Origin of the sequence: Hymenobacter sp. ISL-91, assembly GCF_018613725.1 — a bacterium.
GTDB lineage: Bacteria > Bacteroidota > Bacteroidia > Cytophagales > Hymenobacteraceae > Hymenobacter.
On sequence record NZ_JAGGPS010000013.1, the window covers coordinates 57539 to 114904 of the forward strand.

General features: G+C 59.8%; 52 protein-coding genes and 1 pseudogene (2 of these 53 only partly in view). 21 read left to right on the top strand and 32 right to left on the bottom strand.

Annotated elements, in window-relative coordinates:
* Positions 1-768 carry the 3' portion of a tRNA (adenosine(37)-N6)-dimethylallyltransferase MiaA gene (gene miaA, locus J7E24_RS06750; protein ID WP_215136437.1) on the top strand. 159 nt of this gene lie to the left of the window's left edge, so the window shows 768 of its 927 coding nt (coding positions 160-927); its start codon lies beyond the left edge, outside the window; it ends in the stop codon at positions 766-768.
* 27 nt (positions 769-795) lie between these two features.
* Here miaA and J7E24_RS06755 read toward each other — a convergent pair whose 3' ends face one another.
* Both J7E24_RS06755 and pfkA read right to left on the bottom strand, forming a co-directional pair.
* Positions 796-2154 (bottom strand): vanadium-dependent haloperoxidase, encoded by a 1359-nt coding sequence (locus tag J7E24_RS06755; protein ID WP_251047067.1) that lies wholly within the window; start codon positions 2152-2154, stop codon positions 796-798.
* Positions 2155-2471: 317 nt separating this feature from the next.
* Entirely contained in the window at positions 2472-3443 is a 972-nt protein-coding gene (pfkA, locus tag J7E24_RS06760) for a 6-phosphofructokinase (protein ID WP_215136614.1), read from the bottom strand.
* A 274-nt stretch (positions 3444-3717) separates the two neighbouring features.
* On the opposite strand from pfkA, the gene J7E24_RS06765 reads away from it, so the two are divergent.
* Positions 3718-4146 (top strand): TerB family tellurite resistance protein, encoded by a 429-nt coding sequence (locus tag J7E24_RS06765; RefSeq protein ID WP_215136440.1) that lies wholly within the window; start codon positions 3718-3720, stop codon positions 4144-4146.
* On the opposite strand, the gene J7E24_RS06770 is transcribed toward J7E24_RS06765, so the two are convergent.
* From J7E24_RS06770 to J7E24_RS06790, 5 genes are all read right to left on the bottom strand, one after another.
* Entirely contained in the window at positions 4143-5330 is a 1188-nt protein-coding gene (locus tag J7E24_RS06770; RefSeq protein ID WP_215136442.1) for an aspartate aminotransferase family protein, read from the bottom strand. The two genes, J7E24_RS06765 and J7E24_RS06770, sit on opposite strands and share 4 nt — an antisense overlap.
* A gap of 199 nt (positions 5331-5529) precedes the next feature.
* Positions 5530-6015, bottom strand: coding sequence for a hypothetical protein (locus tag J7E24_RS06775; protein ID WP_215136444.1), 486 nt, complete (start codon positions 6013-6015; stop codon positions 5530-5532).
* Positions 6016-6053: 38 nt separating this feature from the next.
* The gene (locus J7E24_RS06780; RefSeq protein ID WP_215136446.1) at positions 6054-6512 is read right to left on the bottom strand and encodes a hypothetical protein; all 459 of its coding nucleotides are present in this window, start codon (positions 6510-6512) and stop codon (positions 6054-6056) included.
* Positions 6513-6633: 121 nt separating this feature from the next.
* The gene (locus tag J7E24_RS06785; RefSeq protein WP_215136448.1) at positions 6634-7179 is read right to left on the bottom strand and encodes an RNA polymerase sigma factor; all 546 of its coding nucleotides are present in this window, start codon (positions 7177-7179) and stop codon (positions 6634-6636) included.
* 114 nt (positions 7180-7293) lie between these two features.
* The gene (locus tag J7E24_RS06790) at positions 7294-8052 is read right to left on the bottom strand and encodes a DUF481 domain-containing protein (protein WP_215136450.1); all 759 of its coding nucleotides are present in this window, start codon (positions 8050-8052) and stop codon (positions 7294-7296) included.
* A 270-nt stretch (positions 8053-8322) separates the two neighbouring features.
* On the opposite strand from J7E24_RS06790, the gene J7E24_RS06795 reads away from it, so the two are divergent.
* From J7E24_RS06795 to J7E24_RS06820, 6 genes are all read left to right on the top strand, one after another.
* A complete protein-coding gene (locus J7E24_RS06795) occupies positions 8323-10230 on the top strand; it encodes a mechanosensitive ion channel family protein (RefSeq protein WP_251047068.1) in 1908 nt (635 codons plus the stop codon).
* Positions 10231-10361: 131 nt separating this feature from the next.
* Positions 10362-10721, top strand: a complete 360-nt coding sequence (locus tag J7E24_RS06800; RefSeq protein ID WP_019949311.1) for a single-stranded DNA-binding protein — start codon at positions 10362-10364, stop codon at positions 10719-10721.
* A complete protein-coding gene (locus tag J7E24_RS06805) occupies positions 10718-11803 on the top strand; it encodes a tyrosine-type recombinase/integrase (RefSeq protein WP_215136452.1) in 1086 nt (361 codons plus the stop codon). The genes J7E24_RS06800 and J7E24_RS06805 overlap by 4 nt, the downstream gene beginning before the upstream one ends.
* Before the next feature lie 140 nt (positions 11804-11943).
* Positions 11944-12345: a hypothetical protein gene (locus J7E24_RS06810; protein ID WP_215136454.1), complete on the top strand. Its 402-nt coding sequence runs from the start codon at positions 11944-11946 to the stop codon at positions 12343-12345.
* A gap of 258 nt (positions 12346-12603) precedes the next feature.
* On the top strand, positions 12604-12930 hold the full coding sequence (locus tag J7E24_RS06815; RefSeq protein WP_215136456.1) for a hypothetical protein: 327 nt from the start codon (positions 12604-12606) through the stop codon (positions 12928-12930).
* Positions 12927-13385, top strand: coding sequence for a hypothetical protein (locus tag J7E24_RS06820; RefSeq protein WP_215136458.1), 459 nt, complete (start codon positions 12927-12929; stop codon positions 13383-13385). The genes J7E24_RS06815 and J7E24_RS06820 overlap by 4 nt, the downstream gene beginning before the upstream one ends.
* A 206-nt stretch (positions 13386-13591) precedes the next feature.
* Here the strand turns inward: J7E24_RS06820 and J7E24_RS06825 are convergent.
* From J7E24_RS06825 to J7E24_RS06870, 10 genes and pseudogenes are all read right to left on the bottom strand, one after another.
* Positions 13592-13711 (bottom strand): annotated as a pseudogene (locus J7E24_RS06825) (transketolase family protein); the annotation flags it as partial.
* Between the two features lie 25 nt (positions 13712-13736).
* The gene (locus tag J7E24_RS06830; protein ID WP_215136460.1) at positions 13737-14066 is read right to left on the bottom strand and encodes a type II toxin-antitoxin system RelE/ParE family toxin; all 330 of its coding nucleotides are present in this window, start codon (positions 14064-14066) and stop codon (positions 13737-13739) included.
* Positions 14063-14347: a hypothetical protein gene (locus J7E24_RS06835; protein ID WP_215136462.1), complete on the bottom strand. Its 285-nt coding sequence runs from the start codon at positions 14345-14347 to the stop codon at positions 14063-14065. The genes J7E24_RS06830 and J7E24_RS06835 overlap by 4 nt, the downstream gene beginning before the upstream one ends.
* A gap of 72 nt (positions 14348-14419) precedes the next feature.
* On the bottom strand, positions 14420-15379 hold the full coding sequence (locus J7E24_RS06840) for a transketolase family protein (RefSeq protein ID WP_215136464.1): 960 nt from the start codon (positions 15377-15379) through the stop codon (positions 14420-14422).
* A gap of 203 nt (positions 15380-15582) precedes the next feature.
* Entirely contained in the window at positions 15583-16983 is a 1401-nt protein-coding gene (locus J7E24_RS06845) for a vWA domain-containing protein (RefSeq protein ID WP_251047069.1), read from the bottom strand.
* Between the two features lie 178 nt (positions 16984-17161).
* On the bottom strand, positions 17162-18052 hold the full coding sequence (locus tag J7E24_RS06850; protein WP_215136466.1) for a transketolase: 891 nt from the start codon (positions 18050-18052) through the stop codon (positions 17162-17164).
* A 139-nt stretch (positions 18053-18191) separates the two neighbouring features.
* Positions 18192-18641, bottom strand: coding sequence for a thioredoxin-dependent thiol peroxidase (gene bcp, locus J7E24_RS06855; RefSeq protein ID WP_215136468.1), 450 nt, complete (start codon positions 18639-18641; stop codon positions 18192-18194).
* A gap of 64 nt (positions 18642-18705) precedes the next feature.
* Entirely contained in the window at positions 18706-19284 is a 579-nt protein-coding gene (locus J7E24_RS06860) for a lipocalin family protein (protein ID WP_215136470.1), read from the bottom strand.
* A gap of 237 nt (positions 19285-19521) precedes the next feature.
* Positions 19522-21558: a M23 family metallopeptidase gene (locus J7E24_RS06865; protein WP_215136472.1), complete on the bottom strand. Its 2037-nt coding sequence runs from the start codon at positions 21556-21558 to the stop codon at positions 19522-19524.
* 174 nt (positions 21559-21732) lie between these two features.
* Positions 21733-22347, bottom strand: coding sequence for a fumarylacetoacetate hydrolase family protein (locus J7E24_RS06870; protein WP_215136474.1), 615 nt, complete (start codon positions 22345-22347; stop codon positions 21733-21735).
* Positions 22348-22628: 281 nt separating this feature from the next.
* On the opposite strand from J7E24_RS06870, the gene J7E24_RS06875 reads away from it, so the two are divergent.
* From J7E24_RS06875 to J7E24_RS06885, 3 genes are all read left to right on the top strand, one after another.
* Positions 22629-23423 (top strand): M48 family metallopeptidase, encoded by a 795-nt coding sequence (locus tag J7E24_RS06875; protein WP_215136476.1) that lies wholly within the window; start codon positions 22629-22631, stop codon positions 23421-23423.
* A 102-nt stretch (positions 23424-23525) separates the two neighbouring features.
* A complete protein-coding gene (locus J7E24_RS06880; protein ID WP_215136478.1) occupies positions 23526-24095 on the top strand; it encodes a hypothetical protein in 570 nt (189 codons plus the stop codon).
* 2 nt (positions 24096-24097) lie between these two features.
* Positions 24098-24238, top strand: a complete 141-nt coding sequence (locus J7E24_RS06885; protein WP_215136480.1) for a hypothetical protein — start codon at positions 24098-24100, stop codon at positions 24236-24238.
* 114 nt (positions 24239-24352) lie between these two features.
* On the opposite strand, the gene J7E24_RS06890 is transcribed toward J7E24_RS06885, so the two are convergent.
* The 3 genes from J7E24_RS06890 to J7E24_RS06900 all read right to left on the bottom strand — a co-directional run bounded on the left by J7E24_RS06890 (position 24353) and on the right by J7E24_RS06900 (position 26930).
* Positions 24353-25264 (bottom strand): helix-turn-helix transcriptional regulator, encoded by a 912-nt coding sequence (locus J7E24_RS06890; protein ID WP_215136482.1) that lies wholly within the window; start codon positions 25262-25264, stop codon positions 24353-24355.
* A 24-nt stretch (positions 25265-25288) separates the two neighbouring features.
* Positions 25289-25987: a hypothetical protein gene (locus J7E24_RS06895; RefSeq protein WP_215136484.1), complete on the bottom strand. Its 699-nt coding sequence runs from the start codon at positions 25985-25987 to the stop codon at positions 25289-25291.
* Between the two features lie 142 nt (positions 25988-26129).
* Positions 26130-26930: a DNA translocase FtsK gene (locus tag J7E24_RS06900; RefSeq protein ID WP_215136487.1), complete on the bottom strand. Its 801-nt coding sequence runs from the start codon at positions 26928-26930 to the stop codon at positions 26130-26132.
* A 180-nt stretch (positions 26931-27110) separates the two neighbouring features.
* Here J7E24_RS06900 and ppk1 point away from each other — a divergent pair, with 180 nt between their 5' ends.
* Entirely contained in the window at positions 27111-29429 is a 2319-nt protein-coding gene (gene ppk1 / locus J7E24_RS06905; RefSeq protein ID WP_215136489.1) for a polyphosphate kinase 1, read from the top strand.
* Positions 29430-29564: 135 nt separating this feature from the next.
* Here ppk1 and J7E24_RS06910 read toward each other — a convergent pair whose 3' ends face one another.
* The 8 genes from J7E24_RS06910 to topA form a co-directional block, all read right to left on the bottom strand.
* Positions 29565-30563 carry a phosphatase gene (locus J7E24_RS06910; protein ID WP_215136491.1) on the bottom strand — a complete coding sequence of 333 codons (999 nt, stop codon included), beginning with the start codon at positions 30561-30563 and terminating at the stop codon, positions 29565-29567.
* 205 nt (positions 30564-30768) lie between these two features.
* Positions 30769-32982 (bottom strand): hypothetical protein, encoded by a 2214-nt coding sequence (locus tag J7E24_RS06915; protein ID WP_215136493.1) that lies wholly within the window; start codon positions 32980-32982, stop codon positions 30769-30771.
* Positions 32865-34544: a hypothetical protein gene (locus J7E24_RS06920; protein ID WP_215136495.1), complete on the bottom strand. Its 1680-nt coding sequence runs from the start codon at positions 34542-34544 to the stop codon at positions 32865-32867. The genes J7E24_RS06915 and J7E24_RS06920 overlap by 118 nt, the downstream gene beginning before the upstream one ends.
* Positions 34545-34627: 83 nt before the next feature.
* Positions 34628-35167 (bottom strand): metal-dependent hydrolase, encoded by a 540-nt coding sequence (locus J7E24_RS06925; protein ID WP_215136497.1) that lies wholly within the window; start codon positions 35165-35167, stop codon positions 34628-34630.
* A gap of 51 nt (positions 35168-35218) precedes the next feature.
* Positions 35219-36619 carry a peptidoglycan DD-metalloendopeptidase family protein gene (locus tag J7E24_RS06930; protein ID WP_215136499.1) on the bottom strand — a complete coding sequence of 467 codons (1401 nt, stop codon included), beginning with the start codon at positions 36617-36619 and terminating at the stop codon, positions 35219-35221.
* A 136-nt stretch (positions 36620-36755) separates the two neighbouring features.
* On the bottom strand, positions 36756-37454 hold the full coding sequence (locus J7E24_RS06935; protein ID WP_215136500.1) for an SIR2 family NAD-dependent protein deacylase: 699 nt from the start codon (positions 37452-37454) through the stop codon (positions 36756-36758).
* Positions 37455-37527: 73 nt separating this feature from the next.
* Positions 37528-38427, bottom strand: coding sequence for a DUF4846 domain-containing protein (locus J7E24_RS06940; protein ID WP_215136503.1), 900 nt, complete (start codon positions 38425-38427; stop codon positions 37528-37530).
* 182 nt (positions 38428-38609) lie between these two features.
* A complete protein-coding gene (gene topA / locus J7E24_RS06945; protein ID WP_215136504.1) occupies positions 38610-41117 on the bottom strand; it encodes a type I DNA topoisomerase in 2508 nt (835 codons plus the stop codon).
* Positions 41118-41494: 377 nt separating this feature from the next.
* On the opposite strand from topA, the gene J7E24_RS06950 reads away from it, so the two are divergent.
* The 7 genes from J7E24_RS06950 (at position 41495) to J7E24_RS06980 (ending at position 50205) form a co-directional block, all read left to right on the top strand.
* Entirely contained in the window at positions 41495-44974 is a 3480-nt protein-coding gene (locus J7E24_RS06950; protein ID WP_215136506.1) for a HAMP domain-containing protein, read from the top strand.
* Positions 44975-45027: 53 nt separating this feature from the next.
* On the top strand, positions 45028-45528 hold the full coding sequence (locus tag J7E24_RS06955) for a chemotaxis protein CheW (RefSeq protein ID WP_215136508.1): 501 nt from the start codon (positions 45028-45030) through the stop codon (positions 45526-45528).
* 77 nt (positions 45529-45605) lie between these two features.
* Positions 45606-45968, top strand: a complete 363-nt coding sequence (locus J7E24_RS06960) for a response regulator (RefSeq protein WP_019948088.1) — start codon at positions 45606-45608, stop codon at positions 45966-45968.
* Between the two features lie 253 nt (positions 45969-46221).
* Positions 46222-47859, top strand: coding sequence for a chemotaxis protein CheA (locus tag J7E24_RS06965; RefSeq protein ID WP_215136510.1), 1638 nt, complete (start codon positions 46222-46224; stop codon positions 47857-47859).
* Between the two features lie 57 nt (positions 47860-47916).
* Complete coding sequence (locus tag J7E24_RS06970; RefSeq protein WP_251047070.1) at positions 47917-48552, top strand: chemotaxis protein CheC; 636 nt, start codon at positions 47917-47919, stop codon at positions 48550-48552.
* A gap of 134 nt (positions 48553-48686) precedes the next feature.
* The gene (locus J7E24_RS06975; protein ID WP_215136512.1) at positions 48687-49775 is read left to right on the top strand and encodes an agmatinase family protein; all 1089 of its coding nucleotides are present in this window, start codon (positions 48687-48689) and stop codon (positions 49773-49775) included.
* A gap of 94 nt (positions 49776-49869) precedes the next feature.
* The gene (locus J7E24_RS06980; protein WP_215136514.1) at positions 49870-50205 is read left to right on the top strand and encodes a phage holin family protein; all 336 of its coding nucleotides are present in this window, start codon (positions 49870-49872) and stop codon (positions 50203-50205) included.
* Between the two features lie 108 nt (positions 50206-50313).
* Here J7E24_RS06980 and J7E24_RS06985 read toward each other — a convergent pair whose 3' ends face one another.
* From J7E24_RS06985 to J7E24_RS07000, 4 genes are all read right to left on the bottom strand, one after another.
* Complete coding sequence (locus tag J7E24_RS06985) at positions 50314-51219, bottom strand: DUF4349 domain-containing protein (protein ID WP_215136516.1); 906 nt, start codon at positions 51217-51219, stop codon at positions 50314-50316.
* Between the two features lie 174 nt (positions 51220-51393).
* A complete protein-coding gene (gene murA, locus J7E24_RS06990; protein WP_215136518.1) occupies positions 51394-52698 on the bottom strand; it encodes a UDP-N-acetylglucosamine 1-carboxyvinyltransferase in 1305 nt (434 codons plus the stop codon).
* A gap of 120 nt (positions 52699-52818) precedes the next feature.
* Entirely contained in the window at positions 52819-53541 is a 723-nt protein-coding gene (locus J7E24_RS06995) for a DUF4290 domain-containing protein (protein ID WP_215136520.1), read from the bottom strand.
* A 167-nt stretch (positions 53542-53708) separates the two neighbouring features.
* Positions 53709-55970: an ATP-dependent helicase gene (locus J7E24_RS07000; protein ID WP_215136522.1), complete on the bottom strand. Its 2262-nt coding sequence runs from the start codon at positions 55968-55970 to the stop codon at positions 53709-53711.
* Positions 55971-56066: 96 nt separating this feature from the next.
* Between J7E24_RS07000 and J7E24_RS07005 the strand changes: the two genes are divergently transcribed.
* Complete coding sequence (locus tag J7E24_RS07005) at positions 56067-57206, top strand: glycosyltransferase family 4 protein (RefSeq protein ID WP_215136524.1); 1140 nt, start codon at positions 56067-56069, stop codon at positions 57204-57206.
* Between the two features lie 33 nt (positions 57207-57239).
* Positions 57240-57366, top strand: the 5' end (the start) of a protein-coding gene (locus tag J7E24_RS07010; RefSeq protein ID WP_215136526.1) for a DUF3109 family protein. The gene runs 455 nt beyond the window's last position; 127 of the gene's 582 nt are visible here — the first part of the coding sequence; the start codon lies at positions 57240-57242; its stop codon lies beyond the right edge, outside the window.

Genomic DNA, 57366 nt, shown 5'->3' on the forward strand with positions numbered 1-57366 from the left:
AGCATTGGTACGGCCAAGCCTACCGCGGCCGAAATGGGCGGGGTGCGGCACCACTTCATCGATTCGCACAGCATTGCCGACGACTACAATGCCGGCCGCTTCGAGCAGGAGGCGCTGGCGCGGCTGGCCGACCTGTTTGAGCACCACAGAACCGTTATCCTGACCGGAGGCTCGGGCTTGTACCTGCAGGCCGTAACCGAGGGGCTCGACGATTTGCCGGCCGCGCCGCCCGAAATCCGGGCCGGGCTGCACGTTGAGCTGGCCGCCCATGGGCTGGCGCCGCTGGTGGCCGAGCTGGCCCGCCTCGATCCGGTAGCCCACAGCCGTATCGATCTGCAAAACCACCAGCGCGTGTTGCGGGCGCTGGAAATATGTCGGGCCACCGGGCAGCCGTTCAGCTCATTCCACGGCCGCAAAACAACCGAACGGCCCTTCCGTATCATCAAAATTGCCCTCACCCGCGAGCGGGAAGAGCTCTATCGGCGCATTGATGAACGGATGGACCTGATGTTGGCCGCCGGGTTGGAGGTCGAGGCCCGCGCACTGTATCCGTACCGCCACCACAATGCCCTGCAGACAGTGGGCTACCAGGAGCTGTTCGGGTATTTCGAAGGCCAATACGATTATGCTGAAGCCGTGCGCCTGCTCAAGCGCAACTCGCGCCGCTACGCCAAGCGCCAGCTGGCCTGGCTCCGCCGCGACCCGCAATACCAGTGGCTGCATCCGGATGAGGTGCCCGGCTGGCTGGTCGAAAAACTGGGGTTTTAGCAGGCTGAATGGCTTCTGAGCTCTGCTTTACTTCCAGCGGAGGCTATTGATGTGCTGGCCGATTTTACGGCCCTCGCGTAGGCCCACTTCATTGTCCTGGCGGGAGTGGATGCCGCCCAGAAAGCGCGACAGGGCCGATTCTTCGGCCGTTTCCCAGAACGAATGATAGGTGCGCGCCTTGAAGTCGGTGGCCCGGGCCACGTCGCGCCCCCGGCCCACGTGCGAATCGTCGGTGAAGGTGAGGTTGCCGTAGAGGCCCTCCAGCACTACGGCCGTGGCTGCCGACTGCGTGGCGTGCCCCGAAGAGTAGCCCGGAAACGGCGGCGAGGGCCAGAACGGTACCCAGGTAGGGTCGATAAAGCGGCGCACAAAGGTATAGGGCCGCTCGTTGTTGAAGGTGTATTTGCACTTCCAGCAGATGATGAAGGCATCGGCTACGGCAATGCCTGTGCGGGCGAAGGTTTCAGCGGCCTTGCCCAAGTCGGCCTGCGTGGTGGTTACTATAATGCGGGCCAGATTGTAGGAGTGGCCGGGGGGCGTAAAGGTGTCGCTCGGATCGTCGGCCCACCACACGGCTATTTCCTTCTCCTGCTGCGTCAGGCCAGTGTTTTTGGCATATACCTCTAGGTACTGCGCGTAGTACTGCGAGGTAGGCGAGGCGGAGTAGGGAAGGGGCGAGGGCATCGGCATGGCCGCATCTAGGGCCAGAAAGGTGCGGTTGCTGCCCCAATAGGGCTGCATCGGCCGGAGCCCGTTCTCGGTAGGTTGCCAGTCGCCCGGGTTGGTAGTGGGCACGTAGCCGGTCGGGAAGTTGCGCAGGTAGCCCTCGTGGCCGCCATCGGTTTTCGACCACGCAAATATGGCCTCCGCCACGGCCCGGCCATACGTCGCCGAACGCTCGGCCGTGGATGCGTCGGGGCCGGCATACGCGTGGGCCAAGGCCTGCTCCAGCGAGTCGATGCGGGCACGGCTAGCCGCAGGGGCGTTGGCAAACAGGTTTTTCAGGATGAGGGCTTGGGCTGCGTTGGCGCACAGCGGCCAGCGGTAAGCCCGCCCGGTTTCGGGTTGGGGCAGGCTGCCGAGCTGCTGGAGCTGGCCGGCCAACGAGCGGTGTCCCGGCATCCCCGCCACCACCGACTCATAGAGCGTGAGACCCGCGTAGCCCAACGCGCGTGCCGCAACGGGCGGCGTAAAGCCGGGGCTCTGGCGCACCAGCTGCAATGTGAGGGCGCTCCACTTGGTAGCCACTGCCGCATCATAGCTGCTGGCTGGTGCTACAGCCGGCGCTACCTCTGGTTCCGGCTGGCAGTTGCTCAGCAACCCCAGCATCAGCAGCGCCAGACCGGAAAGTGGCCGCCACCGCCGCATAGAGTAGATTTTTAGCATACAGAAGGGCAGATTGAATAGCGAGCAGAAGAATTTACCTGAATAAAGATACTTTTTAGAATTGATATATTTATAAAAATTATTCAATTAGTTACTGATTATGTGTGCGGATTGCCGTTGAATTTTGCCGTCGACTGGCTGAAGGTGCTGGAAAGAAGGGCAGTGGTGTGCTGGCTTTGCTGGCAGATGCAGGAAGGTAGGCAGCAGCAGCCCGAAGAACAGAAGCTACAGTGGCGGTAAAACGGCATAAAAAAACTGCCAGCACCCGAAGGCGCTGGCAGAAAGTGCTAGCAATGAAAAGCCAACTGAAGCAGGCGCTAGGCGTTCAGGATTTCCACCATGCGCATAAAGCTCTGGTTGATGAGCTTGCGTTTGTGAATGGTGTCGGCGAAGGGCGTGTACACGAGCTTGCGGTCGACGATGCCGGCCATCACGTTGCGCATGCCATTCATCAGGCCTTCCACGGCCGCAATGCCGATTTGCGAAGCCAGCATCCGGTCGGCGGCCGAAGGGGCGCCGCCGCGCTGAATGTGGCCGATAATGGTAACGCGGGTATCGAGCTGCGGTATGGCGGCCTTTACCTGCCGCGCTACTTCGTGGGCGTTACCTTCCTCGTCGCCCTCAGCAATAACCACCAGAAACGAGGTTTTGGAGCGGTTTCGCCCGTTTCTGAGCGTTTCAATTACCGCCTCAGTCGAGAGCTGGGTTTCGGGAATCATCACGATTTCGGCCCCGCCCCCGATGGCGCAGGGAATGGCAATGTAGCCTGAGTCGCGGCCCATTACCTCCACAAAAAAGCACCGGTCGTGCGAGTCGGCCGTATCCCGGATTTTGTCAATTGCCTCCAGGGCTGTGTTTACGGCCGTATCGTAGCCAATGGTGTAGTCGGTGCCATACAGGTCGTTGTCGATGGTACCGGGCGCGCCCACTATCGGAATACCGAACTCCTGCTCGAAAAGCGTGGCCCCGGTAAAAGTACCGTTGCCGCCAATGGCCACCAGCCCATCGATGCCGTGATTAACGAGCTGGTCGAAGGCTAGCTGCCGGCCTTCGCGGGTCTGGAACGACTGGCTGCGGGCCGATTTGAGGATGGTGCCGCCTTTTTGAATGGTGTTGGAAACCGAGGCCGAATCGAGCTTCACAAACTCCCCCTTCACCATACCGCTGTAGCCGCGCATGATGCCGTACACCTCGATGCCGTGGTAAACGGCCGTGCGAACCACGGCCCGGATGCAGGCGTTCATACCGGGCGCGTCGCCTCCACTGGTGAATACTGCAATGCGCTTCATCATACTCGTCTGTCGCTTACATGTGGGCAAACCGGCCCACCGGACCGCAACCGGTAAAGGTGCGGAATTTGCGCCGAAAGTACGTTGCCGGCCCGGTTAAATGCAAACCGACCACTAGTGGGGTTAACCGTTTCTGTGGCGGATGCGTATCGGCTTTATTGCGTATTGGTTGTTAAAGCCCTAACTTAACTTTCGTTGCGGCCGGGTGGCCCCACTCCGGGAACCCCCGGATACCCTCGCACATCTCCGTTCTCCCCTGCCAACTACCCGCCCCATGTTTGGTTTTTTTGAAAATGAGCAGACCAGAAAGGTTAAGAGCCACTTGGTAAACCTGGCCGCGCTGGCCAAGGCCGACGGGCACATCGACGAGCGGGAAATGAACTTTATTGTGGCCGTGGGCCGCAAAAGCGGCATGCGTGCCGGCGAAGTGCGGGCCCTGGTGGGCAACGCCAGCGCCCACGATATGCTGCTGCCCGACAACGACTCGGAGCGCTTCGACCAGATTTTCGACCTCGTAGATATGATGCTGGCCGACGGCGTAGTCGACGATACCGAAATGCGCTTCTGCATCGATATGGCCCAGCGGCTGGGCTTTGCTCCCAACCTTGTAGCCGGCCTAGTGCGCAGCATCTCGCAGGGCGTGCGCGACGGCCTGCCCCGCGAGCGGGTCAAATCCGACGCCATGGCGCTATTGAATACTTAGTAAGTATTGATTGCGCGCAATAGTCCCGCGCAGGCTTCGTCAATCTGCTCCAGGGTGATGGTGAGGGGCGGGGCAATGCGCAGCGAGTTGTCGCAGAACAAAAACCAGTCGGTGAGCAGGTGCTGCTCCCACAGGGCCCGGTCGATGAGCGGCTTAAGCACCTCAAACGACTCAAACTCGACGGCCATCAGTAGTCCGCAGTTGCGCACCTCCCGAATGGATGGATGTACCAGCAGTTCGCGAAACCGAGCGGCTTTGGCAGCTACATCGGCCAGCAGGTTTTCTTCCTGAATAACCTGAAGCGTAGCCAGTGAGGCCGCGCACGACACCGGGTGGCCCCCAAACGTGGTGCAATGGCCCAGAATAGGGTCGGTTTTGAAACCCGCCATAATGGCCTGGGGCGCAATAAAGGCGCCGATGGGCATGCCGCCGCCCATGCCTTTGGCCGTGAGCAGAATATCGGGCTCGATGCCGAACTTCTCGAAGGCCCAGAACGTGCCCGTACGCCCAAAGCCGCACTGAATCTCGTCCAGAATCAGCAGCGCGCCCACCTCGGTGCAGCGCTGGCGCAGGGCGGGCAGGTAGCCGGGAGCCGGCACGCGCACGCCCGCTTCACCCGGCACGGTTTCTATCACCACGGCCGCCGTGCGTTCGGTTATGAGCAGCAGGTCGTCGAGGTTGTTGTGGCGAATGTGGCGCACATCGGGCAGCAGAGGCCGAAAAGCGTTCTTGAAACCCTCGGAGCCCGTGATGCTGAGGGCGCCGTGGGTGGAGCCGTGGTAAGCGTTGTGGCAACTCACCAACTCGGTGCGGCCGGTGTGGCGCTTGGCCAGCTTCAGGGCACCCTCCACGGCTTCGGTGCCCGAGTTGGTGAAGTATACGTTGTCGAGGCGGTCGGGCAGCGTGGCGGTGAGAGCCTGGGCCAGCCGGGCCGGCGGGGCCTGCACCACTTCGCCGTACACCATCAGGTGCAGGTACTTGTCAAGCTGGCCCTGAATGGCGGCCAGCACCCGCGGGTGGCGGTGGCCCACGTTGCTGACGCCGATACCGGAAATCAGGTCGAGGTAGCGGGTGCCATCGGGCGCGTACATGTACACGCCCTCGGCCCGCTCAATTTCCAACAGCAGCGGAAAGTCGGAGGTCTGGGCCTGGTGGCGCAGGAAAAGCTGGCGAGGAGTAAGCATACCGCAAAGGTACGCCGGAGCGCTACCAATGGGCTAACGAACTTACGTTGCGGAGGGCGCGGGAGGAGCGGGCCTTGTCCCCGCCCGCCGTCGGCATGTGCTTTGAGAATCGTCATGACAGTCGTTCAGCGCACTGTACTGACGGCGGGCGGGGACAAGCCCCGCCCCTACACCGGACTAATAGACGTTAAGTAGCCTATTAGTCGTCGGTGCCGCCACCCATACCCTGGGCACCGGGCCGGCTGGCCACGCGCTTCAGCACTTCGCGGGTAAACTGGCGCTCGGCCAGGAACAGGGCCGCTACCTGCCGCACGCTGATAACGCGCTGGAACCGCTCGAAATACTCCTTTTCGAGGTCGATGTCCTGCTGGCGGAGCTTAAATGAAAGGTTGAAGTTGTCGCGCAGCTGCTGGTCACTTAGGCCATCGGTCTGGTTGGGGCGCAGCTGGCGCAGGCGTTGGTTCAGGTCGCGGCGCTTGGCCGTGAACTCGTTGTAGACGGGCCAGAACTTCTGGGCCTGCTCGGGGGTGAGGGATACTTTTTGGGTGATGAAGGCCACACGGGCATTTTCGAGCTGGCTCAGCCGCTCCGCCCGCTGGCCGCCGCCACGCTGGGCAACGGCCTCGGGCAGCAGGCCGGCGGTTAGCAGGCTCAGCAGCAGCAGGGTACGAAACAGGTAGTTCATAGGAAGAAAAGGAAAGCGAAAAAATAAAAAAGCGGTGTTTATAGATAGCTCTCATCAGCCAACTGCTGGTCGAGCAGCTCGCGCACCTCATCGGGCGAAGCCTGCCAGTAGGTGTTGGCGGGAGTGGCAAGGGACGTGCCGGGCACCTCGGCCAAATCGACGAGCGTAATGCGTTGGTCGGTGGTGAGCAGGTAGTTGAGCAGCTGCTCCTGCGGTACGTGGGCCAGCGCATCGGGGCTGGAGGCCAGCGGTGCAGTCGGGGTTAGCCAGAACGCGGCCGCAAAGCCGCCCAGCACCACGGCCGAGGCCAGAGCAGTGCGCATCGGGGCCGTGAGGGCCGCCAGCCAGCCCCAGCCGGGGGCAGTGCCGGCGGGCGCGCTTTGCACCCGCTGCATCACCCGCATCGGCAGCTGCTCGAAGTAGCGCTCGGGCGGCGGGGCCAGCGTGGGCCGGGGGCGGTTGCGGCGGTGCTCATCCAGGTTGAAGGGCGTGTTCATAGTGCTTAGAGGTGGTCGCGGGCAAGAGGTTTAAATCACAGATGGTGCAGATGGTTGGATAACACAGATTCGTGCTGAAGACTTGATGAAGCCGATACCTGGTCAACAGAACGAGTTGGTGTCATCCAACCATCTGCAACATCTGGGCTTCGACCTTTTTTACGGCGTGGTGGTAAGAGGCTTTCAGGGCCCCAACGCTGGTGCCGGTTACTTCGGCCATCTGCTCGTAGGGCATCTCGTCGTAGTAGCGCAGGTTGAACACCAGCCGTTGCTTGTCGGGTAGGGTGAGAATAGCTTTTTGCAGCTTCAACTCGATTTCGTCGCCGGCCAGGCTTTCGTCGGCTTCCAGCTGGGCGCTGAGCTCGGCCGTTACGTCGGTGAGGGGCAGCAGAAACTTGTGGCGCTTGCTTTTAAGCCAACTCAGGCATTCGTTGGTGGCAATCCGGTAAATCCAGGTGTAGAGCGAGGCGTCCTGCCGGAAACCCTCCAGATGGTTCCAGACCTTGATAAATACATCCTGCGTCAGGTCGTCGGCATCGTCGTGGTTGATGACCATTTTGCGCACGTGCCAGTACACCTGGCGCTGGTATTTGCGCACGAGCTGGTTGAAAGCCACATTGCGGGTGGCGGGGTCGTGGAACTTGGCAAGTATCTCCTGGTCTTCCAAAGGGCGCAGGCGAGCGGGTGGGTAAGGGAGCGGGTTTCGAAGCTTAGAGGCGGCAGCCGCGGCTAGGTTTAACCGGCCAGTGCAAAATCGGTAGAAACCAACGCAAAACCAGCGCTACCGCTTGGCCGAATAAGAGAAGCCTACTGTAATGTTGGTGTTTTCGGGCACCTTGCCCTCGCTGAATTGCGAGTCGTAGGTATAGTTGTAGGCAAGGGTAACGGCCAGGTTGTTGATGAGCTTGATGGCAACAGCAGCGGCGTTGCTAAAGCGGTAATTGCTGAACTTCTCCAGCGAGGGCTGGAACAGGGTAGTAGAGTTGAACGTGAGCGTTCGGTACGAGTACGCAATCTTCAGCCGGACCGAATTTCGGGCCGTTACCACGGTGCGGCCATCGAGAAAGTTGGTTTGCTCGCGAATAATGAGGTTGCTCACGGCTACTTCGCGGCCCAGCGAGTCGGTATAGAGTGCCCAGCCCGGTCCGGCGCCCAGCTGCACCCGGCGCGAGATGCCGCGCAGGTTGCTCTGCTCGAAGCCGCCCAGCGCGTAGGCCCGAAAGCGGCCCTTCCAGTAATAAGGGGTGGTATTGACGAGCAACTCACGTTCCTGCAGCAGCCCGTTCTGCTTGCCGTAAGCAAAGCGCCCATGCAGCGGTATCCCCACGTGCCGGCCGCGGGTAACGGTTATATCCTGGGAGGTAGAAAGCAGGGTCCGGTTGACGCCGCCGCTGCTGTAAGCGCCCGTCAGCTGGCCGGCATACACAATCAGTGTGGTGTCGGCCGGGGGCGTGGTTTGGGCGTGGGCGAATGAAGCAGGCAACAGCAGTGCCAGCAGTAGCAGAAGCAGGATGCTGGAAAACAGGTAGCGGTGGAGCATAGGTGGAAAAGGAGATAAAGCAGCCAGCAGCAGGGGAGTGTGCCGACTGGCCGCCAGCAGTGCAAGCCACAAAGGTAACTGGCCCTGCCTGGTACATTTCTCCACCCAGACACATGACCAAACCCCTGCATAGACGGTCACTTGGTGGCTGGTTGGCTGGTGGTCGGTGGCTTTTGCCTATTATTACCTTTAAACTCAACCTTACCGCGGTTGGCAGCCGTAGCAGCAAGCAGTGTAGTTATGAATTTTTGCGTTGCGCTTTGTGCGCTGATGATATGGGCCAGTGCGCTGTTGCCGGCCGGAGCCCAGGTGATTCCGCCACCCATGAAGCAGGCTCCGGCCGAACCGAGCCCCAGCGTGGTAATAAGCCCTGCTCCGTCCAGGGCTCAGGATTCGGCCCGCTCCGAAGACCTGATAACCGATACCCAGGTGCTGCGCCGCATCGACTCGATGCGGCGGGCCAACACCAGCCGGCTGCAGGAAATCCAGACCGAGCTGCTGACGCTTAAAAGCACTGCCACCGACAAGCGCCGCGAGCGGGAGCTGGTAACCGAACTGGGGGCTCTGCGCCGGTCCGACTCGCTGCGTAAGGCCCGCTCGCGCCGCTACATCGACTCGCTGAAGGTGAATGCCAAGGGCTTCCCGGTGGCTCCGCACACCGACACCCTGTTTTACGTGTACACCAAGCTCGGGCCGTTTTCGCCTCAGGAGCGGGCCCAGCTCACGGAAGAAAAAATCAAGCGCCTCGAAAAAGCCGTTTTCTTCAGCCCCGACTCGCTGCGCATCTACCCTTCGGAGCAGAGCACTGACCTGATGTACGGCGAGCAGGTGCTGCAAAGCATCAGCGAAAACGACGCGCTCTGGCACAACGTGAGCCGCGACTCGCTGGCCCGCCAGCACCGGCAGCGCATTATCGAGGCCGTGCAGGCATACAAGCAGCAGAACAGCCTGCTCAACATCGCCAAAGAAATTGGCCTGACGCTGCTGGTGCTCATCGTGCTGTACTTTACGGTGCGCTACATCATCAAGTTCTTCAGCTGGGTACGCCTCCAGCTGGTAGCCAAGGAAGGCACCTGGTTCAAGGGCATCAAGTTCGGCAACTACGAGTTTTTCAATGAGCAGCGCCAGCTGAGCGCCGTACTGCTGCTGGTAACGGTGCTGAAATGGGTGGTGGTGCTGCTGGCCATTTACCTGGTGCTGCCGGTGGTGTTCAGCATCTTCCCCGGCACCCAAAGCATTGCCGATACGCTGCTGGGCTACGTGTTCAACCCGCTCCGGCGCATTGCGCTGGCCTTCTGGAACTACCTGCCCAACCTGTTCACCATCGTCGTGATTGTGACGGTGTTCCGTTACGTGCTCAAGGCAGTTTACTCCATCAAGGAGGAAATCCGGGCCGGCAACCTCACCATTGAGGGCTTCTACCCCGACTGGGCCAACCCCACCTACCAGATTGTGCGGGTGCTGGTGTGGGCCTTCGCTTTGATTGTGATTTTCCCTTATTTGCCGGGTTCCGATTCGCCGGTGTTCCAGGGCGTATCGGTGTTTCTGGGCTTCCTGTTCACGTTCGGCTCGGCCGGCTCGCTCTCCAACATCGTGGCCGGGCTGGTGCTCACCTACATGCGGGCCTACAAGCTCGGCGACCGGGTACGCATCGGCGACGTGACGGGCGACATTGTGGAGAAAACCCTGCTCGTTACCCGCATCAGGACCGTCAAAAACGAGGAAATCACGATTCCAAATTCCTCGGTGATGAGCTCCTACACCACCAACTACTCGACCGTGGCGCCCACGCTGGGCCTGATTATGCACACCGGCGTGACCATCGGCTACGATGTGCCCTGGCCCCAGGTGCACCAGCTGCTGCTGGCTGCCGCCGTCGATGCCGAGGTGCTAACCGAGCCGGCTCCCTTCGTGCTCCAGACCAGCCTCGACGACTGGTACGTGGCCTACGAGCTCAACTTTTATACCCACGCTGCCAACCAACAGGCCCGCATCTACTCGCGCATCCACCAAAACATCCAGGACCGCTTCAACGAGGCCGGCGTCGAAATTATGTCGCCCCACTACCGCGCCGTGCGCGACGGCAGCCAGACCACCATTCCGGCCAGCTACCTGCCCCCCGACTACGAGGCCCCCAAGTTCCGGGTCGAGAATTCGGACGGGCAGCCGCCACAGTAGCCGGCCGCCTGCGTGGCCAACAGCGCCATCGATAACCGGAAGGAGTTGAAAAAAGAAAGATAGAGGGGAGTGAGTAGAAGTGCTCAAATGGGGTATCTTGCTGGTAGTCTGTTCAGTTAGCCATTCTGCCCATGCGCGGCCTCAACAAAGTAACCCTGATCGGGAATCTGGGTAAAGACCCGGAAATTTCTGTGCTGGAAGGCAACGTGGCCGTGGCGAAATTCTCGCTGGCCACGTCGGAAACCTACCGCGACAAAAGTGGCCAGCCTCACACCAGCACCGACTGGCACAACATCGTGCTTTGGCGCGGCCTGGCCGAGCTGGCCCAGGCCTACCTGCGCCGGGGCAGCTTAGTGTACGTGGAGGGCAAGCTCAAAACCCGCCACTACGACGATGCGGCCGGCCAGCGCCACTACGTAACGGAGGTAATAGGGGAGCAGGTGTTGATGCTGGACAAGAAAACCGGCCCCGCCCCGCCCACGCAGCCATGACGACGGCCGTTTCGTTGCGGCTGCGCGCAGACCGGACCGAGTTTCAGGTGTTCTTTCCCTATTCGGATGCGGCTATCCGGGCGGCGCTGCTGGCGGCGGGGGTGCAGTATAGCGCCGCCGCCCGGGGCTACGTGCTGCCGGCCACGCCCGAAGCCGTGGCGCCCCTGCGCCTGGCGTGCCAGCAGCTGGGCGTACCATTGCACCTGCCCATGGTGCCGGCACTGGCCGCCCCGCCACCGCCGCCCACGCCGCAGCAAGCCGTGCTCAACCGCTATGCCCAACATATAGTGCTGAAACGCTATAGTCCGGCCACCCTTAAAAACTACCGCACCGCATTTCAGCAGTTTCTGCTGCACCATGCCCCACGCCTGCCCCTGGACCTGACGCGCCAGGAACTACTCGACTACCTAGCCGGACGGGTGGCGGCCGGCATTTCGGAAGCCTACCAGAATCTGCTCATCAACGCCATTAAATTCTATTACGAACAGGTGGAAGGGCAGCCCCGGCAATACTACGCCGTGCCCCGGCTGAAACAGCCGCTTACCAACCCCAAAGTACTGGCCCGGGAAGAGGTGCGGGCGCTGCTGGCGGGCACCGAGAACCTTAAGCATCGGGCCATGCTGATGCTGGCCTATGGTCTGGGCCTGCGCCTGGGCGAAGTACTGGCCCTCACGCCGCCCGACATTGACAGCAAGCGAATGGCCTTATACGTGCGGGCAGGGAAGGGCAAAAAAGACCGTGATTTGCCTTTGCCCGAGAGTTTGCTACATTTACTCCGAGAGCAATACCGGCAATTTCGGCCCGTTACGTTTCTCTTCGAGGGCCTGCAGCCCGGCGAGCCGTACAGCGCCCGCAGCCTGCAACTGGTGGTGAAGCAGGCAGCGGCCCGGGCCGGAATCAGCCGGCCCGTAACCTTGCATATGCTTCGCCACTCGTATGCCACGCATCTGCTGGAAGCCGGCACGGACATCCGAATCATTCAGGATCTGCTCGGCCACAGCAGCATCAAAACCACCGAAATCTACACCCATGTTGCGCAACATAATCGCCCCGCATCCCCTCTCGACAGCCTGGGCCTGTAACGCTACTAGTTTCGCTTATATCGCTACCTGCCGACATATAAGCGAAACCCACTTGCGGGCTAAGTAGATATAAGCGAAACTCACTCACCGCCGCAAGTCGCGGCAATAGGAATGTTGTACGCCACCCTTTTTGACGCACCATGATAACATCAGCAGAAGGATTTATAAGACTTCGGACGAGTGAATTAAAAGAAGAACAAGAAAGAGCAAGTCATGACAGTGCTTCTACATCTGTTTGGGTTGACCTAATTGACAATTATCCTGAATACAAAGTTTGGGTGGTTCATAATAAATCAATTCCTATAGATATTCTTGAAACCCTTGCAAAAGACGAAGATGCTGAAGTCAGAGAAGCGGTAGCAAGGAAAAGGAAAATTAATGACAAAATTTTTAATTGGTTAGCAGTTGACACAAACGAAAACGTGAAATATGCCTTGATTTGTAACACCAAGTTGCCGAAGGATAAAAAGAAGCTTATTGACACGGAACATTCGGAATGGTTGAAAAATGCATTAGACGAGCAACTATCAAAAGTGGAATAGAACGTTCTTTTTTTACCCCTAACATGAGAATAGAATTATAAATAAATTGCTCAAAGTCTTAAACAGCTTTCGGTGGACAGAAGAAGGGCGGCGTACAACATTCATGTTTATGTAATACTAGCGGAAGAACATAAACCAATCATTTCTATTTTCAATCATCATCAACAAGTTAATGAAGCATCGGTATTTCAAATGCCAGTACTACATAAACATGTTTAACGTTATGCGACAGCTTAAAAGACGATACAACATAATAGAATGGGGCATAAAAAAGTTTGTTTAGAATGTAAGGTGACGCTTAACAGACCATTTGACAGTGGTTCTGAACTAACTTATCCTTGTCCTGAATGTGGAAAGCCAATGACACTTTTACCCCATAGGTTTAGACCGCCTAAAAAATCGGAAGACAAAAAATGGGAAAAAATTAAGTTTCTAATTGATAACGGTTTTTACTTTCAACATATTTACGAAAATATTGAAACGGAAAACGGTGTAACATCTTACAAAAATTACGTTGCTTATCCTGACAACATTAGAGATGCAAAAGAATTTGTAGAACGCTATAAACACCAAGCAAGAAAATGATTCTTTCGGGAATATACGACCAAACCGTTGAATTAAAAATTACAAACTATCAATTCCCCGAAAACCTTGATGGAGATTGGGATGGAAATTGGTTGAATATATATTTGAAGGTTGACAGTAAAATTGGTAAATGGCAAACGGTTGACCCTTCTTTGACAACTTGTGAAATGCAAGAAATTATTGATTGGTTAGACAAACTATCAAGGAACAATGAACCAGAATATCGATTAATGAGTTTTACTGAACCAAATTTGACATTCGAACTTTTAAACAACCCAACCGACAAGGAAAAACTTATAAGACTAAAATTTGACTTGGAATCAAGACCGAAATCTGCAACAGATGACAAAGAATATTATGTTGACATTTTAGCTGACGACGAAGGGTTAAAAGAAATAATTAAAGGACTGCAAAATGAACTTGAAAAGTATCCTGAAAGAAAGCCGACCGCATAACATCGTATTGGCAATAGTGGGGCTGACAGTTGTAAATTCAACATTTGTAATTCTATTGGGCATTTATGCAAATGTTGGGCAGACGTTTTTCAAATGCCCCGCCATCGCCAATACGTGAACCGACGTCGCCGTAAGCTAACACAGCAAAAAGCGCCCGCAACTCTACGTTGCGGGTGCTTTTTGCTGTATTACGAATCAACCGAAAACTACTTGGCCTTCCGGGCCATTACTTTCTCCACGGCGGCCACAATGGCCGCTTCGTTGAGGCCGTACTTTTCCATCAGCTGGTCGGGCGTGCCCGACTCGCCGAACGAGTCGTTGACGGCAGGATAGCGTTGCCGCCCTTCCCTGTTACTCATCCAGTAGGCCGAGCAGGCCCAGTATATGCTGGTCGCTGAGGCTGCTTTGCTCCGATTTGTCGTAGATAGCCAACAGGAAAACGGCTTCGTTCACCACCTGTACATAAGTGATGACGCGGGCACCGCCCCGTTTACCGGCACCTTTACTGGCCACGGCCAGCCGGATTTTGTAGCAGTTGTGGCCGATGCCGGTACCCTTGTATGGGTTGTCGCGCAACTCCTGTACTACGGCGTTCAAATCGTCGGGCAGCGACCTGTATTTCTTGCCGAGCCGCTTAACATCGCGCTTGAAGCTGGCAATAGGTTTTACCTGGAAGCTCATTGTTGCTGCGAATTCCTGCTTTCAGCGGCTAATGGGCCTGGTTCGGTCTCCTGTTCCGCCTTCAGTTCGGCATAAAGCTCCTCCCAGCTCTGAGATACTACCTCCTCACCCCGCTTAATCCGGGCCAGTTCTTGGCCGGCTTCCCGCAGGCTTTCCATGAGCCGCAAATCGGCCGCCGTGGGCGCCTTGCTAGGCGACTTTACCTTCACGCGCTTGATGCCTCGCACCAGTTCCAGCACGCGGGCTACGTCTTTGTCGGGCACTTCCAGTACGATTTCCATCAGATTGGTTTCTTAGCGGTTCGATTACAAGATACGCAACGCCCCGGCCGAACCGGAAGTGCCCGGCAACGATTACTTGGCCTTGCGGGCCATTACTTTCTCTACGGCGGCCACGATGGCCGTTTCGTTGAGGCCATATTTCTCCATCAGCTGGTCGGGCGTGCCGGATTCGCCGAACGAGTCGTTCACGGCCACCATTTCCAGCGGCAGGGGCTCCTCGCGGGCCAGCAGCTGGGCGATGGAGTCGCCGAGGCCGCCGTTCATCTGGTGCTCCTCGGCCGTTACCACGCAGCGCGTTTTGCGGGCCGACTCCAGAATCAGGCGGGCATCGAGGGGCTTGATGGTGTGGATGTTGATGATTTCGGCGTTGATGCCCTTGTCGGCCAGCAGCTTGCCAGCCAGGATGGCCTTCCACACCAAATGACCGGTGGCGAAGATGCTCACGTCGGCCCCCTCATTGAGCACGATGCCCTTACCGATTTCAAACGGCTGGTCGGCGGGGGTGAAGTTGGGCACCACGGGGCGGCCGAAGCGCAGGTACACGGGGCCCTCGTAGTCGGCAATGGCCAGCGTGGCGGCCTTGGTCTGGTTGTAGTCGCAGGGGTTGATGACGCACATGTGGGGCAGCATTTTCATCAGCCCGATATCCTCCAGAATCTGGTGGGTGGCGCCGTCTTCGCCCAGCGTGAGGCCGGCGTGGGAGGCGCAGATTTTCACGTTCTTACCCGAGTAGGCAATGCTCTGCCGAATCTGGTCGTACACGCGGCCGGTGCTGAAGTTGGCAAACGTGCCGGTAAACGGAATCTTGCCGCCAATGGTGAGGCCGGCCGCCAGGCCCATCATGTTGGCCTCGGCAATGCCCACCTGGAAAAACCGCTCGGGGAAGTCCTTCACGAAGGCATCCATTTTCAGCGAGCCAATCAGGTCGGCGCACAGGGCCACCACGTTGGGGTTGGTTTTGCCCAACTCGTGCAGGCCGGCACCAAAGCCGCTACGCGTGTCCTTCGATTCGGAGTAAGGAAAGTCTTTCATGTTTTAGTACTTAGGGACTTAGGAATTAGGTCTTAGATTGTCGTTGGTGTAAAGAACGTCATGCTGAGCGGAGCGGAGCGGAGTCGAAGCATCTCTACTGCAATGGTAATCCTGACGTTTAGTTGCCATTACAACGAAGCGGTAGAGATGCTTCGACTGCGCTCAGCATGACGTTCTTTTTACTGCTGTTTCACTTCTACTATTCATCGCCCGAACAAGCTAACCGAGCTGGTCTGGCCCGAGCGGATGGTGAAGTTGCGCACGTCGGTGAAGCGGCTGCCGGTGGCGGTGGCCGTGCGGAACACGAGGCGGTAGGCCCCCGGCTGCAGCGGCAGGTTGATTTTGCTGCTGCCGCCGGCGGGCAAATCGTACACCCAGGTTTGCTCCCCGTCGGGGCCGAGCTGGTAGATGCTGCCGTAGCCCTTGTAGTCGGAGATGCTGTTGAGGATACCGGGCGCATCGTAGGTAACGGCCGTTTCCTGGCCCTGCCTGATGCTGATGCGGCGCAGCTGCCGGGGCAGGGTCAGCAGCTCCACTTCGTAGTCGCCGGCCAGTAGTTTTTGGCGGTTGCCGAAGGGTAGGGCCAGCACCGTTTCGGGGTTGCCGCGGGCCCGCACTACGGCCTGCACCCGGCCGTAGGGGTTGGGCGAGAGGTTGGGGTTTTGCAGCCGCAAGGTGCCCTGGGGCGTGGCGTAGGTGAGCACGTTGGCGCGGCCCGGCTTGATGGCCAGGTTGGTCGCCCGCACCGGCGGCACCGTGTTGATGGTTAAATCGTAGCTCTGGAGCGCATCAATGTCGAGGGCGTCGGGCTGACCCTGGGCGTTGCGGTAGTGCACGTAGTTGTACTCGGGCTGGCCCGTTACGTTGTTGGTAAACGTCAGGTTCACGTCCGACTCTACCGGGCGGCCCCGCTCATCGGTCAGGTTTACGGACACCGTGGTTTTGGCCAGCGTCTGGGCCACTACGTCGTTGAGGATGGTGCGGAAGGTGCGCACATCGGCGGCGTTGTAGTAGGTACCCAGGCACTCCAGCTGCTTACCAAATTCGCGCTCGGCCCCGATGCCAATCACGAAGGGCTTCAGAAACACGCGCTTGCGCTGCAGAGCCAGCGAAGTCGCACACGGGTCGCCCTTGCACGATTCGAGGCCGTCGGTAATCAGAATCAGCACGTTACGGCTCTGCTTATCGGCAGGAAAATCATTGGCCGACTGCAGCAGCGAGTACGTGATGGGCGTGTTGCCGCGGGGCTGAATGGTTTTGAGCCGGGTTTTGATGGCGGCGGCGTTTTTGGGCGCAAACGGCACTTCGAGCCGCGAATCCTCGCAGTTGTTCTCCTTGTTGTCGTGCTGGTGGCCATAGGCGCGCAAGGCCAGCTCCAGATTGGGGTAGGTATTGAGCGAGTCCACCATTTTCGAGAGCAGCCGCTTGGCCACGTCCCAGCGCTGCGCACCCTCCCAAGGGGCCCGCATCGAGCCCGAAGCATCGAGCAGAAACAGGATGCGGGTGGTGCGGGGCGGCGAGGCTGGGCCGGCGTTCTGGGCACGGGCGTTGCCGGGCAGCAGCACTGCCAGCAATACTCCCAGAAACGCCAGCCACTGCCGCATGTGTTGGATGAGTTATGATTGACGTGAAGCAGGTTACAGCACGACGTAGGGGCGGGGCTTGTCCCCGCCCACCGTATGCATCGTTTCCACGATTCCGCTCAACGCTAGTCGTTCAACGCTAATCGTTTAACGGCGGACGGGGACAAGCCCCGCCCCTACGTCGTTTTAGGTAACCGTACTAGTAATCCGAGGCCTTTTCTACCTCCAGCTGCAACAGGGCTTTGGCCAGCTGCTCGTCGTTGGGCGCTACGCCGTGCCACTTGTGCGAACCCATCATGAAGTCGACGCCGAAGCCCATCTGCGTATCCATGAGCACCATGACGGGTACGCCCTGGCCGAGTAGGCTCTGGGCTTCCTCAATGGCGGGCAGCAGCGTCTCGAACTGGTTGCCATCGGCTTCGAGCACGCGCCAGCCGAATGATTCGAACTTGGCGCGCAGGTCGCCGAGGCCACCGATTTTCTCGGTGGGGCCGTCAATCTGCTGGCCGTTGCGGTCAACAAAGGCAATCAGGTTGTCCACTTTGTGGTGGGGGGCGTAGAGGGCGGCTTCCCAAATCTGGCCTTCCTGCAGCTCGCCGTCGCCCATGAGCACGAACACCGTGCGGTCGTCGCCGTTGAGCTTTTTGGCCTGGGCCGCGCCCGTGGCCACGCTCAGGCCCTGGCCCAGCGAGCCGGAAGCAATGCGGATGCCGGGCAGGTGCTCGTGGGTGGCGGGGTGGCCCTGCAACCGCGAATTGAGCTTGCGGAACGTAGCCAGCTCGCTCACCGGGAAGTAGCCCGAACGAGCCAGCACCGAATAAAACACCGGCGAAATGTGGCCGTTGGAAAGGAAGAACAAATCCTGGTTGATGCCATCCATATCAAACGGCTCGGGCGTGTGCTTCATCACCTTGAAATACAGCGACACCAGCAGCTCGGTGCAGCCCAGCGAGCCGCCGGGATGGCCCGAGTTCACGGCGTGCACCATGCGCACAATGTCGCGCCGCACCTGGGTGGCAATCTGCTGCAATTCGGCTACCGACTTGGTGGCGTCGGGGGCGTGGGTTTCGGAAGTGGTCGGCTGGGCCATGCGGGGTTGGAAGGGTTGATAGGTAAGCAAAGGTACGCCTCCCGGGCAGCCAGCGGGCCGCAGATCGGAGCGGCGCCGCAAAAGGGAGGCAAAAGGGATGTAAAAAAGCCCCGCCGAAGTGGCAGGGCTCCTGTGGAAGCTATAGCAGCTGGGCCGCGTGGTTCTTGGTGTCGACTTTAGTGATGACCCGCTCTACTTTTCCTTCTTCATCAATCAGGAACGTGTAGCGCATGGTGCCCATGTACTTGCGGCCGTACATCGACTTCTCCTGCCACACGCCGTAGTCCTGCACCATCTTTTTGTCTTCATCCACGAGCAGTGGGAAAGGCAACTCGTGCTTCTCGATGAATTTCTGGTGCGACTTGGCTGAGTCGATACTTACGCCGAGCACCTGCACACCGGCCGCCAGCAGCTGCTGGTAGTTGTCGCGCAGGTTGCAGGCCTGGGTGGTGCAGCCGCTGGTGTCGTCTTTGGGGTAGAAGTACAGGGCCACTTTGCGGCCCCGGTAATCGGCCAGGCGGTGCGTGGTGCCGTTCTGGTCGGGCGCTTCGAAGGCCGGAGCCGTTTCGCCTGCTTGAGGTACTGCCATGCCGCGAAGATAGAAGGTTGACGGGAGATAGGGAAATGGAAAACGGCCGGAGTGCGCCGGGGGCCTACGGCTTGCTGGCAACCGGCTGCGCCGGGAACAGCATGTTCTCGACCGGAAAGCCCAACTCCCGGCCCTTGGCCAGCAGCTGCTCGCGGGTGGCCAGCGGCAGGTGCGGCATGCGGCTAAGAATCCAGAGCGTTTCGCGGTCGGGTGAGCCTACCAGCGCATGTTGGTAGCCGATTTCATCGAGGGCCAGAATCCAGTAGTCGCCGGTAAAGGGCCAGAAGAACTGCACTTTGAGCTTGGCGTTGGTGCCATCGGTGGGCCAGGCGGTAGCGGTAGCCGTGGTGGCCGGCCCGCCAATGCTACCCTGGTGGCAGGTGTTGCGCACGCCCACTTTGCCATCGGGGCGTACGGTGTACTCGGCCGTTACGTGCTGGCAGCCCTTCTCGAAGCGCACGGGCAGCCGGGCAATTTCATACCACAAGCCGGCGTACCGCTGCAGGTTTACGTGGGCTACGGTAGGCAGATGTGGGTAGGCCTTCCGGCGCGAGTAGGCGTAGGCAGCTGCGCCAGTAGTTACCAAGGCTGCGGCGGCTCCCAGTAGTACCGGCCGGCGGCGTTTAAGCAGATTGTTCGGCATCAGAATTCAGTAGTCAAGTGAATCTGGGTCTACGCAGACCAAGCGCGCAAGGTGTATTGTGGAGCTCTGAAGCTGCTTGGAAAGTTGGCAAACGGTATCAGAACGTCATGCTGAGCTTGCCGAAGCATCTCTACCGCAGTAGTAATCAGTACTGAATGCAACGAAGCGGTAGAGATGCTTCGACAGGCTCAGCATGACGTTCATTTTAACTTTCCAATTAGCTTCTCTAATTTCTCGTTACAGCACCACGTTGATAACCTTTTCGTTGCCGGCCTGGTCGGTGAGGCGCAGGGTGGCGGGGCCGCGCAGGGGCGGGCCCAGCGTATCGGTGCGCTCGGTGAACAGGGTGGCGTTTTTGTGCTCGTAGCGCAGCATCCGGAACTGCCCGTTCACTTCCAGCTTATAGCTGGCCAACCCCGAGAGGTCGTCGCCCACCTTAAACACCACCCCGGCCGCGCCCTTGCTCAGCAGCCGGCCCGAGGGCGGCACCGTGTCGGTGAGGATGCGGAACTGCCCGAAGGCGCGGATAGAAGCCGTGATGCTGCTGCCGTCCTCACTCCACTTGCCGCCCACGTAGCCCTTGCCGCCTTTGGCCGAGATGCTGTAAATAGCCGAGCGGCGCAGGTCGGTGGGGGGCGTATCGGGCCGTAGTGTGAGGGCCAGGTTTTCGTAGAGCGGCGTGCGCGGCAGATGCACCGTCCAGAGGCCCTGCTGGTAGCTGGTTTGCAGGTAGAGCGTGTCGAAGATGGTTTTCGGCTTGAACTCCAGACCCATGTGGGCCGTAGCAAAGCTAAACTCGCGGCCCGCCGGAATCAGCGCCTCGCGGGTAAAGCGCTGGGTGATGCCACCGAAGCGAATGGAATCGGGCCGGCCGGCGCGCAGGTCGTACAGGTACACGTTCTGGCTTTGGTCGGTGTAGCTGGGGCGCAACTCAAGGCGGCGGCTGCCGCGCAGCAGCGTGAGGGGGCCGGCCACAGCGGCCGTGTCGGGGTCCTGGGCCGTTACCACCAGCAGGTTACGGCTCACATCGTAGCGCAGGGCTGGCTTTTTTACGGCCGCCGAGCGGGTTTTGAAGTAGCCCGCCTCCTCGCCCCGCAGCACCAGCCGCAGCGGCGTGGTGTTGCCATACGAGTCGGCCAGCCGGATTTCCACGGCGTATACCTTGCCCGGCTCGATGTTCAGGCGGCCTTTGTCGGGGCCGGTAGTGTACATGCCCAGGTCGTTGCCGTCGTCGATGAACAGCTTCTCGAACTGCCGGCCCTGGGTGGCGCGCCACTCGTAATCAACATGCCGGTTTATCTGGCGCGAGCCATCCGGAAATGGCACGTTGTCAATGGTATGCTGGTATACCTGCTTGCCATTCACCAGCACTGTGGCCTGCTGAATGCCGTTCTTGTTCCAGACTTTATCAAACCTGTCGAAGCCCTGCACCAGCAGGCCCACCGAGCCGCTGGCCGCAATGGTATCGGGCCAGGCGTAGCTGCCGTCGGCGAGCGGCGCCTTGGGCACGAATACGCGCTTCCCGAAACGGCCTTCTACCCGCGCCGCAATGCCCAGCGCCTCCACCGCAAACGCCTGCACTACCGGCGCTACATGGTCCTGGATTTCGGCAAACCCGCCCCACTGCAGCGGGTTCAGCTGGCTGCCGGCGGCCGTGCGCACCTCCCAGTGCACGTGTGGCCCCGCCGAGCCGCCGGTGTTGCCGCTCAGGGCCACCACCTCGCCACGCTTTACCACAAACTGGCCGGGCTCAAAAAACAGCTCCAGGTCGTAGGTCTGCTTGGCGTATTGCTGGCGGCGCAGCTCCTCGGCCACGGGCCCCTTAAAGCTGTTCAGGTGGCCGTACACCGTCGTCAGGCCGTTGGGATGGGTGATGTAGAGCACGTTGCCATAGCCGTAGCTGCTCTGCTTAAGCCGCGACACGTAGCCATCGGCCGAGGCATGCACCGGCAAATCCACCCGGCCATCGGTCTTGATGTCGAGGCCGCCGTGGAAGTGGTTGGGCCGCAGCTCGCCCATGCTGCCCGACAGGAAGTTTTCCTGGTTGGGCTTGATAGGGAACAGGAAGTAGCCCTTGGCCACGGCCGGAATTCCGGCGCGCGGGGCCGGGCTGGCTGCGCCGGCTGCCTCGTTGGGGGCGGGCTGCTCCAGGGTTGGGCTGGCCGGCTGCGGGCTCTGGCAGGCCGAGGGCTGCACGCCCATCAGCAGTAAAAATGGCAGCGCGAAGCTGAAATGGGCTTTTAGCGGGAAGCTACTAGCTGTGAGCTTTTTCAAAACAGAACGTACTTGACAACGGAAGGGTAGGAGTTGCGCCGAACGCTGTAGGGGCGGGGCTTGTCCCCGCCCGCCGTTGAACAGTGCTATTAAGCAGTAGATACATCCTGGCAACGCATCGTTTCAGCGGCGGGCGGGGACAAGCCCCGCCCCTACAGCGTTCAAATTAGCGGCTTACTTAACGGCCAGATCCAACATTTTCTCCTCACCGATGAAGCCCGTCAGCTGGTCGCCGATGTGCACCGGGCCCACGCCGCTGGGCGTGCCGGTGAAAATCAGGTCGCCCATTTTCAGGGTGATGAAGCGCGAGATGTAGCTGATGATTTTGCTGAAGTCGTGCAGCATGAGGCCCGAGTTGCCCTGCTGGCGCACCTGCCCGTTCACTTCGAGCCGGAAGTCGATATTGCCCAGGTCGGCGAAGTCGGTTACCGGCTTAAACGTCTGCGAGATGGGGGCCGAGCCGTCGAAGCCCTTGGCCAGTTCCCAGGGCAGGCCTTTGCTCTTGAGCTGGCTCTGCAGGTCGCGGGCCGTGAAGTCGATACCCAGCCCGATGGCGTCGAAGTAAGTGGGGGCGAACTGCTCCTCGATGTTCTTGCCGTTTTTGCACACGCGCAGCACCAGCTCAATTTCGTGGTGAATATCCTGCGAGAAATCGGGCATGAAAAACGGCTGGTTGCGCTGCAGCAGGGCCGTATCGGGCTTGGCAAAGATGACGGGGGCCGAAGGCGTTTCGTTCTGGAGTTCAGCAATATGCTCCGCGTAGTTGCGGCCAATACACAGGATTTTCATAGGGAAGGGCTTGGAGGGTGCGAGGCGTGGGGCCGGCAGCGCGTTCGGACAAAACCAGCTTTCATCCGCTCACCTGCCAGGCCCGGGCCCCATCAGTCTCAAAAGTAACGGTAATTAGTGGGGCTCTGGTACCAAAACGAGGAGGTTTTTAGTCGCGCGGGGTCAAATGCAAACATTTTGCCGGGTTGCTGACGTATAGCTCCTCAGCAACGGCCGCGGCGGGCCCGGGCTTCCGGGCCGGCGCAGGCGGCCGGATTCTTCCCTCTCAACTCCCTTGGTATATGTTCAAGAATTTCGCCCTGGCCAGCTGCCTGTTTGTGGCAACGGCCTGCTCCACGGTTCCCATCACCGGCCGCCGTCAGCTTAGTTTGGTTTCCGATACCGAAATGAACCAGATGGCTGCGCAGGAGTATCAGAAAGTGCTGGCCAGCAGCCGGGTAGTGAGCAGCGGCGCGCAGGCTGCCATGGTCAAGCGGGTGGGCCAGCGCATCGAGCAGGCCGTGCAACAGTATTTCAGCCAGCAAAACCAGCTGCAGCAGCTCGAAGGCTATGCCTGGCAGTTTACTCTGATTGATGACAAGCAGGAAAACGCCTGGGCCATGCCCGGCGGCAAAACGGCCGTGTACACCGGCATTCTGCCCATCACGCAGGATGAAAACGGCCTGGCCGTGGTAATGGCCCACGAAATTGCCCACGCCGTGGCCAAGCACGGCTCCGAGCGCATGAGCCAGCAGATGGCCGCGCAGGGATTGGGCGGTGTCGTATCGACGGCCGTCGGCCAGAACCCGTCGGCTACCCAGAGCATATTTATGCAGGCCGTTGGAGCCGGCTCGCAGCTGGGGCTGCTGCGCTACGGCCGCAACCAGGAGTCGGAAGCCGACCGGCTGGGCCTCGTTTTCATGGCCATGGCAGGCTACAACCCCGAGGGGGCCTTGGCATTCTGGCAGCGCATGGAAGCACGTTCCGGGGGCTCAGCCCAGCCGGAGTTCTTGTCTACGCACCCCTCCAACGGCACGCGCATTGCCGATATTCAGCAGCAGTTGCCTGAGGCGCGTAAGTATTACAAGCCTCGCTAGCCCCACTTTTGCCAAAGCGCCCCGCAGTAAGGGCGCTTTGCGAGTAGGCCCACTGGCTACCTTGCTATATTGCCCACCAAACTGCTACTTTCCGTATCCTGCATGATGAATTCTTTCCTGCGTAACAGCGCTGCCGCCTGCCTGAGCGTCGCCCTATTGTTGGGTGGGCTGAGTGCCTGTGAAACCAGCAAACGCGGCTTCCCGGAGGTTAGCTCGCCTTCCAACGACCCCGACGCGCTGAACCGGCGGCAGCTGGAGGCTACCAGCAAGCAGATTGCCCAGGTGGTAAATAATAAAGTGGACTACATAACGCCCAAGCAGGAGCTGGCTACCCGGTTCACCCGGCAGTTCGGCGACGGCACGTCCATCAACAAAACCATCATCCGCAAGGTGCAGGAAACACCCAAAGACAAGGCAGTGTATTATCTGGTGGGCATGGGCCTGCGCGACGGTATGTTCCGGGCCATGGCCATTCCGCTGGAAACCTCGTCGGATAACAGCCTGTATCTGACCTCTAACGCCCCGCGCTATATGCTCACCAGCGTGGGCTGTACGTTCTGCTACTTCAACTTCGAGCGCAACGAAATTGTGGGTACTTCGTGTGAGGAAAACACTGGCGGCAGCCGCTGCGACCTGACGGTGGAAAACAACAACGCCTTTTTTGCCCGCTAGCTATGCTTAGCCGCAAATGGCTCCTGCGCCTCTCGCTCACAGCGCTGGCCCTGCTGGTCACCACCGACCGGCGGCCGGCCAAGCCCACGCCGCCAAAGCCCGCGCCACCCGAGCCGGAAGCTGAGCCCGACAAGCCCATCTGAAACGGCCGCGCCGCTTTACAGCGTAGTTACATTGGATCTGTTGCAGAGCAGCGCCGGCCTGTTGGTCGGCGCTGTTTTGTTTGTGGCTGCCAAGTGGGTTACTGCTAAGCTCACCTACCATAAGGCCTCGGCATGCGCCTGCCGGAGCCAGTCGCGCAGTTCGGCGGGGGCCAGTACTTCCACTTCGGGGCCGTAGCTGAGTAACTCCATGCGAAAATCGTGGGTGTCGAAAATTCGCAACTCAATCCGGATTTCTTCTTCCGTCTGAATCAGCACCCGTTGCGATGGATGCAGCGGATAACTCAGTGCGTAGCGGCCCTGCATCACCGAAAAGCGCAACACTACGCCGGCCGGCTCCTCGCCCGTATCGGGCCGGATGATACCGAAGGCGTGTGTATAGTAAGTTGCCGGGTTGAAGTTGGGTGGGGGCGTGCTCGGGTGGTCGAGTTGGACAAGTTGGCTGATGCGGTCGAGCCCGAAGCAGGCCAAGTGGCCACTGCCCACCATTGCGGCCAGCACGTACCAGCGCCCCCGGTACTCTTTAAGCAGCAACGGCCCAACTGTGCGCCGCTGGGCCGGGGCGTCGGTCTGTTCCCAGAACTTGCGGTAATCGAACTCCACCACCCGGCCAGCCTGCATGGCGGCCAGTAGGGGCCGCAGGTGCTCCAGGCCTTGAGGCCGCCGGGTTTCGGCCTGCACGAAGGGGGCCAGTGCGGCGGGCAGCCGCAGAAACTCCTGCAACTCCAGGGCCTCCAGTAGGCGGCCGTGGCCGGGTTCCTGCGGGTCGGTTTCAGCAATATAGTAGCCTTGGCCCCGCTGACACTTGATGCGCAGGCCGAAGTGGTCCTCTATCTCGCGCAGGTCACGCTCGAAGGTGCGGCGAGGGTAGCTGGATTGCAGGTCGGCGAGGCTGCCGTGGGCCAGCAGGTGCCGTTGCAATTCCTCGAACGGCACCCGCTGCCCCGACCCCCGTTGCAGCCGCTGTACCAGCAGCATCTGGCGCAGGATAATAGCACGGGCGGGCATTTTATGTTGGCTGAAGCTAATACATTACACCTTGCAAAATCTAACTAGCAAATCAGTTAATGCTTCTTTGTTTTTGATTCCACTATACCTTCTACTATATCCTATAATCACAATTTTTTCTTTTGGGACTATTGTATACCCACAATCATTTTGCCAATCGCACTCACCGTATTCAGGAAATAAGTCAGTCACGTTATCGTAAGCAGATTTGCCTTCGCATAATATTAATTTGGGGTTTACTATGTCTATGAATGTTTTAGTCCAAGATGCCGATTTATCGAAAAACACTTTTCTTAAATTATCATCACTACTACCTGTATTTGCTAAATGATCTGTTATAATGTACAAGTCAGATTCCTTGGTAGTACTTAAATAATAGTAGTTCGTTTTGACAGTTGACTTCTCTAAAATTGAGGAAAGTCCAGCTCGTTCGAAGACCTCTTTAGTTTCTCTAGCCAGCGCGAAACTGTATTCAGGATTAGTATATTCAAATATTTCATCTTCTGACCAAAAACCCCAATCTTCAACCCCAGATTGCCCATTACCAGGATTAATTCCTATAATTAGTATATCGGGTTTTTCAAACATAGGGCTGAACATTACTCGCCAACCGTGATACAAATTTTTAACATATTCATCTTCTAATAACGCTTTGTTTATGTTTTTGGCTAATGTTTCTACTTCAATGCCAATTTGGTTTTCATATTCATTTCGAATGCTCATATTTGAAAGCGTGTTTGATGAAGTAAGAAGATGATTTTATTGAAAAAAGTGCAGGGTTTTTGTAGCCGAATCACGATATACATTCACAATGCTTTTGACCAAGCTCCTAAACATAGCCCACAGAATCCTAACTTCCAAACCCTTAGCCCAACTGCGCCAACAACCCGTCCAACATCGCTTTATCCGTCACCAGCAGCCGCCAGCCGCTGCCGAACGGGTCCGGGGTGATGATGTCGGCAGCGGCCAGCTTATCCAGTAGTCTGCAGGTGCGGTTGTAGCCGAGGCCGAACCGCCGTTGGATGAGGGAGCCCGCCGCCCGTCTTCGTTGCACGAACAGGCGGGCCGCCGCGTCGAAATAGAAGTCGCGGCCGGTGGCGGCGTCGATTTCTGGGGGTGCGGGCTGGAGCAGCGGCACCGGTGCGGGCGGTAGCGGGCGTGAGCAGTAGGAGAGTAGTACGCCCACCCATATTTCCGTGGGCAAGTCGGCTTGCACATCGTGGCCGAAGATAACTTCCAGTTGCTGGTCACCCAGGTTCTGCTGGAGGTACTCAGTGATGCCTGTTAGCTCGTCCATTTCCAACTCGGCCGTAGGGTGGCTGAGGATAGTGAGCAGCGCCATCGTTGCCGGGCCGGTGGGCTCGGGACCCAGGTGGTGAGCCTGGGCCACTGCCGCCACCTGCTGGGCGGCCCACATAGCCCGGCCAGGCCCGCTGGCGCCAATGGTGCCCACGCGCAGGCTGGTAGCGTGGCGTAGCACCGTGCGGACATCCTCTTCCTCTATGTTGACGTCGGCTTCGTAATGGACGAAGGCCGCGCACAACGGGGTGAAATGCCGAAGTAGCCGGGCGCGTTCGGTAGGGTAGTCGGGCGAGTGGCTGGGCTGGGCCTGGGATTCCCAGTCGGCGAGCAGAGTTTCGGCGGTGGTGGAGGCTGAAAGGAGCATGTGTTGAGGACTTGTGGCAAAGGTGCCGGCACAAGCCGCCAAACCGTGTCGTTTTCACCCGGAGCATTGTTTTATTTCACCAAGGGCTGTACTGGCTGGACTTGCGCGCCCTATTTCCTGCCCCGAAAACACGTAACGGCGCGGTTTTAGCGTATTTTGCACTTCTAAGCCTGCTATTCTATGAAAATCTTCAAATCCGCCGACCTGATTCGTAAGAGCAAGTACATCAGCCGCGACCTGAGCTGGCTACGCTTTAATTATCGGGTGCTCGACCAGGCCCGCGACACCAGCCGCTCGCTGTTCGACCGGCTGCGCTTTATGGCTATTACCAGCTCCAACCTCGACGAGTTTTTCATGATTCGCGTCGGCTCGCTTTATAACTACATCGACTACGGCAAGGAGCGGGTGGACTACTCCGGGCTGCGCGAAATGCCCTTTCGGCGCAAGCTGCTCGATTTTGCCCACCGGTTCGTGAATGACCAGTCGATGACGTATTTGAACGATTTGAAGCCGCAGTTCGAAAAGAACGGCTTTAATGTGCTGGCCCTGAGTGAGCTGACCGAAGTGGAGTTGAAGAAGGCCGACGGCTACTTCAAGAACACCGTGTTTCCGCTGCTCACGCCCATGGTGTACGATTCCTACCACGGCTTCCCGCTGATGATGAACCAGATGCTCATCTTCGGGGTGGTAACGCGCACGGGCTCCGGCGACATTGAGATGGAGAAGGGGCAGGAGCGGCTTACGTTCGTGCAGATTCCGCAGAACCTGTCGCGCTTTTTCGAACTCACGCGGCGCGACAAGGTGCTGTTCGTGCCCATCGAGGAAATTGTGCGGGCCAACCTGCCCAAGCTGTTCCGCAACGTGGAAATCCTGTCGGCCGACCTGTTTCGCATCACCCGCAACGGCGACTTTACGCTGGAGGAATCGGACGATATTGACGCCAATTTTATCAAAGAAATTCAGGTGGGCCTCAAAACCCGCAAGAAGGGCCGGGTGGTGCGCCTGGAGGTAGAGCCCAACGCAGCCGCTTTCCTGATGCAGGTGCTGCGCGAACGGTGGAATATCGACAACGGCAATGTGTTTGTCATCAACTCGTTGATTGACATGAAGGGCCTGCTCCAGATTCTCAAGCACCCTAATTTCCGGGGCAAGGGGTTCAAGCAGCCCGCGCCGGTGCCGCCCCTCACGCTGCCTGAAACGGTGGAGGAAAACCTGTTCGACTACCTCAAGCACCAGGATGTGCTGCTGCACCACCCCTACAACAGCATCGACCCGGTGGTGCGGCTGCTGGAGCAGGCCGCCGAAGACCCGCACGTGCTGGGCATCAAGCAAACCATTTACCGCCTCGCCGACGACTCACGCGTGACGGCCGCATTGCTAAAGGCGGCCGAGAACGGCAAGCACGTATCGGTGCTGTTCGAGGTAAAGGCGCGCTTCGATGAGGAGCGTAACATCCGGGAGGGGGCGCGGCTCGAAAAGGCCGGCTGCTTCGTGATTTATGGGGTCAGCAAGTTCAAGACCCACACCAAAATGCTCATGATTATTCGCCGTGAAGGCGAGAAAGTGACGCGCTATGTGCACCTGGGCACTGGCAACTACAACGAGCAGACCTCGCGCATCTATACCGATGTAAGCCTGCTGACCACCGACGAAGTGTACGGCCACGACGTGTCGGAATTCTTCAACGTGATAACCGGCCACAGCCAGCCCGACGAGTATGAATACCTGATTACGGCCCCCAAAGACATGCGCCAGCAACTGGTGTGCCTGATTCGGGAGGAAGTAAAGAACGCCAAAAAAGGCCTGCCCAGCGGCATCGTGATGAAGATGAACTCGCTGGAAGACAAGGAGATGATTGACGAGTTTTACAAGGCCAGCAAGGCCGGCGTGCCCATCCGGTTTATTGTGCGGGGTATTTGCTGCCTGCGGCCGGGCCGGGCGGGCCTGAGCGAGAATATTGAGGTGCGCAGCATTGTGGGCGACTACCTGGAGCACGCCCGGCTGTTCTATTTCCACCAGGCCGGCAAGCCCCGCTTGTACGCTGGCTCCGCCGATATGATGGTGCGCTCCTTCGAGCGGCGGCTGGAGGCGCTGTTTCTGCTGGCCAACCCCCAGATCAAGCGCGAGGCCATCAACATCCTTTACTACAACCTGCTCGACAACCAGAACACCTACGTAATGCGCGAAGACGGCGCCTACGTGCGCCGCACGCCGCAGGAAGACGAGCCCATTTCCAACCTGCACAAGGAGTTTTACAGCCGGAACTTCACCATTATGCCCGAGGAGGCACTCTACGACGACTGGCTTTCGGTGGCCAATATCCGGGCCTCTTCCGAGGATGCCAATGCCCAGCCCAAGGAGGCGGTAGTAGTGGTTACCTCCGAAATGCTGCCGCCTGCAACCGGCGAAACCGAGCCGGAAGCCTCACTTCCCCAGAAAGAGGTTCCGATGAGTGCCAACGTCGACTACGATGCGCAGGAAGAAGCCGACTTGGCGTAGCAGTGACTGCGTGAGCCGGCCGGTTGGTCGTTCGGAACAACTTTTAACGCAAGCAAAAGCCCCTGTCGCCAATAAGAGCGACAGGGGCTTTTCGGTAAAAGAGAATTTCGTAGAAAAAGTGGTTATCAACCACCGTTACTCTGTTTCGGTGGGGCGGCTCTGAATGGTGGTGGTGGGGCCGCCGGGGCGGTGGTCGTCGCGGGCGCGGAACTCCTCGAAGTGCTCCTCGAATAGCGTCTGTAACATACCGTCTTTAAGGCCGATATCGGGCACGAACATGTGCTGGGCATCGGCCCACTCCATGGCCGAAAGGTAGATGTGGCCGGCCGGTACAATCACGTCGGCGCGGTCGGGGTTGAGCAGCGCCACGTTCACGCGCTCGTCCATGCTCATGTTGGTGATGCGCTCCAGCAGTTCGGCAATGCGCTGGCGGGGCACGGGCTTGTCGAGGGTGGTGCCGGCCTGGGCCATGCTGTAAATTTTGTTGATGTTGCCGCCCGTGCCGATGGCCCGCGTGACGTGGTAGCGGCGGGCATTTTCGCGTACCCAGTCTTCCATGCGCTGCCAGGTTTCGCGCATGGCCTCAGTGCTCAGGCCGGCTTCTTCCTGCTGCATACGCCGGATACTGCCCACCTCAAACGACTGCGAAGCCACTTTGCGACGGTTGTGGTAGATGTTGAACTCGGTGCTGCCTCCGCCCACATCAATGTGCAGGTAGTGCTTGTTGTCTTCGAGCAGGTGCTCGATTACGCGGTTGATGTAAAGCGCTTCGGCCTGGCCGTCAATCACGTTCACGAGCATGCCCAGCTCCCGCTCGATGCGGGCCGCCACTTCGGGGCCGTTGCTGGCGGTGCGCATGGCCGAGGTGGCGCAGATGAGGTAATGGTTGGGGGCCACGTCGTGCACCTCCATCAGCAGGCGCAGCGCGTGCAGAAACTTGATGAACTTGGCCTGCTTGGCTTCTGAAATCCGGCCGGTGGCAAACACGTCTTCACCCAGCCGCAGGGGGTAGCGAATGTACTCGACCCGCTTCAGCCGGTACCGGTCTTCGTGGTGGAGTACGGCCGAAATCTGGCAGCGCACGGCGTTCGACCCAATATCAATGGCGGCTAACTTAAGGAGAGGAAAGTGCATAGGCAAATATAAGGGGGCATTCAGCTAACCCAACTTAGGGCGGGCGGTGTAGGGGCGGGGCTTAGCTTCGCTGTCCTGCGGTTGTCCCCGCCCGCCGTTAGCAAGTGCTTTGCGGGACTTCGAAACAGCTATTTACTGCATTGTTCTGACGGCGGGCGGGGGCAAGTCCCGCCCCTACACCGCCCTTTGTAACAACTAGCAACCGCTACTTGTCAATCCGGAAGCCCAGGCCGAACTGGAGCAAATTGTTTTCCACCGATTTCTGGTAGGACACCGAGAAGGCAAACTGGTCGGATACGGGGGCCAGGTACACGCCCGCGCCGTAGCCCTGGTGCCAGCCGCCGGGCGAAGCGCCATTTAGGTACACCCGGCCCCGGTCGTAGAAACCGAACGCGCCGTAGGAGAAGGGTAGGAAACCGTTTTTGCTCCGGCCCAGCGCCAGGCGCAGCTCAGTGTTGAGGTAAAGGCTGGCGTCGCCGCTGAAACGGTTGCGGTAGTAGCCGCGCAGCCCTTCGCGCAGGCCCAGGCTAGTGAACTTGTAGAACGGAATGTCGTCGTTGTTGCCGTAGTTCCGGGCGCCGCCGCCCTTCACCACCAGCGTTACCGGGATGAGTAGCCGGGCCGTGCCGTAGTACTGAGCAAAACCCTGCGTGAGCCCGAAATTGCCTTGTTTGCCGTTGAGCTGATGATAGGAATCGTGCTGCACCAATAGGCGTACCCCGCGCCGGGCGAAGTTGGGCCGGTCGCGCAAATCGAGGTCGAGCAGCGCGTTCAGGCCCACCAGGCGCTGGAAGCTGGTGTTGATGATGGGGTCGGGAACGGGGGCATCGGGGCGGAACGGGTAGGTGCCCAGGTAACTGTCGGCGGCAAAATCGTTGTTGTAGTACTCGTAGCTGGGGCCCACGCGCAGTACGCTCCGCTGGAAGAACGTGCGCTCCAGAAAGCCGTTGAGGACGATGCCCTTGTAGCGGGCCCGGTAAAACCGGTCGTCGTAGCGGTCCTGGTCGAGGCCGGTGTTGTTGCCCAGGCCGAAGAAGTTATAGAACGGAAAGTAGCTGCCGTAGCTGAACGAGGCCCCGGCATCGACCTTGCCGATAGCGTAGCGGTGGCGGGTGCTGGCCGTGAACTGGCGCTGGCCGCCGGTGCTGCCCTCCAGCAGGAAATCGTAGCGGTTTTTGTAGCCGGGCTTGCGGAAGCCCTGGCGCAGAAACGACACGCCCGCGCTGGCCGCAAAACCGTCGTTGCGGTTATAGCCTAGCCCAATGGTGGGCCGGTACGAGTCGAATTCAAACTGCTCCCGGTCATAAGCATTCACGCCGGGGCGGGTCGAGGTGCGGTTGTCGGCCTCGGCGCTCAGTTGCAGGTCGGTGTCGGGCACGTCGTACACTTTGGTAAGCGTGCGCAGGCCGCGCACCCGCGAGTCGTCGGTTATCCGGTCCTTGCCCGCCCCGCCGACGATGCGCACCAGAATACTGCTTTTAGCCTCGCCAGTTACCGTGAATATGTCGTGGCCGTCGAGTCCGTACAGCACTATTTCCTCTGTTTCTCTGGGCTGAAACGTCCGGTCGAACAGGGCCGGGCCGTTGGGCGCATCGCCCTCACTGGCGCGGTCGAACAGCTGCACCCGCACCGTGCCGTCGGCCAGGCGGTTCACCCGGAATACCTCGCCCTTGTTGGAGCCGACCACATCGACGCGCTGGGCCAGCAGCAGATAGTAGCGGTCAAGGGCCTGAGGCAGCTGCTGAATCCGGGATTTGAGCTTGCGGTTGAGGTCGTCGGCCGACAGGCTTTTGAGCTCGGGTGGCAGCGTGGCCGTGGCTTCATCAACAGTGGCCGGCGTAATGCTGGCCTGCAGGTACTGCGCAATTTCCTGCCACTGCTGGCGGTTCAGGCTTTGCAGCAGAAACCGGTCAAGGTGGCGGGCGGGCCAGTTCAGGCTCTTCATGTCGCCAAACTCGCCCTGAAAATCCTCGATGCTGGGCAGCGCCCACTCGCGGTTAGCCAGATAGCTCAGCGTGCCGTTCCAAAGCGTAAAGGCCTGGTCCCGGTCGCGCGGAATAGGTTTGTAGAGGGTTTTCTTGCCGTCCTCATACGCTGCCCACTTCCAGTTATCCTCGTGCTTGCCGAAATCGGCCACCAGCATATCGAAGGCCCGGGCCCGGCCCAGCGCCACGGCATCCACGCGGTTGTCGTTGTCTTTGTACAACTGCCGGAAAAAGCTGAACGAGCGGCGGATGTTGTTGGCCCCGGCGAAACCCGGTAGGTTGGGTTTGGGATCCTGAGGGCGGTCTTCGAGGGTGCCTAGCAGGCCGGCATAATCGGTGCGGTAGGGGCCGAGCTGCTGATTATCGGGCAGCACAAACAGCCGGGGCCGGGCATGCAGAATATCGGTTTTATCGAGCAGTGAGCTGATAACCAACGCCGAGTAGGGTGGGCCGTGGGCGTAATGTCGCGCAGCACATCGGCGGCAAACGAGCGGCGCAGCTCGGGCGGCAGAATCTTGGTTACGTCCTTATCAACCGACCGGAATACGTACTCCGACGAGTCGGCGGCAATCAGCTTGAGCGAAGTCGTCTGGCGCCCGCCGCCCCGCCCAAAGGGCTGTAATCCTCCCAGCTCGGTACCCAGGTCAAGCGTGCGCACCTGCACAGGCTGGGTCCAGGAGGTGCGGTAGCCCGGCCCCAGCCAGAACCGTGACGAGCGGGTGCCGGCATATTGCGCTCCGGCTGGCAGCGTCTGCACGGGCACAAACAGCCCGTCGGGCTTCACATCGGCTACCCCCTTCGGGGCTGAGGGGCACTCCGGAATAAAGCTGTTCACGGGTACGCCCGGCAAGCGGGGCTCCTGGCAGGCGCTCTGGAACAAGGTGCCTGTGTACGCTTCGCGCACAGGACTAGCGTCTGCATTACCCGCAGAGGCTGCGGATGCCGAACGGGGTCCGGTCTTCTCAAGGTCTTTATCAAACGTGAAAAAGGTGGTTTTTACCGTGCCATCGGCGTAGTAGTCAAGCTCCGAAAATCCCTGCTCGGCTGCATTAAATACGGAGCCAGCGTTGCCGGCCACGTACCGGGCTTCGGCAAACGAGCCCGCCACCAGGTGGTAGCTGCCCTGCTGCGCCGTGAGCTGGAGGCTGTAGTCGTGGGCGGCGGCGTACACCGCGCCGGGGTGGTCGCGCAGGGTGTTGAGCATTTCGCGCTGGAACTGCTGGTAGCCCGGGTTGGCGAGGTCGCGGGGAGTGCCCACGTTCTGGTGGTAAGCCGCGCTCAAGGCCCCCACTACCGGGGGCCACAGGTATCGGCCGAGCGGCAGATGCCCGCCATACTCGCCGTTGCTGACGACGGGCTGGTGGCCCACCAGCAGCACGTTGCGGTCCTTGGTCTCGTCGAGTACTTCTTGTAGCTGCTCGCGAAACTCTTCCTGGGTTAGCGTCGAGCAGTCGGTATCCGGGGCTTCGGGCTTGTTGTAAGGGTGGGTAAACCAGGGCGAGTTGAGGGCCACCAGCCGCACCAGCGGCGCTATATCCACGATATATGGGCCGGGGCAGCCTTTTTCAGGAATGAAAGTGTGCTTGCCGTTTTGCTCCTCAATATATTTTTCGAGCCGCTGCACTCGTTTCAGGCCGTCTGGTCCCGAGTTGGCCCAGTCCTGGTCGCCGGGCACAAAGTAGATTTTGCCATTGGGCAAGCCTCGTACCAACCCCAACAGCGCGTCAATCCGCGCCGTCTGACCGGTGCGGCTGGAGTCCTCCTTGTTGCCTAGGCCCTCCTGGCCCACCACATCACCCAGATGCACAACCGTAAACGGGCCGGTTTGCTGCTCCAACACGCGGCGCAACGCGCTGAGGTGGCGGGCCGGCAGGGTAGGGCCGGCCGTGTTGCCCAGCAGAAAGACCTTGTGGGCCGGCTGCGTTTGAGCAAAAACCGACAGGGAAGCGGTCAGGCCAAAGCCCGTTAGCAGCGTACAGACGTAACGAAATACCATAGCAGGAGGAATGTGGTTTTTCGTTTACGTGCCGTCCTGGATTCCGATTTAATCCGGCTTTAATTTTATGCCTGCCACACGCTTTATATTTCTCGCTGCCTACATAGTACGGCTACCTGCACCAGCAGCGCCAGCGCGCACGGCAGCAGCACCCATTTTACCTCGCTTCGCAGCACCCGGGCACCCCATTCGCCCAGGAAGTTTTTTATGCCAATAGGTGATACCGCAATCGGCCGGAAACTGAAAAAGTGTCGCTGGGTATCAAAGGGGCCGAAGAAAGCCACGCCCAACCCTCCGGTAGTCATGGCATCGAGCACGCCGTGCGAGGCAGTGGCCAGAAAAAGCAACATCCACAGCCGCCCACGCGGCGGCGCGCTGGCCCGGCCACCTGCCAGTAGCGCCAGTGCGCTGGCTACCACCGCGGCCGCCACCAGCGAGTGGCTCAGGCCCCGATGTCCCCACAGGCTGTCATAAGCAATATGCAGCCTGAAGCCAACCACATCGGCGTCGGGTAGGAAGGCGCAGGCGGTGGCCAGCAGCCAGTAGGGCCAATAACGCCGCTCCGGCAGCAACAACTTAGCCAGTGTGGCCCCTAGTACGCAATGCCCCACAACAGAAGCCATAAAACCGAAGAAGAGGCTAAGTAGCAGGACTTGGCGGTCGGCAGTCCGAACCTACTCAACCAGCAGCTTTTGGGTGGCCAGCCCCTCGGGGGTAGGCAGCGTAACCAGGTAAAGGCCCGGGGAGGCCGGCAAAGCTAGCTCGGTCAGGCGGGCGGCCAGCGGCTGCCGGCTCACCACTTGCCCCAGCATCGTGCGAACGGTTACCTCGGCACCGGTGGCGGGCTGCCCGGCCAGCGTAAGGGTAGCACGGCGCTGAGCCGGGTTGGGAGCCAGTGTAAAGGCAGCGGCCTGGCGGGCGCTGCCCAGAGCCGTAACCACCTGGCCCACCGTAAATTCGTGCTTCACTACAGTGCCCTCGTAGGCTACTTCGAACCGCCAGTTGCCGGGTACAGCCGTTGCTGGCATTTTGAGTGGCCAGTACCAGTAGGAGGCGGCGTAGTGAGCGGCTGTTGAGCTATGATTCCAAGTGGAAAAAACCGTGTTATCGGGCCGGTAAACGGTGTAGGTGCTGGCTTGCCCCTGGCGCTGGTCGTGGTAATAGGCCGCGAAATAGGCCGTTTCGCCGGCCGTCAGGTTGTTGCTGAGGTTGGTTTGGTCGGGTTTGGGGCAGGCCTCGAATACAGGTGCCTGATGGTGCGTGAGGACGGCATTAACCGTTGGTTCGAAATAGGGCTTTTGTGCCGCCCAGGAGCTGGTTGCCGGTCCGCAGGGCCCGGCATAGGGGTCCACTACCTTGCCCTGCGCATCATGCAGCTCGAAGTGCAGATGCGGACCGGTAGAGCTGCCCGAACTGCCCACTGTGCCCAGTACTTCGCCCGCAGCAACGGTTGCGCCAAGCTGCTTGCCGGTCACCGACCCGGTTTTCATGTGGCCATACCAGGTCACCGACCCATCGGTATGGCGCAGGTACACCGCGTTCCAGTTGGCATTAGACAGGGCGCAGTTAAGGTCGAAGTTACCGTCGTAGCGGCCGATGATGACGCCGGGAGCCGCCGCCGTAATCTGCGCCTGGCCGCTTTCCATCATGTTCTGGTCGAAGGGCCAGAGGAAAATATCGGTGCCGGCGTGGTTGTAGTTACCCGAGTCGTAGGTGCGGGTATTGCAATTCCAATCCTGGTGTTTCCCGATTGCCGGGTTGTGGTCGACGAAGTTGGATACCCCGTAGATACTGTTGTACTTGAAGCCGGCTGCCTGACGTAGCGGCCAATCGAGCAGAACAGCGGCTGCGGGCCGGGCGGGCTCGGCAGGCAAAATTCCCTGGCGGATGAGTTGGCGCACGTTGCGGGCCAGCATACTATCAATTTCAACCCGCTGCTCGCCCGAAAGGCAAATACCGGTTGGCGGCGAATAGCCACCTCCGCCCTCCGGCGTATTGCTTTGGCCCAGAGCCGAGCCCAAGCCCAGGCCCAGGCCCACAATGGGTATCAACGAGAGGAATAAACGTTTCTGCATGGCCCAGGCAACAAGGTAAAATAGGGTGTTTTTAGGGTGCTAAATTATATATTTTATATAAAATATTGATCTTAAAGATGCTTTTATTTATAGTTGCTTCTATAGGGACCAGTTCGAATCAGGGTCGACTTTGTGGCTAAGCATCTGCCAACTCCTGCCGCAGCAACTGCGCCACGCGGGGCAGGCCCGTGGTGGCAGGCTCGGTGATAAAGTGCAGCTGCGGGCGGTGCGCAACCGGCGGCCGGCCCGGGTCGATGACGTAAATGGGTGCGATACGGCGCACGTAATCGACCAGGCCCGCCGCCGGATACACCTGCAGCGAAGTGCCCACTACCAGTAGCGCGTCGGCAGCTTCTACTTCTGCCATGGCTACCTCCATTAAGGGCACGGCCTCGCCAAACCACACGATGTTGGGCCGCAACTGGTAGCCCTGCTCACAGTTCTCGCCCAGCTCAATCCGGTCGGTGTGCATCGGATACACCAGCTCCTCGTGGCGCGAGCTGCGGCTTTCGAATAGCTTGCCGTGCAGGTGAAGCACGCTGGTCGAGCCGGCCCGCTCGTGCAAATCGTCCACGTTCTGGGTAATCACTACTACCTCAAACTGGTCTTCCAGCCCGGCCAAAACCAGGTGGCCCGCGTTGGGTTGGGCGGCGCGGGCGGCATCACGGCGCTGGTTGTAGAACTCCAGCACCAGCGCCGGGTTCTTCGCCCAGCCCTCGGGCGTGGCTACGTCCTCAATGCGGTGGTTTTCCCAGAGTCCATCGGAGGCCCGAAACGTGTCCAGTCCACTTTCGGCCGAAATGCCGGCGCCGGTTAAGGCTACAATCTTCTTCATAGTGCAGGTTGATTCAATTGAAGATAAAAGGACTGGCCTTCGTCGGTATGCCAGCCTGAACGACCTCCCCGAATCACTCGAACCGGCCCAGTTCGGTGTTCCGGAACGTCCATTCGGGCGTGCCCACGCGCTCCTGCTGTGGGTCGAGGTAAAACCAGGCCCCCAGGCCGGAGTCGTCGTAGAGGTTGGTGAGCACATGCATCTGCTGGGCCGGCATGTAGCTTTGGGCCAGCAGCACCACGCGGCGGCCGGTAGCAGGCTGCTCGGCCACATCGAGCACCAGCACGGCGTGGCCCGGCGAGCCACCCCGGATGAGCACGTCGCCGGCCTGCACCTGGGCCAGCGGCGTGGGCTGCAGCTCCTTGCTCAGCGAGAGGGTGCCGGCGTAGGTGAAAATCTGGTCGAGGTAGCGGCGGAAGTTGGCGTGGCTGGGCGCCTCGGCGTGCCGGGCGGCGGGTAGCACAGCGTCGCCCTGCACCCTGAATCCGCGGCCCGAATACCAGTCCCGGAAGCCAATATCGTCGCCGCTGGTAAGGTGGAAATGAACCTGGTCGGGGTTTTGGCTGAACAGGTACTCGGCCCGCAGCCGGATAACGGCGTCGGCGCACTGCTGCAGGTCGCGCTGTCCCACATCCATGTCGAGCACGGCCGCGTGCACGTCCTGGCGGTCTTTGGGCTGGCCGTTGTAGAGCTTCACGGGCGTGCCGGCCGGCAGCAGCGGCAGGTAGCGCAGCCACTGCCCAAACGAGCCGGCCGCTACCGCCATCCGCTTATAGCCGGCCGGCGGCGCAAACCGGGCCACCACCGTCTGGCTGGCCCGGTAGCGGCCAGTCGGCAGCCAGGCGTACACACCGGGGGCAGGCGGAACAAGGGGCGCTGGCGCATCGGCCACGGCTACAAGTGGCTGCTCGGCCGGCAGCCCGCCAGCCACCGAATCGGTGCCGGGGCTGGTGCAGCTCAGCAGTAAAGGCAACAGCAACAAAGGGCTTGCTCGCAAGGTGCAGGATTTGGGGAGGTGAAAAACGGAAACGCACCCGCAGATTAGTTATTTGACAGCTCAACCACAAAAAAAGCTCCGGCCAGTTACGGCCGGAGCTTTGCAGAAGTGCGGTTTTGCTTGAAGCGCCGCCCGGAAAAAGTACTTCACTTCCAAGCCTATTCCGCCTTTTTGGTGGGCTTTTTCGCTGCCGGTTTCTTGGCCGCCGTAGTGCCGGTGGCCTTCTTGGCCGGGGTCTTTTTCTTGGCGGCGGGTTTCTTGGCGGCCGGTTTCTTCTTGGCCGGCGTGTCCGTTTTTTCCTCCGCCGAAGGCGCCGCTTTCTTGGCGAAGCGGCCGCCGCGGGCGGGCTTGTCGGGGGTGGCTTCGGCCAGTTCCAAGCAGCGCTCCAGCGTCAGCTCGGTGGGCTCCTCGCCCTTCGGAATCTTCACGTTCTTCTTGCCCGCCACAATGTAGGGTCCGAAGCGGCCATTGAGCACCTGCACGTCGGGGTTTTCGGGGAAAGCCTTGATGAGCCGCTCGGCGTCGGCCTTGCGCTTGGCTTCAATCAGCTCCACCGCCTCTTCGCCCGTGATGGTGTGCGGGTCCTGGTCTTTGCGTAGCGAGTAAAACTTACTGTCGTGGCGGACATAGGGACCGAAGCGGCCGAGGGCGGCCGTCATGCTCTTTTCCTCGAATTCGCCCACCACCCGCGGCAGCCGGAACAGGTCCAGCGCCTCCTCAATAGTCAGGTTCTCAATAAACTGGCCTTTGCGCAGGCTGGCATACACCGGTTTTTCGTCTTCGGGCGCTCCTTCCAACGGCTCAATCTGCACATAAGGTCCGTAGCGGCCGAGGCGGGCGGTCAGCTTCTGCCCCGTTTCGGGGTGCAGGCCGATTTCGCGGGTGCTGCCCAGCGTGCTGCGCTCAATCTCCTCGCCCTTCTCCACCGTTTTATGGAACGGGGTATAAAAGCCGCTCAGCATGTCGGTCCAGTTGTCGAGCCCGTCGGCAATCCGGTCGAACTCGTCCTCTACCTTGGCCGTGAACTGGAAATCGACAATGGCCGGAAAGTGCTCCACCAGAAAGTCGGTAACCACCATGGCCACGTCGGTCGGGAACAGCTTGGCTTTGTCGGCCCCGTAGTTCTCGGTTTTTACTTCCGTTTTCACCTGCTCTCCCTCCAGCGTCAGCACATGAAACTTGCGCTCCTTGCCCTCGCGCGAGTCCTTCTCCACGTAGCCGCGCTTCTGAATGGTGCTGATGGTCGGAGCGTAAGTCGAAGGCCGTCCGATGCCCATTTCCTCCAGTTTCTTCACCAGCGAGGCTTCCGTGAAGCGGGCCGCCGGCGAGGCGTATCGCTCGGTAGCGCGCAGCTGCTGTAGCGGCAGCTGCTGGCCCACGCTCAGCGGCGGCAGCCCCCGCGAAAACGACGATTCGGCTGGTTCTTCGCTGTCCTGCTCTTCGTCGTCCTTGCTTTCGGCATAGGCCTTCAGGAAGCCCTCGAACGTGATAACCTCACCGCTGGCCGTCATCGTGATGCCCGGCTGGGTACTGATGCCAATAGTGGCCACGGTGCGCTCAATCACGGCATCGGCCATCTGCGAGGCCATGGCCCGCTTACGAATCAGGTCGTAGAGGCGCTGCTCCTGCGAGTCGGCGCCGGCCTTGAGCAGCGTGAAGTCGGTGGGGCGGATGGCTTCGTGCGCCTCCTGAGCCGAGGCCGACTTGGTTTTGAAGTGGCGCGTGTGGGCATACTCGGCCCCATAGGCGTCGGTAATAGCCGCTTTGGCAGCTACAATGGCGTCTTCCGACAGATTGAGCGAGTCGGTACGCATGTAGCTGATGCGGCCGGCCTCGTAGAGCTTCTGGGCCACGCTCATGGTCTGAGCTACTGAAAAGCCCAGCTTACGCGAGGCTTCCTGCTGCAGCGTGGAGGTGGTAAAGGGCGGCGCAGGCGTACGCTTGCCGGGTTTTTGCTCCAGGTTCCGGATAGCATACTCAGCGCCCACACAGCGGGCCAGGAAATCTTCGGCCTCCTGGCGGGTTTTGTAGCGGGTGGGCAGCTCGGCTTCGAGCACGGCCCCCCGGCCGGCATCGAAACGAGCTACTATCCGGTAAGCCGAAGTCACCGTAAAGCCGCTAATTTCCCGCTCGCGGTCTACCACTAGCCGCACGGCCACGCTCTGTACCCGGCCCGCCGAGAGGCCGGCCTTCACTTTCTTCCACAGTACCGGGCTCAGTTCGAAGCCCACCAGCCGGTCGAGCACCCGCCGGGCCTGCTGGGCATTCACCAGGTTCAGGTCGATTTCGCGCGGATTCTCAATGGCTTTGAGAATGGCCGTCTTGGTAATTTCGCGGAACACGATGCGCCGCGTCTTCTCGCTATTCAGGTTCAGCGTTTCGGCCAGGTGCCAACTGATGGCCTCACCTTCGCGGTCATCGTCACTGGCCAGCCACACAATTTCGGCTTCCTTTGCCAGTTTCTTCAACTGGCTGATAATGTCGCGTTTATCGGTTGATACGACATAGGTAGGTTTGAAGCCGTTGGCAATATCAATAGCGTTGTTGTCCTTGGGCAAGTCGCGGACGTGCCCGAAGGATGAGCGCACAACGAAATCTTTGCCGAGGTAGCCCTCGATGGTTTTTGCTTTGGCAGGCGACTCGACGATAACTAAATTTTTGACCATAGGGTGGGGGGGACGCGGAGCGAGTATGAACTAGGAAACGGGTTGGCCCGCGCAAAAGTTGAATTTTGCCGCAAAGATGCTGCAATAATCCGCCCCCTTCCTAACGCCCTCTCAATACGCGGGTGAGCTTCCTCCTTATATAATAGGAGCAACCAGGCAAGGATGGGCCGGCAGGCCGGGTTAGGAGGTTGGTGATTAGCAGCTAAGCTCTGCCCGGCAGCTTTTGCGCACAAACATGCCGACTTTTTATGCCGGACACCGGAATCAGGCGTGGTCGATTCGGCAGTTCTGCTACCTTTGTTGGCTAAGAAATCCCATCCTGGCAGTTTTGTTTGCGCTCAGCTACTGCTGCGCGGATTTGGTTACTCTTCCTTCCTATGGCTTCAGCAAAGACGTCCCAATCCACCCGTCCGGCCACCACGCCCCCGGACACCGCCACTGCAACGGTTCCCGGCACGCCTTCGCAACCGGTTCGCAGCGACCACACGCGTAAAAAAGGAGCCGAGGATTCCCGTCAATTATCGGCCAAGAGTTCCGATTCGGATTATATCAACGACCAGCTCAACCGGGTGCTCTATGCACTCGACGCCTTCAAAAAGGGCGACGTGAGTGTGCGGCTGACCAAGCAGAACGACGACATCTTCGCCGAAATTGCCGAGGCCTACAACTCAATGGTCGACATGATTGCCGGCGTGGGTGGTGAGGTGTCGCGCATTTCGAAGGTGGCCGGCGTAGAAGGCAACCTGAAGGCCCGCGCCTCGGTGGATAACGCCGCCGGCTTCTGGCGCGACATGATCAACAACATCAACGGCCTCGTGGATAGCATTGCCGTGCCGGTGCTCGAAGTGGGCAAGGTGCTTAAAAACATCAGCCGCGGCAACCTCGACGAGACGTTCCAGATTCCGGTTTCGGGCGACTTCAAGGTGATGGCCGAAACCATCAACAAGACCATCGACAACCTCAACTTGTTTGCCGGCGAAGTAACCCGCGTGGCCCAGGAGGTAGGCACCGAGGGCAAGCTCGGCGGCCAGGCCTCCGTGCCCAACGTAGGCGGCGTGTGGAAAGACCTAACGGACAACGTGAACACGATGGCCAGCAACCTGACGAGTCAGGTGCGCGACATTGCCAACGTAGCCACAGCCGTAGCCAAAGGCGACCTGAGTCAGAAAATCACCGTCGATGTAAAAGGTGAACTGCTCGATCTGAAGCAGAACCTCAACCAGATGGTGGACTCGCTCAACCTGTTTGCCGGCGAAGTAACCCGCGTGGCCCAGGAAGTAGGCACTGAGGGTAAGCTCGGCGGCCAGGCCTCGGTGCCCAACGTGGCTGGCACCTGGAAGGAGCTGACCGACAACGTGAACACGATGGCCAGCAACCTGACTTCTCAGGTGCGCGATATTGCCAACGTGGCCACGGCCGTAGCCAAAGGCGACCTGACGCAGAAGATGACCGTGGACGTGAAGGGCGAAATCCTGGAGCTCAAGGACATCCTCAACCAAATGGTGGACTCGCTGAACGTGTTTGCCGGCGAAGTAACCCGCGTGGCCCGCGAAGTAGGTACTGAGGGTATTCTGGGCGGCCAGGCCAACGTGCCGAGCGTTTCGGGCACCTGGAAAGACCTGACCGACAACGTAAACACGATGGCCAGCAACCTGACGAGTCAGGTGCGCGACATTGCCAATGTGGCCACGGCCGTAGCCAAAGGCGACCTGAGCCAGAAAGTATCGGTTGATGTAAAAGGCGAGCTTTTCCAGCTCAAGGAAAACCTCAACCAGATGGTGGACTCGCTCAACACCTTCGGTGATGAGGTGACCCGGGTGGCCCGCGAGGTAGGTACCGAAGGCCGCCTCGGCGGCCAGGCCAATGTACCCAATGTGCGCGGCACCTGGAAAGACCTGACCGACAACGTAAATTTCATGGCCGCCTCGCTCACGAGCCAGGTGCGCGACATTGCCAACGTAACCTCGGCCGTAGCCCGGGGCGACCTGAGCCAGAAAGTATCGGTTGATGTGAAAGGCGAGCTGCTCGACCTCAAGGACAACATCAACCAGATGGTGGACTCGTTGAACGTGTTTGCCGGCGAAGTAACCCGGGTGGCCCAGGAAGTGGGCACCGAGGGCCGCCTCGGCGGCCAGGCCAACGTGCCCAACGTGGATGGCGTGTGGAAGCAGCTGACCGACAACGTAAACACGATGGCCGCTAACCTCACCACTCAGGTGCGAGGCCTCGTGAAAGTGGTAACCGCCGTTTCGCAGGGCGACCTGACCCAGAAGCTGACCCTCGGCGCGCAGGGCGAAGTGGCCGACCTGGCCGACACCATCAACCGCATGGTGGACGACCTCAACCGCTTGGCCGTGGAAGTAAGCCGCGTAGCTAAAGTGGCCGGTGTGGAGGGCAAGCTCACCGAGCGGGCCACCGTAACCGACGTGTCGGGCTCGTGGAAAGAACTCGTGGACACGCTCAACGCCCTTATCGAATCTATTGCCTCGCCGGTGCTCGAAGTGAGCCGCGTGGTGCGGGCCATTTCGGAAGGCGACCTGCAGCAGCGGGCCGAGATTGAAACTACCGGCGACATCCGTGCCATGGCCGACGCGTTGAACCTGGCCGTGGACAACCTCAACGAACTGCTGGGCGAAATCAACGAGTCGTCGCAGATTGTGGGCGAGTCGTCGGAGGAGATGGTGGAGAAAGGCCAGGCCATGAGCCAGGTAACAGCCGACGTGGCCCGCGCCATGCAGCAAATGGCCGAAGGTGCTCAGAACCAGGCTCTCAAAACCGATCAGGCCTTCAAGCTGATTGAGGAAATCATGCAGGCGACCAAGGAAACCGCCGGTAAAGCCGATGTCGGCATTAAGGCGGCCATCCTCGGTGAGCAGACCTCGCAGCTCGGCCTGAAAACGGTGGCCGAAGTGGTGAAAAACATGGAGGAAATCAGCTCGGCTGCTGCTCAGACCTCGAAAACCATTGAAGTACTGAGTACGCGCTCGGGCGAAATCAGCAAGTCGCTGGGCGTAATCACCGACATTGCCTCCCAGACCAACCTGCTGGCCCTGAACGCCGCCATTGAGGCCGCCCGGGCCGGGGAAGCCGGCCGCGGCTTTGCCGTAGTAGCCGAAGAAATCCGGAAGCTGGCCGAAGGCTCGCGCAAGTCGGCCTCCGAAATTGCCACGCTGGTAGAGGACGTTCGCAAGGATACCACCTCGGCCGCTACCGCCATCAGCACCATGGAAGGCCGGGTACTCAAGGGCAAGAATGCCACCTTCGAGGCCAGCTCGGCCTTCAAAAACATTGCTACCAGCTCCGGCGAAACCTTGCGCACCAGCCGCGACATTCTCACGGCCACCGAAATTCAGAAAACGAGTATCGGCGACGTGGTGAAATACGTGGAGGAAGTGGTAGCCATTGCCGAGCAGACGGCCTCGGGCACCCAGCAAGTGGCTGGCACCGCCAAGCAGCTCTCCACCAGCATGCAGGAGCTGACTACCAGCAGCCAGAATCTGACCGACATTGCCGACGACCTGCAGCTGGGCCTGTCGGCCTTCCAGCTGATGGAATACCTGGAACCCGAGCCGGAGCCCGAGCCTATCCGTCGGCGCCTGACGCGCCGCCCCGCTCCGGCCGTTGCTCCGGCCCCGCCCGCCCCGGCGGCTGCCGCGCCGCGCCGGCCGCGCCGTGCTGTGGCTACGCCTGCTCCAGCTGCCGAGCCGGTACCCGAGCGTCGGCCAACTCGCCGGGCGGTTGCCCGGCCAGCAGTTGCTGCTCCGGCGGCCAAGGCCGCTAGCAAAGCCGCCACTCCGGCCGCCAAAGCAACACCGGCCCCAAAATCTGCAAAACGGAAAGCCGATAAGGGCAAATAGAGGCCCGACTTCTGGCAGCCTGATTGCCCACTACCCACCACGCCGCACTACTAATGCCCGCTTCCGATAAATCTGCCGCGCCCGACCCGATTATTCAGCTTATCGTTTTTCGATTGGGGCAGGAGGAGTACGCCATTCGCATCGAGCAGGTAAAGGAGGTGACCCTGACGCCCGATATTGCGCGCATGCCCAAAACACCGTCCTTCGTGAAGGGCATTGCCAATTTGCGCGGCGACATTATTGCCGTCATCGACCTGGAGGAGCGGTTTCAGCTGCGCGAAGCCACCGAGGAGCTGTTTGCCCAAACGTACACCATGGCCATTGAGGCCAAAGACTATACTATTGGCATTGTGGTGCGCGAGGTGCCTCAGCCACTATCGGTACCACAATCGGCCATCGAACAAACGCCCGAATTCATTCAAGAGGCCAATATCCATGATAAATACATTGAGGGCATCGCCCGTATCAATGACCGGATTATTGTGGTGCTCGACATGCTGAAATTGCTGACCCCCACCGAAATTATGCAGTTGCCTACTTCGGCGGCATCTTAGCCCCGTAGTCGCCGTACAACGGGCCAGGCCGAACACCCGGCCAGACCCTGCACTCTCACTTCGCATTTCTCTTTCCCATGAAAAACCGCATTCTCATCGTCGACGACTCGTTCTACATGCGCACGATGCTCAAGAATATGCTCACCGATGCCGGCTACGAAGTAGTTGGTGAGGCCGCCAACGGCCAGCAGGCCTTAGAAATGGCCATCGAAACCAAGCCCGACCTGATTACCCTCGACGTAATTCTCCCCGATAACACCGGCCTCGACGTGCTGCGCGGCATCCGCCAGGAACAGCCCGATGTGAAAGTGGTGATGTGCTCGGCTGTAGGCCAGGAGGTTATTGTGAACGAAGCACTGGAAAGCGGCGCATCGGCGTATATCGTGAAGCCTTTCTCGGAAGAAAAAGTACTCGAAATAGTGGGCAATGCCCTGCAATAGACCGGAGCCGATACAGTGAACCAGCCCCCCGGGACTTACGCCCCGGGCTACTCGTCGTTTCGATTATTCCATCCGGTAACCCAGGGTGGAAGATCAGGAAAACCAGCTGCCTAGCCGAATACTATTTTTCGCATATCCGTGTTTCTCTTGTCGTTTCTTCCGTCCATACCGCTTGTTCCGCTTGAAAGTCCTTGCCTGCTTGGCGAGGATGAGCGGATAGGTGCGGCCGGCAGCTTTCAACCTTTGTGGCGCGATGAGTAACCGGGAACAGGAGTACCGAGAGCTGTTTATGGCCGAGGCGTTGGAATACTACGACGCCATGAGCCGCCACATCAGTGAGCTGGAACGCAATCCGGCCGACGAAGAGGCGTTGCGCGAGCTGTTCCGGCTCATGCACAATCTCAAGTCGAATGCCCGGGCGATGGGCTACACCAGCATCGGCGAGGCAGCCCACCACATGGAAACTGTGTTTGGCCAGCTGCGCGACGGGGAGGCCACTTTTACGGGCAGCATGGTGCCGGTGCTGTTCGGCGGCATCGATACGCTCGGCGAACTGATACGGGCTGCGGGCGCCCAACAGGAAATGCCCGATGTGCAGCGCCTGCTCGATAACCTCGACCGGCTAACCCGTGGCGAAGAGCCTAACCTTGATGACGAGGAGGCCGATGATGAGGAGGACGTCAGCCGTAAGCTCGAACTCTCCGATCTGGTGTACATTCAGGTACGGAAGCTCGACCACCTGATGAACCTGATGGGGGAGCTGATTATTGATCGGGACCGGATTCTGACGCTGAGCCGCGAAATAAATACCCCCGCCCTAACGGCCGCCGCCGCCCATTTCTCGCGTATTGCCGATGAGTTGCAGTACAGCATCATGGATGCCCGCCTGGTAGGGGTGGGGTCGTTGTTCAGCAAGTTTCCGCGGGTGGTGCGCGACGTAGCGACGGCCGAAGGCAAGGATGTGAACCTGACGCTGCAGGGCGAAGACATTCAGATTGACCGCAACATCCTGCAGATTATCACCGATGCGCTGCTGCACCTGGTACGCAACGCCATTGCCCACGGCCTCGAAACGGCGGCCGAGCGCGAGGCGGCCGGTAAGCCCGCCCAGGGCCAGCTCACGCTCTCGGCCCAAGCCGAGCGCGACGATGTGCTGGTACAGGTGCAGGACGATGGCCGGGGCATAAATGTAGAAAGTGTGCGGCGCAAAGCCGTAGAGCGCGGCCTGGTAACGCGGGCCGCCGCTGCCCAACTGCCCGATGCCGCCGTGCGCGCTTTCCTGCTGGAGCCCGGCTTCTCGATGGCCAAGGAGGTAACCGAAATTTCGGGCCGGGGTGTGGGCCTCGATGTAGTGAAGCTGGCCATTGATTCGCTGGGCGGCCAGCTGCGCGTAGATTCGGTACTGGGCGAAGGCACCACCTTTACGCTGGTGCTGCCCACGTCCATTGCCGTGAAGGGGGCCCTGCTGTTCGAGCTCGATGAGCGTAGCTACGCCCTGCCCCTCATGCACACCGACTCGGTGGTTTCGCTGCTGCCCGGTAGTTTCAGCGTGGTGGGTGGGGTACTGCTTACGCGGCTTCAGGACGAGAACGTGCCTGTGGTATCGTTGCGCGAGCTGCTGCACCTGAGCGGCGACCAAGCGCTGGCACCGGCCCGCAAATCGACGCTGCAGGGCCGCCAGGATATCATCATTGTCAACTACAACAACCGCCGGCTTGGCCTTATCGTCGACCGGTTTTTACGCCAGCAGGACATTGTGGTGAAAGCCATGAGCAAGCCGCTGGATACCATTGACCTGTTTGGGGGCGTAACACTGCTCGGTAGCGGGCAAGTGTGCCTGGTGCTTGATGTGCCGGCCTTAACCCGACTCTTTTTAGCCAAACGGCCATAACTCTCGTATTGCAGTCTGGCCGGTTGCCCTGGTAGCCTGCCCTTTCACCTGAACCCTATGGAATTGCACATGACGGAACTGGAGCGCGACATCATTCGCGAAATCCTGAACATCGGTCTGGCCCGCGCCGCCGACTCGTTCGCGGTGGTAGCCCAGGAGAAAGTGCTGCTCGAAGTGCCCAACCTTGATATTGTATCGGGGCGGAGCATTCTCGAAAAAGTAAGCGACCTGCAGGCCGGCCACGTAGTCATCCAGTCCGATATCCGGGGCGACTTCAACGGCACGACGCTCATGTTTTTCTCGGGCCAGCATGTGCAGCGCCTTTCGCGGGTGTGCCTGCGCATGCAAACTCCCGATTCGATCAACATCGATGATATGCAGGAGTCGTTGCTGCTCGAAATCAGCAACATCATCACCGGGGCGCTGGTAACGCAGCTGGCCAATATCCTCAAAGCCCGCATATATGGGGCGCCGCCGGCCCATCCGCAGGGCGATATGGATGCCGCCCTGCGCAGCCTGCTGCACGACAACCCGCTGGTGCAGCCACTCATTTTTTCGGTGATAACCCAGTTCTCAGACAAGGAAAACTCGGTAGAGCTACCACTTATGATCTTCTTCGACCGCGAGACGTTCGAGAAAATCATTGCCATCATTCGCACCTACGACTTTATGGGCGGCCAGTTCGGCGGCTAGGTGTACCGTCGAAGTGCCCTACTGCCGTAGCGCGAAAATCCGTTTCGCGANNTCGCGAAACGGATTTTCGCGCTGGGGGCTGTAATCTGGCCTTTATGTCTTCTGCTCTCACGCGTTAAACCAACTGCGCTACTATGGCTGATTCTGCCGCTTCTTTCAAGGAAAAGCTTGCCAACTTCGACCCCAACGCCCTTGCTGATGCTGCCGGAGGCTTGTTTGGGCTGCCATTTACGCCTCAGGAAGCCCAGGTAGTGGTAGTACCCGTACCGTGGGAGGTAACCGTGTCGTATCGTGCCGGTACGGCCCAGGGCCCCGAGGCCATCCATGCCGCCTCGCTACAAGTGGACCTCTATGACCCCGACCTGCCCGATGCCTGGCGTATGGGCCTGGCAATGGAGGAGCCCGATGCCGCCATTGCAGCCGAAAGCGAGGAGCTACGCCCGCTGGCCGAAGGCTACATCGGTTGGCTCGAAGAAGGCCAGCCCAAAGCGGGCCACGCCGAGCATGCCCCTAGTGCCGAGCGCATCAACCAGCGCGGCCAGGCCCTGCTGGAGTGGCTGAAAGCGAAAACCGGCGCCCTGCTCGATGCCGGCAAAGGTGTGGTAGTGCTGGGCGGCGACCATAGCACGCCCCTCGGCTACCTGCACGCACTGGCCGAGCGGCACGAAGAGTTTGGTATCCTGCAGATTGATGCTCACTGCGACCTGCGGCCCGCCTACGAGGGCTTTGAGTTTTCGCACGCCTCCATTATGTACAACGCCCTGCAACTGCCGCAGGTGAAAAAACTGGTGCAGGTAGGCATCCGCGACTATTGCCAGCAGGAGGCCGATTTCATCGACCAAAGCAACGGCCGCGTGGCCCTGTTTGCCGACCGTTTTCTGCAGGCCGAAATGCTGGGTGGCAAATCGTGGAAAAAGGAGTGCAAGAAAATCATTGCCCAACTGCCGCAAAAGGTGTACCTGAGCTTTGATATCGACGGACTCGACCCCAAACTCTGCCCCGGCACCGGCACGCCCGTACCCGGCGGCCTCGAGTTCGAGCAGGCCGTATACCTGCTGCGCATGGTCGTGCGTTCCGGCCGCACCATTATCGGGTGCGACCTGAACGAAGTGGCCCCCGGCGACACCGAGTGGAACTCCATTGTAGGTGCCCGCCTGCTCTACCACATGGCCAACTGGATGGCCGTTTCGCAGGGCCGTCTTAAAGCCCGCGCTGTAGAATAGCGCCTGAACCCCGGCAACTGAAAAGGCGGGGGCTCGTATGGTATTCAACTCCCTGAATACTGTACTTTCCTTACTTCATCATCCCTTCAGCCCTATGAGTTTCCTTCTCAAATTCATTCTCTCGGCCATTGTTGCGTACCTGCTGGCTACCTTTCTGCCCGGCGCTTACATCCGGGGCTTCACCGATGCCATGATTCTGGTGGTGGTGCTGGCCGTGCTTAACGCGGTGGTAAAACCCATCCTGCAGATTATCGGGCTGCCCATCACAATTCTCACGCTGGGCCTGTTTCTGTTCGTTATCAATGCGCTCATCATCATGCTGGCCAGCTACCTGATGGCCGGATTCGAGATTAACGGTTTCTTCTCGGCACTGCTGTTCAGCATCGTACTTTCGCTGGCCAACTCGGTAGTTGATCTGGTAGTTGACTAACCGATAAACGCCCGTGTTTATCTGTAAGCAGAATGCCCCGCTAACGAAAGTCGGCGGGGCATTCTGCTTACAGATAAACAGGTGTCAGGCTTTACAGTTGGTGGTAGCTTACCTGGGCTTTGGAACCCGACGGCGGCGCCAAGCCCGCCAACCTACCAGTAACACAGCAGCCAACAGCCACAGGGGCCACGTAGCCACAAGGCCCAGCATGAGCTCGGTGAGGAGCTGCCAGCCGCTGTAGAAGGAGGCCAGCAGGCGGCTCCCGAAAGAAAGGACGGGGGCATCGGGCTGGCGCTGGCTGAGTTCCTGGTAATAGGTGAGCGTGATGGTAGAGTAGGTTACCTCGTCGTTGAGCGTGCGCAAACGGCTTTGGGTAGCCTCAATCTCCTCGCGAATCTCACCCACCTTCTCCTCAATCTCCAGCATATCCGGTACTTTATTGGCCTTATTGAGCAACTCCAGATACCGTTGCTCCAGGGCCCGCTTAGACGCCAGCCGGGCCGATATGTCGGCGTGCTGGCTGGTAACGTCGTCGGTCGAAAGCCGCTTGAACTCCACGGTACCCAGCCGGCCCAAACCGCCCAATAGAGTCTGGAAGCGGGCTGGTGCCACCCGGATTTTCATCTCGTGCCGCCACTCGCCATCCTCGCGCTCCTCCGACGAGCCTTCCACAAAGGCCCCAACGGCGCGGGTCAGGCTGTCCATGCGCTGGTTGGTGCGGGCCAGGTCGGCTACTTTCATGCGCACCGTGGCGTGGTACACCAGCTTGCGGTTGGCGGCCGGCGCGGCGGAAGCGGCCTGGCCAGCCGCCGGTTGCTCAGCCGACTCGTAGGCTTTAGCATCCGCTGCTGAAGGAGCCATAGGCGGTGGAGGTGGCGCCATCATAACAGCGTCGCCGGCTACTTCGGCATCGGCCGTAACTTCGACGGACGGTTCGCCCATCGACGACTGGCTGTTGCCGCAGCTCAGCAGCCCCAGTGTTAAACTCAGCCACAATAAAACCGGGATACGCATACGGCAGGATTTTTACGGGTTTCGACTGGACGAAGTAGGCCAACGCCTGCCCTTCATACCCGCCTTGCCGGAAGGTAACCTGCTGCTGGGCCGTTAAACACCGCCGCCCGGCCCCCACGAGTGGGAGCTAGGCGGCGGGGCTTTACTGAATTTGCCTAGCAGCTCACGGCCAATCTACAGCCGCCGAATCTGAGCCCCCAGGGCGATGAGGCGCTGGTCAATGTGCTGGTAGCCGCGGTCAATCTGCTCCACGTTCTCAATCACGCTGCGGCCCTCGGCCGAGAGGGCGGCGATGAGCAGGGCCACGCCCGCCCGGATGTCGGGCGAGGTCATGGTGATGCCGTGCAGGCGTTTCTGGTGGTTGAGGCCGATGACGGTGGCCCGGTGCGGGTCGCACAAAATCACCTGGGCACCCATATCGATGAGCTTATCGACGAAGAATAGCCGCGACTCGAACATTTTTTGGTGGATGAGCACTGTGCCCTTGGCCTGGGTGGCTACCACCAGCACAATGCTCAGCAAGTCGGGCGTGAAACCGGGCCAGGTGTGGTCGGAGATGGTAAGGATGCTGCCGTCGAGGTAGGTGTCAATCTCGTAGTGCTCCTGGGCCGGAATATGGATATCGTCGCCTTGGAACTCCAGCTTAATGCCCAGCTTACGGAAGGTGTCCGGAATGATACCCAGCTCGGCAATCTGACAGTCTTTAATGGTGATTTCGGAGCCCGTCATGGCCGCCAAGCCGATAAAGGACCCGATTTCAATCATGTCGGGCAGCATGCGGTGCTCGGTGCCGCCGAGCTGCGCCACGCCTTCAATAGTAAGCAGATTGGAGCCGATGCCGTTGATGTTGGCACCCATGCGCACCAGCATCCGGCAGAGCTGCTGCAAATACGGCTCGCAGGCCGCGTTATAAACGGTGGTGGTGCCCTGGGCCAGCACAGCGGCCATTACAATGTTGGCCGTGCCCGTTACCGAGGCCTCGTCCAGCATCATATAAGCACCGGTCAGGCCGTTCTCGGCCTTGATGCGGTAGAAATCGGTGCCTTCGAGCGTAAGCTTGCCGCCCAGCTTTTCGAGGCCCAGAAAGTGCGTGTCCATCGGCCGGCGGCCGATTTTGTCGCCGCCCGGCTTGGGCAGCTGGCAACGTCCGAAGCGGGCCAGCATAGGACCCAGAATCATCACCGAGCCCCGCAAGGCACCGGCTTGGGCAATAAACTCGGGTGTATCGAGGTAGGCCAGGTTCACATGGTCAGCCTGGAACAGATAGGTGTCTGAGCTCAGCTTGCCCACCTTCACGCCCAAGTCGCGCAGCAGCTCGATGAGCTTGTTCACGTCGCGGATGTCGGGTACGTTGCTGATGGTCACCGGCTCGCTGGTCAGCAGCACGGCGCACAGAATCTGGAGGGCTTCATTTTTGGCACCTTGAGGCACAATTTCACCACGCAGCGGCTTACCGCCAATTACTTCAAAGGAGGCCATTTATTTTGAGCTGTTAGCTGTTAGCTGATAGCTATTAGCTTGATGTTCAAATGAAAAAATGCCAATGTCCGGCGGACAAAAGCTAACAGCTGTCAGCTAATAGCTAACAGCTTAAAAACACTACTGCGGGGGCTGCTGGGGCTCGTTGCGGTTTTTGCGGCCGCCGCGGCGCTGTTTGTCGCGCCGGTTGCCGCCGCCACTATTGCCGCCCCGGCGGTTGCCGCCACCGCCGTCGCGCTCCTGCCGGGGCTGGGGCACGATAAACGGCGCGGGCCGGCCGCCGGTGCTCACGAACTCAAACAGGTTCTCGTTCTGCACGCGGTCGGGGTCGAGGCTCAGCTCGCCGCCCGATAACTCGCGCAAATGCTTGATGATGGTGAGGTCCTTGGCGTTTTCCTTGTTGTGGGAGCGGTACAGAAACTTCATGGTGCGGCCGATGATGATGGCGGCCTGCTCGCGCTCCGTGGCGTCTTCCAGTGTCAGGGCCTGGGCCACGAGCTGCTCCACGGCCTGCCCGTAGGCCCGAAACTTGGGGCCTTTAGCGGGGTAGGCGAGGCGTTGGGGCGGCCCCAAGTTCACCTGCGCGGCCAGCGGGAAGGGCGCATCCACGTCCAGCTCGCCATCGGCCATTTCAAATACGTGGTTCCAGACTTTCGCCTGGCTGTCGGGCTGGTCGCGCAGGGCGGGCTGCAGCCGGAAGATGAGCTGCACAATCTGCTGGGCCCGGCGGGTCCGCTCGTCGCGGTCCTCGATGCCGGCCAGCTGCTGCACGAGCTGAAAGGTGCTCTGGCCGTATTCGCGCTGGAGCAGCTCGTGTTTATGAAGGGAAGGGGGGAGGGTCATGAAAATAGTATTCGAAGGGTCAAATATACGCCAAACCTTGTCTGCCTGGCCGGGTGCTTTGCACAGAAGCCAGTTGGCCAAGGTTTGGCCGAGGCAGCGTAGCCAGCCGTTGCCGCGCTACGCTTACTTAAAGTAACGCAAACGGGCGCCAGGAAGCCGGAATCTGCTTAATGCACTCGCAGCTTGGCGAAGCTCAGCAGCAGGGTTTTCTCGCCTACTTCTTCAAACTGAATAATGGCTTTGGTGGAGCCCTGCACGGTTTCGAGGCTGGTAACCTTGCCGAAGCCGAATTTGGGATGCTCCACGCGCTGGCCGGCTTCCAGCTTGCTCGTGTCGGAGGGCACGAAATCGGCAGGGGCCACGTACTTGGTGGCGGCGTTCTTGCGGGGCGGAGGCGGCACCAGGTTCGAGCGGCGCTCAAACACGTGCCCGAACGGCGACTCGCCCGGTCCGGCGCGGTCGGGCCCGGGCCCGGACGAGAACTTGAAGTCGACGTACTTGGGGTCAATTTCATCCAAAAAACGGCTTTTCTCGCAGCTGCGCAGGTTGCCCCACTGGTAGCGCGAGGTGGCGTAGCTGAGCGTGAGCTTCTTCTCGGCTCGCGTGATGGCCACGTAGAACAGGCGGCGCTCTTCCTCCAGGTCGGCCCGCGAGGTAATCATCATCTGGCTCGGGAACAGGTTTTCCTCCAGGCCCACGATATACACGTTGCGAAACTCCAGGCCCTTGGCCGAGTGGATGGTCATCATGGTCACCTGCTCGCCCTCGGCCTGGGCATCCTTGAGGTCTGAATCCGTTACCAGGGCAATATCCTGCAAGAAAGAACCAAGCGTTTTGTCCTCGCGCTCAGGGTCTTCCACGAAGGCCTTGATGCCGTTGAGCAGTTCCTGGATGTTCTCGTAACGGCTCAGGCCCTCGATGCTTTTGTCGGAATACAGCTCCTCAATCATGCCCGAGTTCTTGGCAATGAACTTGGCGGCCTCAAACGCATCCTCCTTAGCCGCCACAGTGGTGTAGGCCTTTATTTTCTCCGCGAAATCGACAATCGGGTTGGCTGTGCGGGGGGGCAGAAACTGGTCGGCGTTGCTGACGACCTCCCAAATGGTGTGGTTGGCTTCCTCGGCCGCGTTGATGAGCTTGGCCAGCGTCGTGTCGCCGATGCCGCGCTTGGGGTAGTTGATAACTCGTCGCAGCGCCTGCTCGTCGTTGGGGTTCACCGTGAGGCGCAGGTAGGCTACCAAATCCTTGATTTCCTTGCGCTGGTAGAAGCTCAGGCCACCCACGATTTTGTACCTGATGCCGAGCTTGCGCAACGACTCTTCCATGGCCCGGCTCTGGGCGTTGGTGCGGTACAGAATGGCGAAGTTGTCGTAGGACAGATGCTGGTTCATCTTGTCCTCGTAGATGCTCTGGGCCACCAGCTTGCCCTCTTCATTATCAGAAGAAGCCTTGAACACTTCAATCAGCGGGCCTTCCTCATTGTCGGAAAACACGTCTTTGCGCAGCTGGGCCTGGTTGTTTTTGATAACCGAGTTGGCCGCTTTCACGATGTTCTGGGTCGAGCGGTAGTTCTGCTCCAGCTTAAACACCTGTAGCTCCGGGTAGTCCTTTTCGAAGTTGAGGATGTTCTGAATATCAGCGCCCCGGAAGGCGTAAATGCTCTGCGCATCATCACCCACCACGCAGATGTTGCGCTCCTTGGCCGCCAGCTTGCGGGCAATCAGGTACTGCGAGTAGTTGGTGTCCTGGTACTCGTCCACCATCACGTACCGAAACATGTTCTGGTACTTGTTCAGCACGTCGGGGTGGTCCTTGAACAGCACGTTGGTCTGGTAGAGCAGGTCGTCGAAGTCCATAGCTCCGGCCTTGAAGCAACGGTTGGCGTACTGCTGGTAAATCACGCCCAGCTTGGGCCGCATGGCCGCCTCATCGTCCTGCTTGATAACCGGGTCATTCAGGTACTGCTGCACCGAAATGAGCTTGTTTTTGGCTCCCGAAATCCGACTCAGCACCATGTTGGGCTTGTACATTTTATCGTCCAGCTCCAGCTCCTTCAGAATCTGACCAATCAGCGTCTTGGAGTCCTGGGTGTCGTAGATGGTGAACGAGCGGGGGTAGCCGATTTTATCAGCCTCGGAGCGCAGGATACGGGCAAATACGCTGTGGAACGTGCCCATCCAGAGGTTCTTCGCCTCGGGGCCCACCACCTTCTCGATGCGGGCGCGCATCTCCTTGGCGGCCTTGTTAGTAAAGGTGAGAGCCAGGATATTGAACGGGTTGACCTGCTGTTCGAGCAGGTTGGCAATGCGGTAGGTGAGCACCCGGGTTTTGCCCGAGCCGGCGCCGGCAATAATCATGCAGGGGCCTTCAATCTGCATCACGGCAGCGGCCTGGGAGGGGTTCAGTAACGAATGATAATCGAGTCCCATAAACAGTAGTCAGCAGCGGAAAACTAAGCCGGTTGGCTTGTTAGCAAAGGTACGGCTTTCGAGCGGGGGATGGAAACGGGCACGTATCTTTGCGCTATGCACACCCGCGCCCCATTTCCCCTCTCCATCCTGTGCCTGTCCGACAGCTGGGGCGGGCTGGAGCTGAACACAGCCCGGTTTGCCGGCTGGATGGTGGCCCGGGGCTGGCCGGTGCAGGTCATCACCCGCGCCGGCTCGCCGCTGGCTGCCCGCGCCGCCGAGTTGGGCGCTACCGTAATCACGCTCGAAAACCCCTGGAAAGCTCTCGACGTGCCAGCGGCCGGCCGACTGGCCAAGGCGTTGCGCGACTTCGGGACGCGGGCGCTGCTCATCAGCCGCAACGGCGACCTGGGCCTGGCCGTGCTCTGCCGACAGCTGTACCTACCGAACTTGCCGCTGATATATCAGCAGCACATGCAGCTGGGGCTGGCCAAACGCGGACTGGTGCACACGTTGCGCTACCGGGCGCTGGCGGCCTGGCTGGCCCCACTGCCCGGCCTGGCCCGGCAGGTGCTCGAAAAAACGCGCCTAAGTCCCGAAAAACTGCACGTAGTGCCGCTGGGCGTCGAGCTGGAGAAGTTCGCCGACGCGCAACTGACCACCGCCGAAGCCCGCCGCCGCTTGCAGTTGGAGCTGCCCACCGGCACTGTGCTGCTGGGCCTCATCGGCCGCCTCGACGATGGCAAGGGGCAGGATTTCGTGCTGGAAGCCCTGCCGACGTTGCGCCAACAGTTTCCGCAGCTGCACCTGTTGCTGGTGGGCGAGCCTACCCGCAATGAGGGCAGCACCTACGCCGACGCCCTTCACACGCGCATCCGGGAGCTGTCCCTGACCGAAGTGGTGCACCTGCGCGGCTTCACGCCCCAGCCCGAGGTAGCGTACCGGGCCCTCGATATCTCCATCACGGCCTCCCCCAACGAAACCTACGGCATGGTAACCATCGAGGCGATGGTGGCCGGCCGGCCCGTACTGGGCGCAGCGGCCGGCGGCACCCGCGAGCTGCTCGACGACAACCGCACCGGCCTGCTGTTCGAACTCCACAACCAGGCCTCCTTCGCGGCGGCCGTAGCGCGGCTGCTGCAGGAACCGGGTCTGATGGCGCGTTTAAGCGAGGCCGGGCAGCAGGAGGCCCTGGCTACCTATTCGCACCACCGGCAGTGCGAGCTGACGGAACAAATCCTCTGGTCGGTGGTGTAATTGCGGGTATCTTTGCAGCGAGAAAACGACCAGATGATTCAAATTCAGCACACGCTCATTTCCGACGACGTTCGGGACAACTTTTTCGTCTGCAACCTCGAAGCCTGCAAGGGCGCGTGTTGCGTGGAGGGCGACCTGGGCGCGCCCCTGGAGCCCGAGG

Excerpts from the sequence above, each read along its gene's own strand:
- J7E24_RS06755 (WP_251047067.1), bottom strand. The coding sequence starts at position 2,154 with ATGCTAAAAATCTACTCTATGCGGCGGTGGCGGCCACTTTCCGGTCTG.
- pfkA (WP_215136614.1), bottom strand. The coding sequence starts at position 3,443 with ATGAAGCGCATTGCAGTATTCACCAGTGGAGGCGACGCGCCCGGTATG.
- J7E24_RS06765 (WP_215136440.1), top strand. The coding sequence starts at position 3,718 with ATGTTTGGTTTTTTTGAAAATGAGCAGACCAGAAAGGTTAAGAGCCAC.
- J7E24_RS06770 (WP_215136442.1), bottom strand. The coding sequence starts at position 5,330 with ATGCTTACTCCTCGCCAGCTTTTCCTGCGCCACCAGGCCCAGACCTCC.
- J7E24_RS06775 (WP_215136444.1), bottom strand. The coding sequence starts at position 6,015 with ATGAACTACCTGTTTCGTACCCTGCTGCTGCTGAGCCTGCTAACCGCC.
- J7E24_RS06780 (WP_215136446.1), bottom strand. The coding sequence starts at position 6,512 with ATGAACACGCCCTTCAACCTGGATGAGCACCGCCGCAACCGCCCCCGG.
- J7E24_RS06790 (WP_215136450.1), bottom strand. The coding sequence starts at position 8,052 with ATGCTCCACCGCTACCTGTTTTCCAGCATCCTGCTTCTGCTACTGCTG.
- J7E24_RS06795 (WP_251047068.1), top strand. The coding sequence starts at position 8,323 with ATGATATGGGCCAGTGCGCTGTTGCCGGCCGGAGCCCAGGTGATTCCG.
- J7E24_RS06800 (WP_019949311.1), top strand. The coding sequence starts at position 10,362 with ATGCGCGGCCTCAACAAAGTAACCCTGATCGGGAATCTGGGTAAAGAC.
- J7E24_RS06805 (WP_215136452.1), top strand. The coding sequence starts at position 10,718 with ATGACGACGGCCGTTTCGTTGCGGCTGCGCGCAGACCGGACCGAGTTT.
- J7E24_RS06810 (WP_215136454.1), top strand. The coding sequence starts at position 11,944 with ATGATAACATCAGCAGAAGGATTTATAAGACTTCGGACGAGTGAATTA.
- J7E24_RS06815 (WP_215136456.1), top strand. The coding sequence starts at position 12,604 with ATGGGGCATAAAAAAGTTTGTTTAGAATGTAAGGTGACGCTTAACAGA.
- J7E24_RS06820 (WP_215136458.1), top strand. The coding sequence starts at position 12,927 with ATGATTCTTTCGGGAATATACGACCAAACCGTTGAATTAAAAATTACA.
- J7E24_RS06830 (WP_215136460.1), bottom strand. The coding sequence starts at position 14,066 with ATGAGCTTCCAGGTAAAACCTATTGCCAGCTTCAAGCGCGATGTTAAG.
- J7E24_RS06835 (WP_215136462.1), bottom strand. The coding sequence starts at position 14,347 with ATGGAAATCGTACTGGAAGTGCCCGACAAAGACGTAGCCCGCGTGCTG.
- J7E24_RS06840 (WP_215136464.1), bottom strand. The coding sequence starts at position 15,379 with ATGAAAGACTTTCCTTACTCCGAATCGAAGGACACGCGTAGCGGCTTT.
- J7E24_RS06845 (WP_251047069.1), bottom strand. The coding sequence starts at position 16,983 with ATGCGGCAGTGGCTGGCGTTTCTGGGAGTATTGCTGGCAGTGCTGCTG.
- J7E24_RS06850 (WP_215136466.1), bottom strand. The coding sequence starts at position 18,052 with ATGGCCCAGCCGACCACTTCCGAAACCCACGCCCCCGACGCCACCAAG.
- bcp (WP_215136468.1), bottom strand. The coding sequence starts at position 18,641 with ATGGCAGTACCTCAAGCAGGCGAAACGGCTCCGGCCTTCGAAGCGCCC.
- J7E24_RS06860 (WP_215136470.1), bottom strand. The coding sequence starts at position 19,284 with ATGCCGAACAATCTGCTTAAACGCCGCCGGCCGGTACTACTGGGAGCC.
- J7E24_RS06870 (WP_215136474.1), bottom strand. The coding sequence starts at position 22,347 with ATGAAAATCCTGTGTATTGGCCGCAACTACGCGGAGCATATTGCTGAA.
- J7E24_RS06875 (WP_215136476.1), top strand. The coding sequence starts at position 22,629 with ATGTTCAAGAATTTCGCCCTGGCCAGCTGCCTGTTTGTGGCAACGGCC.
- J7E24_RS06880 (WP_215136478.1), top strand. The coding sequence starts at position 23,526 with ATGATGAATTCTTTCCTGCGTAACAGCGCTGCCGCCTGCCTGAGCGTC.
- J7E24_RS06885 (WP_215136480.1), top strand. The coding sequence starts at position 24,098 with ATGCTTAGCCGCAAATGGCTCCTGCGCCTCTCGCTCACAGCGCTGGCC.
- J7E24_RS06890 (WP_215136482.1), bottom strand. The coding sequence starts at position 25,264 with ATGCCCGCCCGTGCTATTATCCTGCGCCAGATGCTGCTGGTACAGCGG.
- J7E24_RS06895 (WP_215136484.1), bottom strand. The coding sequence starts at position 25,987 with ATGAGCATTCGAAATGAATATGAAAACCAAATTGGCATTGAAGTAGAA.
- J7E24_RS06900 (WP_215136487.1), bottom strand. The coding sequence starts at position 26,930 with ATGCTCCTTTCAGCCTCCACCACCGCCGAAACTCTGCTCGCCGACTGG.
- ppk1 (WP_215136489.1), top strand. The coding sequence starts at position 27,111 with ATGAAAATCTTCAAATCCGCCGACCTGATTCGTAAGAGCAAGTACATC.
- J7E24_RS06910 (WP_215136491.1), bottom strand. The coding sequence starts at position 30,563 with ATGCACTTTCCTCTCCTTAAGTTAGCCGCCATTGATATTGGGTCGAAC.
- J7E24_RS06920 (WP_215136495.1), bottom strand. The coding sequence starts at position 34,544 with ATGGTATTTCGTTACGTCTGTACGCTGCTAACGGGCTTTGGCCTGACC.
- J7E24_RS06925 (WP_215136497.1), bottom strand. The coding sequence starts at position 35,167 with ATGGCTTCTGTTGTGGGGCATTGCGTACTAGGGGCCACACTGGCTAAG.
- J7E24_RS06930 (WP_215136499.1), bottom strand. The coding sequence starts at position 36,619 with ATGCAGAAACGTTTATTCCTCTCGTTGATACCCATTGTGGGCCTGGGC.
- J7E24_RS06935 (WP_215136500.1), bottom strand. The coding sequence starts at position 37,454 with ATGAAGAAGATTGTAGCCTTAACCGGCGCCGGCATTTCGGCCGAAAGT.
- topA (WP_215136504.1), bottom strand. The coding sequence starts at position 41,117 with ATGGTCAAAAATTTAGTTATCGTCGAGTCGCCTGCCAAAGCAAAAACC.
- J7E24_RS06950 (WP_215136506.1), top strand. The coding sequence starts at position 41,495 with ATGGCTTCAGCAAAGACGTCCCAATCCACCCGTCCGGCCACCACGCCC.
- J7E24_RS06955 (WP_215136508.1), top strand. The coding sequence starts at position 45,028 with ATGCCCGCTTCCGATAAATCTGCCGCGCCCGACCCGATTATTCAGCTT.
- J7E24_RS06960 (WP_019948088.1), top strand. The coding sequence starts at position 45,606 with ATGAAAAACCGCATTCTCATCGTCGACGACTCGTTCTACATGCGCACG.
- J7E24_RS06965 (WP_215136510.1), top strand. The coding sequence starts at position 46,222 with ATGAGTAACCGGGAACAGGAGTACCGAGAGCTGTTTATGGCCGAGGCG.
- J7E24_RS06970 (WP_251047070.1), top strand. The coding sequence starts at position 47,917 with ATGGAATTGCACATGACGGAACTGGAGCGCGACATCATTCGCGAAATC.
- J7E24_RS06975 (WP_215136512.1), top strand. The coding sequence starts at position 48,687 with ATGGCTGATTCTGCCGCTTCTTTCAAGGAAAAGCTTGCCAACTTCGAC.
- J7E24_RS06980 (WP_215136514.1), top strand. The coding sequence starts at position 49,870 with ATGAGTTTCCTTCTCAAATTCATTCTCTCGGCCATTGTTGCGTACCTG.
- J7E24_RS06985 (WP_215136516.1), bottom strand. The coding sequence starts at position 51,219 with ATGCGTATCCCGGTTTTATTGTGGCTGAGTTTAACACTGGGGCTGCTG.
- murA (WP_215136518.1), bottom strand. The coding sequence starts at position 52,698 with ATGGCCTCCTTTGAAGTAATTGGCGGTAAGCCGCTGCGTGGTGAAATT.
- J7E24_RS06995 (WP_215136520.1), bottom strand. The coding sequence starts at position 53,541 with ATGACCCTCCCCCCTTCCCTTCATAAACACGAGCTGCTCCAGCGCGAA.
- J7E24_RS07000 (WP_215136522.1), bottom strand. The coding sequence starts at position 55,970 with ATGGGACTCGATTATCATTCGTTACTGAACCCCTCCCAGGCCGCTGCC.
- J7E24_RS07005 (WP_215136524.1), top strand. The coding sequence starts at position 56,067 with ATGCACACCCGCGCCCCATTTCCCCTCTCCATCCTGTGCCTGTCCGAC.